Genomic DNA, 41,177 nt, shown 5'->3' with positions numbered 1-41,177 from the left:
AAGTCGACTGATCTACCGCATTCGCGAGCAAGCCCGCTCCCACAAGTGCTATGTGTCAGACCTTGAGCACCAGCTTCCCGAAATTCTCCCCGCTGAACAATTTGGTCAATGTCTCGGGAAACGTCTCCAACCCCTCGACAATGTCTTCCTTGCTCTTGAGCTGCCCCTTGGCCATCCAACCGGCCATTTCCTGCCCGGCGGCGGCGAACTGCGAGGCGTAGTCCATCACCACGAAGCCTTCCATGCGTGCCCGGTTGACCAGGAGCGACAGGTAGTTGGCCGGGCCTTTGACCGCTTCCTTGTTGTTGTACTGGCTGATGGCGCCACAAATCACCACGCGAGCCTTGAGGGCCAGGCGGCTGAGCACGGCATCCAGGATGTCGCCGCCGACGTTATCGAAATACACGTCCACGCCCTTGGGGCATTCACGCTTGAGTCCGGCCTGGACGTCTTCGTTCTTGTAGTCGATGGCGCCGTCGAAGCCCAGTTCGTCGACCAGGAACTTGCATTTGTCGGCCCCACCGGCGATGCCCACCACGCGGCAGCCTTTGAGCTTGGCGATCTGCCCGGCGATGCTGCCCACTGCACCTGCGGCGCCCGACAGCACCACGGTCTCGCCGGCCTTGGGCGCGCCGACATCCAGCAGTGCGAAATAGGCGGTCATGCCGGTCATGCCCAGCGCGGATAAGTAACGTGGCAGTGGTGCCAGTTTCGGATCGACCTTGTAGAAGCCTCTTGGCTCACCCAGGAAAAAATCCTGCACGCCCAACGCACCGTTGACGTAGTCCCCCACCGCGAATCCCGGGTTGTTCGATGCAATCACCTGGCCGACACCCAAGGCCCGCATCACCTCACCGATGCCTACCGGCGGGATATAGGACTTGCCCTCGTTCATCCAGCCGCGCATGGCCGGGTCCAGGGACAGGTACTCGTTCTTCACCAGGATCTGGCCGGTGGCCGGTTCGCCGACCGGGACCTGCTGATACGTGAAAGTCTCGCGGGTCGCGGCGCCCACCGGGCGCTTGGCGAGCAGGAACTGGCGATTGGTCTGGGCAGTCATGGCTGGCACTCAAGATGAATGAAGCTTTGTTGATAGACCTTCGACGTGCTTGCTGCAAGGTTTTGCCGTCACAGCGAATGCACGCCGATCCAACGCAGTGATAGTGCCTACCAGGCCGTTATCACCGGCGCCCATGAACCCTTAACCGGCATCTGGATAGTGCTGCCGCGCTGCCCGGGGCTGTGGCTACACTGCGCCGATCCCGCATTCTTCGAGGAACTGACAATGAGCATGACGTTTTCCGGACAGGTCGCCCTGGTGACGGGCGCCGCCGCTGGCATTGGCCGCGCCACCGCCCAGGCGTTTGCGGCAGAAGGCCTGAAAGTCGTGGTGGCCGACCTCGACGCCGCAGGCGGCGAGGGCACGGTGCAATCGATTCGCGACGCGGGCGGTGAGGCGGTGTTCGTGCGTTGCAACGTGACGCTGGAAACCGACGTGCAGAACCTGATGAACGAAGTGATCAATGCCTACGGTCGCCTGGATTACGCGTTCAACAACGCCGGGATCGAGATCGAAAAGGGCAAGCTGGCCGATGGCACCCTCGACGAGTTCGACGCGATCATGGGCGTCAATGTGAAGGGCGTCTGGCTGTGCATGAAATACCAGTTGCCATTACTGCTGGCCCAGGGCGGCGGCGCCATCGTCAATACGGCCTCGGTGGCTGGCCTGGGAGCGGCGCCGAAGATGAGTATTTATGCCGCCTCCAAACATGCGGTGATCGGCCTGACCAAGTCGGCCGCCATTGAATACGCCAAGAAGAAAATCCGCGTGAACGCGGTGTGCCCCGCGGTGATCGACACCGACATGTTCCGACGCGCTTATGAGTCGGATCCGAAGAAAGGCGAGTTCGCCAACGCCATGCATCCGGTCGGGCGGATCGGCAAGGTCGAGGAGATCGCCAGCGCGGTGTTGTACCTGTGCAGCGATGGGGCAGCATTTACCACCGGCCACTCCCTGGCGGTGGATGGTGGGGTGACAGCGTTCTGAGGAAACTCGCCCTCAAGTTGTAGGACAAGCCCGCCCTGGTTGCGTAATGCTGTTCACTTAAGGACGTCACCGCCCGTGGCGAGGGAGCTTGCTCCCGCTGGAGCGCGCAGCGGTCCCAAGCTTTTTGGGGCTGCTATGCCCGAACGCGGACCGGCCCAGCGGGAGCAAGCTCCCTCGCCACGACAAGTGATAAACCTTAAGTGAACAGCATTGCGCCCTGGTTGCGGGCTTTTTCTTGGGCGTGCGCACCTCCTCCCGATCGGCCCGCCATTGTGTTTCAAAGCTTGAAAAACGGCGGTTTTGGCGACGTTCACGTACATCGTCCCGGGACAGCCTGTGCTTAACTGTTTCCGGAAATAAAACAAATGCTTAGGAGTTTGGTTGCTCATGGAATTGAGAATCGACCGACAGGCCCTGGTGCCAGTCGTGCAGCAAATCGTCGACGCCCTGATCGGATGGATCCGACAGGGCGCAGTACAGCCAGGGACTCGTCTGCCCTCCATTCGGCAACTGGCACGAGACAACCTGCTCAGCCAGTCCAGTGTCAATGAGGCATGTGAGCGCCTGGTGGCTCAAGGACTGCTTGCGTCCCGCCACGGTTCGAGCTTTTTCGTCGCGCCACCCCCTTCGCCCGAGCTTGCGTCTACCCACGACAGTCGACGCAAGGACGCTCACCTGCACCGCAGCGACCTGGATGACAGCTCGCCATGGGAGTTGAAGCTGGGGGATGGTGGGTTGCCGGAGAGTTGGCGTGAAAGCGATGACCTGGGCTATGCGATCCGCCAGGTCACGCGCACCGATATGGCGGGGCTGTTCAACTACAGCACGCCGTTGGGCCTGCCAGTCCTGCGCGAGCAACTGTCCAGGCGCCTGAAGCAACTCAATATCGAAGTCGACAAAAACCAGATCCTGACCACCACCGGGGCTACCCAGGGCCTGGACCTGATCGTGCGGACCCTGCTGCCGCCGGGATCCTGCGTGGTGGTGGAAAGCCCCGGCTATCCGAACCTGTTCGATCTGCTCAGGCTGCACAGGATCGAAATGCTCGAATTACCCAGGACCCCGCGCGGCCCGGATGTCGAGGTGCTACAAAACCTGCTGGCGACTCGCCGACCCAGTGCCCTGTTCATCAACAGCGCCTGTCACAACCCGACCGGCAGCAGCCTCGCTCCGGCGGTGGCCCAGCGGTTGCTGGAACTGACCAGGCGACACGCCGTGCGGGTGATCGAAGATGACGTCTATGCCGATTTCCAAAGTTCAACGCGCACCCGGCTGGCGGCGCTGGACCCCGAGGTGATCTACCTGGGCAGTTTTTCGAAGACCCTGAGCAGCTCGTTGCGAGTCGGTTTCATCGCGGCGCCGCCCCCCATCGTTGCACGCTTGAGCGAGGTCAAGGGGGTTACCAGCATGGGCGGCTCGCGGTTCTGCGAGTCGGTCCTCGCCAGCCTCCTGGCCAACGGTGCCTACCGCAAGCTGGTCCAGCGCCAGCGCCAACGCCTGGGCGTCGATATGGCGTCGGTGTTGCAAGTGTTGGAAGACGCCGACTGGGAGGTTTTCGGCAAGCCCGCTGGCGGGCTCTTTATCTGGGCACGCCCGCCATTATGTGACTACGCTGGATTGCAGCGCCTGGCCAAGCGGTTCGGCGTGCTGCTGTCTTCGCGTACCGCTTTCAGCCCGTCAGGGGCCGACAGCGACTGGCTGCGGATCAACGTGGCGTATGCCCGCGATCCAAGGGCCCAGGCGTTTTTCCGGGCCGCGGCCTTGGATCGACCTCAAGCGTTCTGAAAACGACGAGGCTGTAGCTTTTTGCCATTATTCCGACGCCAGCATCTTGTGTTGCAGGGCGTCTCGTTGCGAATCTGCGAACAACACACACTGGCAGAGGACTGAGCGCAATGAATTCGGCCGTTCAAGGACGTTTTGCCAACCTGGGTATGGCAAAGAAACTGGGTATCGGGTTTGTCCTGGTGCTGCTGTTGACCGCTGTGGTCGCGGCCATCGGCGTCTGGTCCCTGCAGACCATCAGCCAACGCTTCGAGGGGTTGAAGCAGATGTCTGCGCTCAACAGCGGTCTGCTCAAGGTCCGGCTGCTGGAACAGGAATTCGCCTCGCGCTCGGACCCCAAGACCGCCGATGCCCTGCGCCAGGGTGTCGACCAACTGGTTGCCCAGGCCGGAGAACTCAAGGCTCAGTCGGCCGCCAATGTCCCGGTGATGAACGATGTGGAGCAGGCGCTGGCGGCTTATCGCAAGGCGTTCGACGAATTTGTCGGGCTGAGCCAGAGCAAGGATCTGGCCTTGGAAATGGCCAGTTGGTCGGTGTCCAGCGTGGCTAATAACCTGGATGTATTGCAGGCAGGACTGGCGGACGACGGTGCCTATACCTTGAAGGACACCGAAGGCAAGGAAGGCGCCGAGTTCATCGAGCAGGCCAATCAGGTCAGCGAGGTGTCGCGGCTGATGCTACAGGCCATGAACGAAGCCCGGGTCCGCTTGGACCAGAGCCGCAAAGGCAGCGTCGAGGGAGCGGCCGAAGGCAACATCGAACAGGCCGAACAGGCCATGAAGCAGGCCGAAGTCCTCAAGACTACCGTCAAGGACCCGGGTTACCAGACCGTGCTCAACGAAGTGGCCGGGCACATCGGCGGTTTCAACCAGCAGTTGGCTGAATACACCGGCCTGTTGGCCAAGGAAAAAACCGTCTACCAACAACTGCACGAGCGGGCTGCCCAGGTGGTGGATCGGGTTGACCAGGCCTACGCCGCCGAAGACCAGGCCATGCAGACCGAGTTGAAAAAGAACTCACTGCTGATTATCGGATCGTCGGCCCTGGCGCTGCTGGTGGGATTGATCGCCGCCTGGGTCATTACCCGGCTGATCGTGGCACCGTTGCGTAGCGTGATTCGCGTGGCCCAGCGAATTGCCGCGGGCGACTTGAGCGCCACGATCGAAGTGACGCGGCGGGACGAGATCGGTCAGTTGATGCTGGCGATGCAACAGATGGGCGCGGGCTTGAGCGGCATTGTCAGCGGCTTGCAGGCAGGTATCGAACAACTGGCCAATTCGGCCCAATCGCTGTCGGCTGTGACGGAGCAGACCAACCTGGAAGTGAGCAGCCAGAAAGAGGAAACCGAACAGGTCGCCACGGCCATGAACCAGATGACCGCCACCGTGCACGACGTGGCGCGCAATGCCGAGGAAGCGGCCCAGGCGGCCCAGACCGCCGACGATAAAGTAGAAAGTGGCCAGCAGGTGGTGCGCCAGAGCATGGCGCGCATCGAGCAATTGGCCGACTCGGCCACGTCGGCCAGTACCAGCATCGAAAGCCTCAGCGCCGAGATCCAGAACATCGGCACGGTGCTGAGCGTCATCAAGAGCGTGGCCGAGCAAACCAACCTGCTGGCACTCAATGCCGCCATCGAGGCGGCCCGGGCCGGGGAGCAGGGCAGGGGCTTTGCGGTGGTGGCCGATGAAGTGCGGGCCCTGGCCAAGCGTACGCAACAGTCCACCGAGGAGATTGAGCGGTTGGTCAGCGCCTTGCGCGCGGCGGCCCAGGCCTCCGTGCAGCAGATACAAGGCAGTGGCGAGCTGGTGAAGATGGCGGTCAGCGATGCCTTGCAGACCGAAAGTGCCTTGGGCAGCATTGCGGCGGCGGTGTCGTTGATCCAGCAGATGAACCAACAGATCGCGGCGGCGGCCGAGCAGCAGAGCTCAGTGGCCGAAGAAATCAACCGCAGCGTCACCAGCATCCGCGCCAGCGCCGATCAATCGTCCCTGGCAATGCGCGGCAACGCCGCGTCGAGCATCGAGCTGGCGCAGTTGGGAGTTGAGCTGAAGGGAATGGTGGGGCATTTCAGGTTGTGAGCCCGCGATTGCGGATTCACCACAAGGCAGCTTTGCAAGCCGGAGATATAGGAGCGTACTTCGGTGAGGCTCCTGGGGGCTACACAGAACTCGTGGCGAGGGAGCTTGCTCCCGCTGGGGCGTGTAGCGCCCCTGAAACCTGATGGCGCGGTGGGTCAGGTTGAGGAGGGGATTTTCTTGGGGCTGCTGCGCCCGAGGCGTCGGACCGGCCCAGCGGGAGCAAGCTCCCTCGCCACAGAAGCTCTACCGTCACAGGGTAGCGCCGTATCAGTCGTAAACCTTCTTCTTCTTCCACTCGTCGTTTATTTCGTCTTCCTTCAAGCCTTCGGTCAACTGGTTGACTTCGCCTTCGACCGGCTGGGTGCTGGCCAGGACCATCGCGTTGGCACGGGCCAGGAGTTTTTCCAGGTAGGCCAGTTGCTCGGCGTAGGCCTGGGGTTCCTGCTGCTTGCGCAGGTACTGAACGCCGCGTTCGAACGCCAGGCGGGCCTGACCCGGCTGTTCCTGTTGCAAGGACTGCTGGCCAAGGTTGTTGAAGAACTCGATGTGCAGCAGCACCAGGATGTGCCGCACTTCGCGGATCCAGCGCTTGGCTTCGTTGGGCGGCAGGAAACCGTCCTGGGCCGCGCGGGTGATCTGGCCGTGCAGGGCCTCGAGCAGGAACCGCACGTCCTTGGCCTTGGCTTCGGTCAGGATCGGAGCGGCTGGGTTGCCTACCGGAATCGACTCGCCCTGGGCGGCCAGCGCGCTCAACTCGTCCAGGCGTGCCTTGACCGCAGTATTGCCTTTATCCAGATTCAGCAAACGCTGGCAGGCGTTCATCTCCAGGCGCGTCATCAGCAGCTTCAGGGCAGGTGTCATCAACTGCCCGGGGAAGGTCTCGGTGAGTTCGCCACAGCGACGTATACGATCGTTGAGTTCGACCTTGGTGCGGACCTTTTCCAGCTTGTTGTTTTCCACCACATGGTTCATGTAGCCAATGGCGATCAACAGTGCGATCCCGGCTACGACGAGCAGGGTGATCATGAGTGGTGTCACCGGTAAGACCTCTTTATTGGGGTACGCATGTCATGAGTGTAGTGGCTAGGCTATTAGGAGCATAGGCCGATTAGACGGGCGTCGCGCTGTTTATGGGCTGTAGCGCCAGATGGATGCACATTGCCACTATTTCTAGGGGCGACTATAACGTCTTGGCGGGCGACAGAATATAGGCGCCAGAGACCGGGCGAGGAAAATCTGTGAATCGCCTGCAAACCGGGCGAAGTCATTGATTTAAATAAATTTATATCTGGGGGTTGACGACCCTCCAATCCATCCATAGAATGCGCGCCACTTACAGCGTAAAGCACTCAGCGAAACGCGGTAGGGAGTGAATGTTGTACGTGTGTCCCCTTCGTCTAGTGGCCTAGGACACCGCCCTTTCACGGCGGTAACAGGGGTTCGAGTCCCCTAGGGGACGCCAATGCGGGAATAGCTCAGTTGGTAGAGCACGACCTTGCCAAGGTCGGGGTCGCGAGTTCGAGTCTCGTTTCCCGCTCCAGTTTTAAACAGCGTTGCCTTCGGGCAGGGCTGAGTGAAACCAGAACCGCCATCTTCGGATACGGATCTGGGCACTGGAACACACACCATGTGTTCCGGGCAGCGTGTCCCCTTCGTCTAGTGGCCTAGGACACCGCCCTTTCACGGCGGTAACAGGGGTTCGAGTCCCCTAGGGGACGCCATTTGCGGGAATAGCTCAGTTGGTAGAGCACGACCTTGCCAAGGTCGGGGTCGCGAGTTCGAGTCTCGTTTCCCGCTCCAAATTCAAAAAAACGCCGCTCATTGAGCGGCGTTTTTTTATGCGCGTGAAAAGCCGCTTCAACCCTCAAGGCTGTGCACCAGGTTCTCAATCGCTTCCATGCTCGCCTCATCCGGTATCGCTTGCGCGGGCGTCGCCGTGCGCATCTGTTGTGCCGAACGGTGTTCGCTGGGGGTGCAGCCGGCGTACTGCTTGAAGGCGCGGGCGAAGTAGGACGGGTCCTTGAAGCCGGCCTCGTAGCCGATGCTGGTAATGGGCATCTGGCTGTTGTCGAGCAGTTCCTTGGCAAAGCTCATGCGTTTGTTCAACACGTAGTCGGTGAAGCCCAGCCCATTGGCTTCCTTGAACAGGCGGCTGAAGCGAAACGTCGTCATGCCGCAGCGCTTGGCCAGGTCCCGCTGATCGATGCTGTCGCGAAAATGCTGATCGATGTACAGCATGATGTGGTTGAGGGCCTGGTGCTTCTGGTGTCCGGAAGTGAGACGGATACTGTCCGGCAGCGTCGGGGAGTGGTCGATCTGCGAGGTCTTGCCCTGGCCCCTGGCGTTGCGGCGCAGCTCGCACAGTTGCACCACGGCCGTCAGGTAGCGCTTGCGCTCAGGGGGCGAGAGCGGGAGCACCATGTATTCCCAGACGCTGGAGCGCATGGCCCAGACCGCCAGTTCTTCGGAGTGCTGCACCGTAAACATGGTGATCGGGGTGGCCGGGACGGTGCGTTTGATTTCCAGTAGCCGGCGCAGGCCCGGGGTGTCCGGGCGATCGAAATGGATGCAGATCATGTCGACCTGCTGTCCATCGGGCAGCATGGCGTTCTTGGCCAGGGAACAGTCGCAAGTGTCCTCGAACTGGGAAGCGAGTTCCTTCGTGGACTGATCATGAGTCAGGTCGAACCACAACAGCCTTGGCTTTCCAGTCTGATTTGGTGTCATAGGACGACTACCCAGCGGTTCTTTCTGCCCTTTAGCTAGCAGTATTGCCAATGTGCTATCAGTTCGCTGAATAAATTTTTATAAGAAAAACCGCCGTTAGCGCGATGTCCCCGCAAAGGGCGTATGGGTGCGGGCAACCCATGGCTGGCAATCACGCAAAATAATCCTAGGGATGTGCAAAATCCTCCTAACGGCAATGACCGCCTCCTGACTAGGGTTGCATCAGGCAGTTCGCAATGTTCTGCCCCTTGAGAAAACAACCCCGATGAGGTGTGCGAAATGACTCTTCAAACAATCAAGGCTTCGGTACTGAAGTTCGCCAAAGATGAAGACGGTCTGACCATAGTGGAATACGCCGTGGCCGGTGGGTTGATTACGGTTGCGGTCGCCGCGATGTTCATCCTGCTGGGCAGTGCTGTGAACACCAAGATAACCGCACTGTGTGCAGCGGTGAAAGGTGCGGCTTGCTGACAGCAGTTTCGGCAGAAGTGCGGTGAAACCCATTGACGTATTGGTTCTCGTCAGTCCTTGAAAGCTCGATAACTTCTTAATGGGTTTTACGTTGTTATTTCTCACGATGTTTGCGATTGAAGTGAGGTAGCTGACATGACGCTTCAAATAATTAGAACTTCGATCAGTAAGTTCGCCAAAGAAGATGGCCTGACCATTGTGGAATATGCCGTAGCCGGTGGCCTGATCACCGTAGCGGTTGCCGCCATGTTCGTTCTGTTGGGCGGTGCTGTGAATGACCGGATCACTGCACTTTGTGCCGCCGTCAAAGGCGCTGCGTGCTGACAGTCATTGTTGCTCAGAAGTGCGTTGAAGCCTGTTGAGGCGCCGGTTTTGATAATAAAGATCCGGATAACTTCTTGATAGGTTTCGCTCGGTTGCAGTGTCGCCTGCTAACGATCATCACACTAGGGAGACGCGTCATGTCCATGGAACTGCTGTTGTCGACGTTACTACTGCTGGGACTGCTTGGCGTAGCGGTGGTGAGCGATCTGCTTCGCCACCGCATTCCCAACATACTGGTCCTGCTGGGGCTTGCCATGGGCCTGGCTAGCCAGGTTTATATCGGCGGCATCAGCGGACTGGGCGACAGCCTGTCGGGCATGCTGATCTGCTTCGCGCTGTTCCTGCCCATGTACGCGGTAGGCGGCATGGCAGCCGGTGACGTCAAGTTGATGACCATGGTCGGCAGTTTCCTCCCGTTTCACTACGCGCTGTGGGCGGCCCTGTTCAGCCTGATCGCCGGCGGCGTGTGCGGTTTCCTGATTGTCCTGGCCCGTGGACAACTGCTGCAAACCCTCGGGCGTTACTGGCTGATCGTGCGGGCCCAGGCCTATCTGGCGCCCACTTCGGATGAAGTGGCCGGTAAACCTTTTCCTTATTCGATTGCGATCCTGATCGGCACGTTGAACAGCGTCTACTGGCAGCTGGTTGCCGGCGGCTTGGGAGGCTAGTCATGCACGTCATCAACGATAGCGATGCCTATCCCAGCGAACGGGATGCCGTCCAACGCCTGGCGCCGCAGCCGTGCACCATCCGCGACACCGGCCTGACCGACAGTTTTCTCGGCGAACTGGTGTGCAAGCACCTGCACGACGCCGGTGTGCTGGACATGCCCCGGCTGGTGGATCGCCTGGCGCTGACCGGCGCGGTGCTGGAGGAAGTCCTGGCGTTCCTGCGCAAGGACGGACGCGTCGAAGTGCTCGGCCAGATCGGCCAGGCGAGTGTGCAGGCGCTGCGCTACGGCCTGACCGAACGCGGTCGCAGTTTCGCCCGTGACGCCCTGGCTCGCAGCGGCTACATCGGCGCCGCGCCGTTCCCGGTGAGCACCTATCGTTCGCTGATCAAGATCCAGACCATTCACCATGGCCGCGTCACCGCCACCGACATGAACCGTGCCCTGGCCGGCGTGGTACTGACCCAGGGCATGCTCGACCAGTTGGGCGTAGCGCTGAATTCCGGCCGGGCGATCATGATTTACGGCCCGGCGGGCACCGGCAAGACCTACGTCAGCAGCCGGCTGATCCGGCTGTTTGCCGAGGCGATCTGGGTGCCTCACGCCATTGTCATCAACGAGTCGGTGATCGAAATCTACGACCCCCAGGTGCACCAGCGCCTGGACGATAACAGCCAGACCAACAACCTGATGCTCAATGAAGGCATCGACCGCCGACTGCTGTGCTGCAAGCGTCCCATCGTCATCACCGGCGGTGAGTTGAACATGGAACAACTGGACGTGCGCTACGACCCTTTCACCCGGCAGTACCAGGCCGCGTTGCAGCTCAAGGCCAGCAACGGCCTGTTCATCATCGACGACATGGGGCGCCAGCGCATGGCACCGGCCGAGCTGCTCAACCGCTGGATCGTGCCTATGGAAGAGAAACGCGATTTCATCAACCTGGGCGGCGGCCGGCACTGCGAACTGCCGTTCGACCTGATCCTGGTGTTTTCCACCAACCTCAATCCCCTGGAACTGGCCGACGAGGCGTTCCTGCGGCGCATCGGCTACAAGGTGCAGTTCGGCTACCTCAAGCCCGAAGAGTACGAACGCATCTGGCGCCAGGAGTGCGAACGCCTGGGCATTGCGTTTGATCCGCTGCTGTTGCGCTACGTATTGCAGCGTTTGTATGCCGGCGAAGGCATGCCGCTGGTGCCTTGCCATCCCCGTGACCTGTTGAACATGGCGCTCGATCGCCAGCGTTACCTGGGCGGCTCCGGGCCGCTGTTGCCGCAAGAGCTGGAATGGGCCTGGCACAACTACTTCGTTCAGCTCGACTTTCTTTGATTCGGAGATACCGACATGAGCTCTCGTACGCTTTCGCTGATTGGCGTTTCCTTGGTAATGGGCCTTGGTGCCGCATGGATGGCTGACTCCTGGCTGAGCGCGCGACTGAACGCGACCCCCGACGATCACCTTCGAAGCGTGGTGGTGGCGACGGTGGAAATCCCCTTCGGGCAGATGGTCGAGGCCCAGCAGGTCGCGACCCTGCGCATGCCGATGGACACGATTCCGGACGACGCTTTCGACTCCACTGAACAGGCGGTGGGCAAGATCGCCACGTTCGACATCCTGCGCGGTGACATCGTGCGCAGTGCGCGATTGAGCGAGCACCTGGGGGGCAGCACCCTGGCCTCGCTGATCGCGCCCGACAAGCGTGCCATATCGGTGCGGGTGGACGACGTGGTGGGGGTCGGCGGGTTCCTGCTGCCGGGTAACCGGGTCGATGTGCTGGCGACCAAGACCACTGCCGCCGGCAGTAACAATGCCGTGTCGCGGACCATCCTCGAGAACCTGCGGGTGCTGGCCGTCGACCAGACCGCCGGCACCGACAAGACCCAGCCGGTGGTGGTGCGGGCCGTGACCCTGGAGATGTCAGCCAGCGAAGCGGAAGCGCTGGTCACCGCGCAGACCGAAGGCAAGCTGCAACTGGCGCTGCGCAATCCCTTGAATCTGGAGAAGAAAGCCGTGATAGCCACGCCGGCAGCGCCCGCACCGGTGATCACGATGGCTGCTGCTCCCGTGCCAAGACCTGTGGTGCAACGCGTCGCCAAGGCGCAGGACGGTGGTTCGGTCACGGTGATCCGCGGCATCGAACGCAGCGTGATCAACCTGCGCTAACGGGCGCAAAAAAAATCCCTCGCCTCCCAGGCGATGACGCAGTCGATCCTCAACGTCAGTCAACGAGGACGTGATGATGAATCCCAGTATTCGGCAGCCCTTCGGGGTGCCTCAGCGCCAGGGAGGGGCGGTGAGTGTGTTGATGGTCATCGCGTTGGTGGCGATTGCCATGATGGCGGCGCTGGCCCTGGACGGCGGGCACATGCTGCTGAACAAGACCCGCGTGCAGAACGCCGTGGACGCGGCGGCCCTGAGCGGTGCCAAGACCCTGAGCCAAGTCAGCGGCGGCATCAACATGGCCAGCACGACCCGCACGGCGGCCCTGGATACCCTGACCAAGAATGCTCAGGCTACGGGCAATATGGAACTGTCCACAGCAATTGCCGGCAACCCGGGCGCGTTCGCCGCGGTGGAGTTATCCAGCAGTGTCTATGGTCCGTTCTCCTACCCGGGCCCGACCGATGCCAAATACGTGCGGGTTACCGTTTCCAGTTATCAACTGAACGGTTTTTTCTGGAGCTTCGTGCAGACGGTGGGCAGCGCCGGTTTGGGGGCAAAGCAGGTTGCAGCGATGGCCACCGCCGGCCCGAGCCCCACTTCCCCCTGTGACCTGTCGCCGTTGATGGTTTGTGGTGATCCCACTCAATACAACCCAGGCGCCGGAAACTTCTGGGGCTTTCAGTTCGGTGATTTGCAGGTCCTGAAGACCGCAGCGGGTAATTCATCGCCCATCGGTCCTGGCAATTTCCAGTTGCTGGATTTCGGCTCTGGCGGCAGCGCGGTCCGTGAGGACCTGGCGGGCGGTGGTTCGGTCTGCCGCAGTGTCGGCGATAACGTCCAGACCGCGCCGGGCAACAAGGCCGGGCCGACCTCCCAGGGCTTGAATACGCGCTTTGGGGTCTACAACGGTCCGCTCAACTCCTCCGATTACCCGCCTGACCTGGTGACCTCGTCGAGCACGCCAGCGATGACCTACGACGATGCACTGGCCCAGGCAAAGTACAAAGGCAAGCCCGTCACGTCGAGTAATGGGGATCTTTCGGCCGGCGGTGAAGCGATCAAGGACTACAACGACTGGCGGACCCAGGTCGCCGCCTGCGTGGCGGGAGGCGCCAGTGGTTGCCAGAGCAACGGGGTCTTCGAACGCCGGATGCTGAAAATCGTAGTGGGCAACTGCACCGGCAAGCAGGGTGGCTCGACTTTGATTCCGGTGTTGGGGTTCGGCTGCTATTTCGTCGTGCAACCGGTAGATGGCGGGGGCTCGGATTCGCTGATCTTCGGCCAGTTCGTCAAGGAGTGCGAGGGCGACAACGTCCCCGGCCCGACGCCGTCCAGCGACTCCGGCCCGCAAATCATCCAGCTCTACAAAACCTATCTCAACGGCAGCGGCAATCCGAGTACCGACTCGTAGGAGGCCTCATGAAACCTGCCCGGTTCAATCCCCCTCAGGCCCAGCGCGGCGTCGCACTGGTGGAGTTCACCCTGGTGCTGCCGATGCTGCTGCTGTTGCTGCTGGCCTTCGGTGAGTTCGGCCGGATGCTCTACCAGTACAACGTGCTGTTGCAGGCCAGCCGTGATGCCGACCGCTATGTCGCCAGCCAGGCCTGGAACTCGACACTGGGTGGCATTTCCCTGAGCAACACGCTACAGACCCAGACGAAAAACGTCGCGGTGTACGGCGTGCCCAGCCAGGCCGGCAGCGCCGTGATCTCGGGGCTGACGACAGCGAACGTGCAGGTCGCGGCAGTCGGCACCGATCACGTACGGGTGACTATTACCTACACCTTTTGCCCGGTGATCGGCGCGGGCAACTGTGGTGGGGCGATCCCCGGATTTTTCGGCAATGCCATTCCGCTGGGTATCCAGCTAGTGGCGAGCACTGTCATGAGGGCGCTGTGATGAACAATAAACACATGCGCGGTACCTACATCGTCGAGTTTTCCTTCGTGGGGCTGCTGGTGTTCATCCTGCTGTTCGGCGTGATGGAAATGGGCCGCTTGTACTTCACTGCCAATGCCCTGGATGAAGCGGCACGGCGCGGCGCGCGCCTGGCGGCAGTGTGCAACATCAATGATCCGGTGGTGTTGCGCCGGGCCATCTTCAATGCCGCGACCGACGCCGGCACCAGCCAGTTGATCAGCAACCTGGCGACCACCAACCTGGCCCTGACCTATCTGGATGCCAATGGCGCCGTGGTGGCCAATCCTGCCGACACGGTCAGCGCCACCGGTTTCCGGGCCGTGCGCTATGTCCAGCTGAGCGTGCAGAACTACGTTTTCAATCTGTTCATCCCAGGCCTGGGCGTACCCATTACCTTGCCCGCCTTCCGGGCCACCTTGCCTCGCGAAAGCCTTGGGCGTCATTCCGATTCTGCGGAGATCACACCATGCTGAACACCAGGGAAACGCCTCTTGCGACCGTCACCGGCAAAAGCGGGTTGCGGTTGTTGATCAGCAGCCGCGACGCCAGCGCATTGCGTGACTTGCAATGCGTCTGCCAGCGCATGCCGTGCCTGGAAGTCAGCACGCGTCTGGTGAGCAACGGCCATGTCGACCCGCTCTACGGCCTGGAGCGGATGCCCGATCTGCTGTTGTTGCGGGTCAGCCATCTGTGGCGCGAGGAATTGGCGGCGCTGCTGCAACGTCCAGCCCATGAGCGTCCGCCGATGTTGGTCTGCGGACCGCTGGGCGAGCAGGAAGGCATGCGCCTGGCGATGCAGGCCGGGGCCCGGGATGTGCTGCCCGAACCCATCGCTGACACGGAACTGGTGGCGGCTCTCAATCGCCTAGTGGCGGAGGTTCGCCTGGGCAATGGCAGCGAAGGCAAACTGGTCGCGGTGGTCGGCGCCAAGGGCGGCTCCGGGGCAACCCTGGTGGCGTGCAACCTGGCCCAGCAGCTCAGCGCCCGGGCGGGCAACACGTTGCTGTTGGACATGGACCTGCAGTTTGGCAGCGTGACCCATTACCTGGACGTGGCGCAAACCCACAGCCATCTGGAAGTGCTGCAACAGGTCGAGGACATGGACAGCATGGCTCTGCGCGGATTTTGCAGCCACTTCAGCCCGACCTTGCATGTGCTGGGCGGTCGGGCCGGCGAGCTGTGCCTGCCCCAGGACGCCCAACCCGAACAGCTTGACACTCTGTTGCAACTGGCCCGCGCCAGTTACGACTGGGTGGTGGTGGACCTGCCGCGGCAGATCGACCACCTCACCGGCTCGGTGCTGGAGCAGGTGGACAGGGTCTACGTGGTGGTGCAGCAAAGCGTCAGCCACCTGCGCGATGCCAGCGCCCTGGTGCGGATCCTGCGCGAAGACCTGGGCGTGCGCGGGGACCAGCTACAGATCGTGGTCAACCGCTATGACAAAGCCGCCGCGATCAGCCTCAAGGACATCGGCGAGGCCCTGCGCTGCGCGAACCTGTCCCGCTTACCCAATGACTTCAACCTGGTCAGCCAGAGTCAGAACACTGGCGTGCCGTTGGGGCTGCATGCGCCGAAGGCGGCGATCACCGCCGCGTTGCGCGATTTGACCGAAGACCTGGTCGGTCACCGGATGGCCAAGAACAACGGCTTGTTCAAACGCACCTTCAACCGTTTCTTCGGGGGATGACCCATGATCAGCGACTTTCGCAACCGCTTGCGCAAACAGCCCGGTAAACCTTCCGCGGTCGCCCAGCATGGCGATAGCCTGGCGGACCCGACAGAAGAACTGATGGCTTGGGAACAGGCCATCCCGGATGTGCCCTACGAGACCCGGACCCAGGTCACCCCGGTGGAAGCCGAGTGGCGGGAAAAAATCTATCAGCAGTTGCTCAAGGTCATGGACCTGTCGCTGCTCGATTCCCTCGAACAAGTCGAAGCCGCACGGCAGATTCGCGACATATGCCAGCGCCTGCTCGACGAACACTCGGCGCCGGTCAGTTCCGCCAGCCGTCAGTTGATCATCAAGCAGATCACCGACGAGGTGCTCGGCCTGGGCCCATTGGAGCCGTTGCTGGCCGACCATAGCGTGTCGGACATCCTGGTCAACGGCTTTGCCTCGGTGTACGTCGAGCGCTTCGGCAAACTGCAGCGCACCGATGTGCGTTTTCGCGATGACCAGCACCTGCTGAACATCATCGATCGCATCGTCTCCAGCCTGGGGCGGCGCATCGATGAGTCTTCGCCGCTGGTGGACGCCCGGCTCAAGGACGGTTCGCGGGTCAACGCGATCATCCCGCCGCTGGCCATCGACGGCCCGAGCATGTCGATCCGCCGCTTCGCCGTGGACCTGCTCAACACCGACAGCCTGATCCAGGTCGGCACCATGACCCCGGCCATTGCCTTGTTGCTCAAGGCCATTGTCCGCGGGCGCCTGAACGTGCTGATTTCCGGCGGGACCGGCAGCGGCAAGACCACCATGCTCAATGTGTTGTCGAGCTTCATTCCCCATAACGAGCGCATCGTCACCATCGAGGACTCGGCCGAACTGCAACTGCAGCAGCCCCACGTGGTACGCCTGGAAACCCGACCTTCGAACATCGAGGGGCGCGGCGAGGTCAGCCAGCGCGAACTGGTGCGCAACAGCCTGCGGATGCGCCCGGATCGCATTGTCATCGGCGAAGTGCGCGGCGCTGAGGCGCTGGACATGCTCACGGCGATGAACACCGGTCACGACGGTTCCCTGACCACCATCCACGCCAACACTGCCCGGGATGCCCTGGGGCGAATCGAGAACATGGTGTCGATGACCGGCGCGACTTTTCCGATCAAGGCCATGCGTCAACAAATTGCCTCGGCCATCGATGTGGTGATTCAGCTGGAGCGCCAAGAAGACGGCAAGCGTCGGGTGGTGAGCATGCAGGAGATCAATGGCATGGAAGGGGAGGTCATCACCATGACTGAGATTTTCTCATTCGTGCGCCATGGCCTCGGCGAGCACGGCGAGGTGCTCGGCGACTACCGGCCCAGCGGCATGATCCCGGCGTTTCGCGATGTGCTGGCCAAGCGCGGGATCGAGTTGCCGCTGAGCCTGTTTCGTCCTGAATGGATGGAGGCCAAGCAGTCATGAATAATATCCCCGCTGAGTTCATCCTGATTTTCCTGGGCATGGTGTTCATCGCCGTCTTCCTGTTGTCCCAGGGCGTGGTGGTGCCGGTGTTCGGCGAGGCCGGCAAGATGCGCAAGCGTATCCGCGGGCGCCTGCATGTACTGGAGCGCGCCAACCATCTGCCCAACATGCAGACGGTGTTGCGCCAGAAATACCTGACACGCCTCTCGCCACTGGAAGCGCGCCTCGAGCAGTTGCCGTTCATGGCCAACCTGAACCAACTCATCGAGCAGGCCGGCCATGAATACCGGGCTTATCGGGTGATGCTGCTCGGCCTGGTCCTGAGCGTAGCGGCCGCCGCCCTGGTGCTGATGGTTTCGCCGGTCTGGTGGATGGCCCTGGCCGCGGCATTTGCGGCGTTCTGGATGCCGGTGCTGAAAATCCTGCGTGACCGCAGCAAACGCTTCGCTGCGTTCGAAGAAGGCCTGCCCGATGCGTTGGACGCCATGTGCCGGGCGTTGCGCGCCGGCCATCCGTTCAACGAAACCCTGCGCTTGGTGGCCGATGAACACAAAGGCCCGGTGGCCCACGAATTCGGCCTGACCTTCGCCGACATCAACTATGGCAATGACGTGCGGCGGGCCATGCTCGGCCTGTTGGAGCGCATGCCGAGCATGACGGTGATGATGCTGGTGACTTCGATCCTGATCCACCGCGAAACCGGCGGCAACCTGACGGAAGTGCTGGAGCGTCTCAGCCGCTTGATTCGCGGGCGCTTCCGCTTCCAGCGCAAGGTCCGCACGCTGTCGGCAGAAGGGCGGATGTCGGCCTGGGTGCTGGTGGCGATTCCCTTCGTGCTGGCGATCGCCATCGTCCTCACCAGCCCCAGCTACATGCCGGTGCTGATCAACGACCCCATCGGCCACAAGCTGATCATCGGCGCTTTCTGCGCCATGTTGATGGGGATTTTCTGGATACGCAGGATCATCCGGATCCAGGTCTGAACGCTGTCCTGCCGCGAGGTATCGATCATGGATTTTTTGCTCGGGTTGTTCAGTCGCTTTACCGGGAACGAGGAATTGGCACGCCTGCTGTTTGTCGCCTCGATCGGTTTGAGTACCGTACTGGCGGCGGCCGCCGTACTGTTGTTGATGTTGGGTTTGCAGGACCCGGTGCAGCGCCGCCTGGCGTTGATCAAACGGGGCTATTCCGGCAGCTCGGCGGGGCAGGAGGCGCCGGGTAACCTACAACTGTTGCTGGAGCGGGTCGGCCAGCGCTTTGCCTCGAGCGACCCGACCCGGGCATCGGCCACCCAGACCTTGTTGACGCATGCCGGCTACCGTTCCGCTTCGGCGGTGCAGGTCTACTGGGCCGTGCGCCTGATGCTGCCGCTGTCGCTGCTCGGCATCACGGTGCTGTTGCTGCCGATGATCAAGGTCTCCGGGATCATCGTTCTGCTGGCCGTGACCATGGTCGCCGGCATCGGCTGGCTGCTGCCGTCGCTGTACGTCGGCAAGCGCAAACAGGCGCGCCAAGGCCGGTTGCGGGCGGCATTTCCTGACGCGCTGGACCTGATGGTGGTGTGCGTCGAATCGGGCCTGGCGCTGCCGACTACCATTGAACGAGTGGCCGAAGAAATGTCGGTCAGTCACGTGGAGCTGGCCGAGGAACTGGCGCTGGTCAATGCGCAGATCCGCGCCGGCATTACCAGCACCGATGCACTTCGCCAATTGGCCGTGCGCACCGGGCTGGAGGACATCCAGGGTCTGGTGAGCCTGTTGGCCCAGAGCATCCGCTTCGGCACCAGCGTGGCCGACACCCTGCGCATCTACGCCGACGAGTTCCGTGACCGGCGTACCCAGGCGGCGGAGGAGATGGGCGCGAAAATCGGCACCAAACTGATCTTCCCGCTGATTTTCTGCCTGTGGCCGAGCTTCTTCCTGGTCGCCATCGGCCCGGCCATGATTGGTGTGTTCAGGGCGTTCGGGAATATGTAAGCAAGCGCGTTTTCAACCTGTGGCGAGGGAGCTTGCTCCCGCCTGGTAGCGTAGCGGTCCGGATTTTTGCGGCTGCTGCGCTGCCGAGCGGGAGCCAGCTCCCTCGCCACGTTGGTTGCGGTAAGTCCGCTGAAACCCTGCAACCCCCAAATCCTCTTACCGCGAAGGTCGATGCTTTGACACCGCTTTTGGGGCAGACCTCAACCCCGTGGCGAGGGAGCTTGCTCCCGCTGGGCTGCGTAGCGGCCCCGCTTTTTTTGCAGCTGCTGCGCACCCGAGCGGGAGCGAGCTCCCTCGCCACAGGAATGTGCTGGTGAGCTGGTGACAGACACAAAAAATCGTCCGAAAGCGGCTGCGCTTCCGGACGATCGTTTTTACACGGATGGCTTATTTGCTATTGGTAATTTCCCCACCGGTATCCTGATTGAAGTATTCCGGGATCGGGTAGGTGAAGCTATTGAGCCAGCGTTGCATCGCGAGTTCGCGTTCGGCGGCCGAGGCGGTTTGCAGGTTGGTGGAAGCCACTACGCCGCGAATCTGCAACTGCATCCAACTTTCGGTGCCTTGCTGCGCCGACGAGGCGGGGCCAGGTTCGATTGCCCAGGCGCTGGAGGACAGGCCGGCCAGGCACATGATCATCAGCTGTTTGGTTTTCATCTCTTGGACTCCTCTAGCTCTATTTGACCGTGCCGGAGGAGGCATCGACTACCTCGGTCAGGCGGTTCGCTTGCGACGTCATGGCGTTATCGGTCGTGCCCCGGATTTTTTCCGCACGGGCCCGGGCATCGGCAATCTGTTGGGGGTTCAGCTTGGCCATGCTGGCCAGCTCGGCGGCCTGCTTCCAGTTATCCTGGTAGAGCAGCAGCGTCACCATGTTGAGCGCGGCCAGCGCATCGGCCTGCTGCAGCTCCATGGCAGTCATGAATTCGAAACGCGCTTGCGGAATGCGTCGCTGATTGAGGTACACGACCCCCAGGTCATTGCGGATTTTCCCCTCGGTAGGGGCCATTTTTGCTGCACGCTCCAGATGGTCCGCGGCCGTGCCATAGTCATTCCGGGCTGCGGCCAACTGACCCAGGCCATGTTCTCCGTCGGCAGCCAGGCAGGTCCCCAGCAGGCTCTTGTACAACGGTTCCGCCTCGCTTCGGCCCATCAGCCGCATCACCTTGGCCTTGCGCAAGCGCACCTGGACCAGATCCTCGGGCAGGCCTTCGAGGTTCGCCAGACTGGCGTATAACCGCCCCTCGTTGGCCATGTCATCGGCCATGTTCAGGGCCAGCTCCTGATCGGCGCTGGCTTTGGCGCAACTGGCCGGGCGTGAGGCCACCCCGCCATGGCTGGCACATCCGGCGAGCATCAACGTCGCCGTTATTGCGATCACTGCTTTCATTGAAGATCCCCTGGCTGCGGATGGAACACTCGACCTCGGGCGCCGGCTCATTTGGAAAGCCCATCGCGGTTGTCGAACTCGCCATGCTCAAGGAAATACATGCGATAGAAGTTCGGGTCGTAGTTGCGCAGTTGCTCGCCCGGCAATGTCGGCAGTTGCGCGTTGGCGGCCAACGGCTGGACCAGGTGCGGCGTGACGATCATCAGCAGCTCCCGTTCTTCGCGATCGATGGAGTGGTCGCGAAAGAACGCGCCGAGAACCGGGATGTCACCCAGCCCGGGAAACTTGTTCACTTGCGAGCTGTTGCGGGTGCTGATCAGTCCGCTGATGACGAAACTCTCGCCATCGGCCAGGGCAATGCTGGTATCGGTACGGCGCACGGTGAGCGCCGGCACTAGCGTCCCGGCGATGTTCACGGCATTGGTGAAATCCAATTCGCTGACTTCCGGTGCGACCTTCAGGGCGATGCGGTTTTGCCCGATGACCGTGGGCGTCAGGGTCAGGCGGATACCGAACTCCTTGTACTCGATGGACACGTTATCGCTGCCGGCGCTGGGCACCGGGATCGGCACCTCGCCGCCGGCCAGGAAGCTCGCGCTTTGTCCGCTGAGGGCCACCAGGCTGGGGCGCGCCAGGGTGTAGGCGAAGCCGCTGCCCTCCAGTGCATTGATCATCAACAGTGTTTTGCCGGTGGCGAAGGACAGGTTGAACATGTCGTTGTTGACCGGCAACGAGGGCCGCACGATACCGCCGACGGTGGGCAAGGTCCGCGGCGCGCCGAACAGGAAGTTACCGCGGGTGCCGAAAAGCGAGGTGGAGGCTTCCTTGAGTTTGGTCCGGCTGACTTCCACGAAACGGATGTCGGTCTGCACCTGGGCGAGCAGCATCGGGTCTTCCGAGGGCACGCTGGCGACGCTGGTCAGCGCTGCGGTGGCCCTGCCTTTGACAAAGACCATGCTCTGGCGCGGCGTCTTGGAGCACTCGGTCCAGACCATCAGGCTGGTGGCGCCCGGCGTTATCCCGGTCAGGATGAACGAGTCGCTGCCACTGGGCTGCACGTCGGCGATTTTCGGATCGCCCACCGCAAGCTTCGTCACGGGGGCGAGGATACGCAGCTCATTCTGCAGGCCCTGACCGACCTCGAAGGTGGCGGGCAGGCTGTCCAGCTGGGAACAGTTGGCGGTGGCGGCTTGAGCCGCCTCCAGGCCAAGGCCCATCCAGAACAAGCCATGGATAAGGTGTTTTAACGCGGGCACGGTACGGTAGCTCATAAAGTGATCCTCCACGGAATGGTCTTGCAGAGCGCTAACCAATTGCCTCGGATCACTTGCGGAGCCCGGGCTGCCCCGTTTATCTCACCTGACTGTCAGCGGCCTGGACAATGGGCCCCGTTACTGCGTGCAGTCGGGCACATTGCGTCGGCCTGACTGAAAGGCAGGCGTCGTTCGAAAACGTCTACGAGACCCGGAAAAATCCGGGTCGTCGAGCTGGGTGCCGGGCGCAGAAACGGATGTTCATGCGCGTTTTTTCTCACCCGTTGCTCGCTTCCTTCTGACGGTAGTTCAACCATGGCGAAGCGCCACGTCCCGAGCAAAAAAAACTGTCTGAAAAGTGGCGGTGCAGGTGGGGGTTGGTTTGTGGGGCGCCAGAAAATTGGCTTTTGTGTTTGTTGGTTGAAATCCTTGGGTTGTTTTTTCTGGCCTCATCGCGAGCAGGCTCGCTCCCACATTGGGCCGGTGGTGGATTCTCATTCTCCATTCGCAGCCGTTCTTCTGTGGGAGCGAGCCTGCTCGCGATCGGATTCATGAGCGACCCCTTCGACACCTGGCAAAAAAAAGCCCGCCGGATTAACCGTGCGGGCTTTTTGAACAGCGCTTCGACAATCAGTGCTTGCTGTCCTGGTCCGACATCGCCAGCAGCTGCTTTTCCTGGTTCCAGTCGAAGGGCTCGTCGTTTTGTTCGGCTTCGAAGCGACGCTCCTCCAAGGCCTGGTACAGGGCAATTTCTTCGTCGGGCATGTAGTGCAGGCAATCGCCGCCGAAATACCAGAGCAGGTCGCGAGGCACCAGATGGGCGATCTGTGGATAACGGACGATGACCTGGCACAGCAGGTCCTGGCCCAGGTACTGGCTTTCGATAGGGTCTACCGGCAGTTGCGCACGCAACTCGTCGAAACGCTCCACGAACAGGGCATGGCTTTCTTCGGGAACCTGTTCGGCCTCACCCACGGCGACCAGGATGCTGCGCAAGTGGTCGAGCAAGACGAGGTGATCGGCAACGACATTGGACACGAGATAAGTCCTCAAGAGCAAAACGGGCGCAGGAGTATAAGGGGGCTGCGCGCGGTTTTATAGGGTTGGGCTGATTGGGCTGATGAGAGTCATGTGTGTTGGCTCCCGATAAAAGGAGAATGTGTGGCGAGGGAGCTTGCTCCCGCTCGGTCGGTCCGACGCCTCGGGCGCAGCAACCGCAAAAGCCGGGGGCCGCTACGCGCCCCAGCGGGAGCAAGCTCCCTCGCCACAGGAAGTACCCTTGCCACAGGGTGGGAAACGCCACCAATCAGCGCACTTTAGCCTCGGCGGGTGTCAGTTGCTCCTTGTCGAAGTCATCCACGTCAATGACCTTGCGTCGCGCCGCTTCGGCCGCGCGCAGGGTCTGGGCTTCGCCCGCCTGCAATACACCCGCCTCAAGGGCGCTGTCGATGAGCGGTTCGCCGGGGGCCGGGTTGAGTTGGCCGTGCTTGAACGCCTCATGCAGTTTCTTGTGCAAGGGACGGGCAGCGCCCAGCAGGTCGCAGGCGTGTTGGAGCGCACCCACCGGATCGTCCGCCGATTGCGGACGATAGCAGCCCTGCAACAGCTCCTCGAGGGTCGGGTCACCTTTGGATCGACCGATGACCGCCGCCACTTCGGCATCCAATCTGTCGCTCGGGCCCTTGTGGCGACGGCCGAAGGGGAACACCACCACGCGCAACAGGCAACCGAGTACACGGTTGGGGAAGTTCGCCAGCAGTTCGTCCAGCGCTCGCTCGGCCTGGCCCAGGCTTTCTTCCATGGCCCAGGTGAACAGCGGCGTCATGTGATCCGGTGAGTCCAGGTCGTGGTAACGCTTGAGCGCGGCGGAGGCCAGGTACAGGTTGCTCAGCACATCGCCCAGGCGCGCCGACAACCGTTCCCGGCGCTTGAGCTCACCCCCCAGCAGCATCATGCTCAGGTCCGCCAGCAGGGCGAATGCCGCCGCCTGCCGGTTGAGCGCTCGGAAATAGCCTTGGCTCAACCCGTTGCCAGGCGCCCGTTCGAAATGCCCCAGGCCCAGGTTGAGCACCAGGGTGCTGGCAGCGTTGCTGATGGCAAAGCCGATGTGCTTGAGTAGCAAACCGTCGAATTCGATCAGGGCCTGGTCCTTGTCCTCGCGGGTGGCCAGGGCCATTTCCTTGAGCACGAATGGATGGCAGCGGATGGCACCCTGGCCGAAGATCATCAGGTTGCGCGACAGGATGTTCGCGCCTTCGACGGTGATGAAGATCGGTGCACCTTGCCAACTGCGCCCCAGATAATTGTTCGGGCCCATGATGATGCCCTTGCCGCCATGCACGTCCATGGCGTGGCTGATGCACTCGCGGCCGCGTTCGGTCAGGTGATACTTGAGGATGGCCGACAGCACCGAGGGTTTTTCCCCCAGGTCCACCGCGTTGGCGGTCAACATGCGCGCGGCGTCCATCATCCACGCGTTGCCACCGATGCGCGCCATGGCCTCCTGGATGCCTTCGAAGGCGGACAACGGTACGTTGAACTGTTCGCGTACCTGGGTGTACTGGCCGGTCACCAGGCTGGTGAATTTCGCCGCCCCGGTGCCCACCGCCGGCAGGGAGATCGAACGCCCGACCGACAGGCAGTTCATCAGCATCATCCAGCCCTTGCCGAGCATGTCCTGGCCGCCAATGAGGAAATCCAGCGGAATGAACACGTCCTTGCCCCAGTTCGGGCCGTTCATGAACGCGGCGCCGAGCGGCAGGTGGCGACGGCCGATATGCACGCCGGGCGTGTCGGTGGGGATCAGGGCGAGGCTGATGCCCAGGTCTTCCTCGTCGCCCAACAGATGATCCGGGTCATACGCCTTGAAGGCCAGGCCCAGCAGGGTGGCGACCGGGCCGAGGGTGATGTAGCGCTTTTCCCAGTTCAGGCGCAGGCCCAGGGTTTCCCGGCCTTGCCATTCGCCCTTGCAGATGACGCCGGTGTCGGGCATCGCCCCGGCATCGGAGCCGGCCAGCGGCCCGGTCAGGGCGAAGCAGGGGATGTCATCGCCGCGGGCCAGTCGCGGCAGATAATGGTCGCGTTGTTCGTCGGTGCCGTAGTGCAGCAGCAGTTCCGCCGGACCGAGAGAGTTGGGGACCATCACGGTGGAGGCGAGGTCGCCGCTGCGGGTCGCCAGTTTCATCGCGACCTGGGAATGGGCATAGGCAGAGAAGCCCTTGCCGCCATACTCCTTGGGAATGATCAGTGCGAAGAAGCCATGTTGCTTTATGTGCGCCCAGGCTTCGGGCGGCAGGTCCATGGCCTGGCCAATCTGCCAGTCGCTGACCAGGGCACAGAGCTCTTCAGTCGGCCCATCGAGGAATGCCTGTTCCTCTTCGGTCAGTTGCACCTTGGGGTAAGACAGTAGCGTGTCCCAGTCCGGACGACCGCTGAACAGTTCGCCGTCCCACCACACCGTACCGGCGTCGATGGCATCGCGCTCGGTCTGGGACATGGGTGGCAGGGTTTTCTGGAACCAGTCGAACATCGGCGCACTGAAGTAGCGTCGACGCAGGTCCGGCAGCAGCAGCGGGGCCGCGACGGCGGCCAGCAGAACCCAGAGGACCAGCATCAGCGCACCGGGCGCATGGCTGAAAATGCCCATGGCCAGCAGGTAGACCGCGACGATACCCAGCGCGGGCAGCGGATCGGTGCGCCGATGCGCCAGCCAGGCGATCCCGACGACCAGGACCAGTATCCACAACAACAGCATATGTAATCCTCCGTGAACCAAGGCAAACCGACCTTCAGAGCTTAGACGGCATCTGCAAGGCCGGCGGTAGGCGCGATGGGATTGAAGTCGTGAGAAACCCTGGATGTATCGCGCCAGTCTGGTTGGCAACAGCCGTAGGAAATCGTTCGTCCGTAAGGTGAGAAAACGCCATTGTTTGGCTGAAATGTCGTTGTTGCGGGGGCAGGGCTGTGGATGGATTCAAGCTGTGTTGGCGCAGACCCGCTTTGTGGCGAGGGAGCTTGCTCCCGCTGGGCTGCGCAGCGGCCCCGGCTTTTTTGCGATTGCTGCGCAACCGAGCGGGAGCAAGCTCCCTCGCCACAAGGTTGCGCCAACTTCGCCGATGCTGATGCTGTTCACAACTATCCCAATAGCTGAATCCCCTTAGCTACCCGGCGCCACGCAGACCGATTTGAGTCGCACCCGATCCGGCGTATGCTGCTGCGGCATTTCATCCATAGAGGAAGCCGTGATGTTGAAGATCTGGGGCCGGAAGAATTCATCGAACGTGCGCAAGGCGCTGTGGTGCGCCGAGGAGCTGGGGCTGGCCTACGAGGCCGTTGATGCGGGCGGCGCCTTCGGTGTGGTGGACACGCTCGAGTACCGGGCGAAAAACCCTAACGGCCGGGTACCGATGATCGAAGATGACGGCTTCGTGCTATGGGAGTCCAATACCATCGTGCGTTACCTGGCGGCCCGCCACGCGTCGGGAACGGCCTGGTATCCCGCTGACCTGCAGGCGCGGGCCAACGCGGAGAAATGGATGGACTGGACCACCTCGACCTTCGCCGCACCGTTTCGCACGGTGTTCTGGGGTGTCTTGCGCACCCCGGCCGAGCAACAGGACTGGGCGGCGATCAACGAGGCGATCAAGGTTTGCGAAGAGTTGCTGACCATGGCGGACCAGGCGTTGAGCCGGCAGCCTTATCTCTCGGGTAATGAAATCGGCATGGGCGATATCCCCCTGGGTTGTTTCATTTATGCCTGGTTGGAGATGCCTATCCAACGCGCCCCATTGCCTCATGTAGAGGCCTGGTACGCCCGGTTGCAACAACGTCCGGCCTACCGCAAGGCAGTCATGACCGCGTTGACTTAATACTTACTATCGACACGCTTGACTGTACTTGTGCGGCGACGCCACGCACCATGCCTTTCGTGCGCCATGGTTGTATTGCTCGCCGCGCGCCCTTATCTCTCTTTTTCTTCCCTTCTTGGTGCGTAATCCGATATGAGTTCCGCTCTGTCCATCCGGCAGCTAACCAAAACCTACGGCAACGGTTTCCAGGCCTTGAGTGGTATCGATCTGGACGTTGCCGAAGGTGACTTTTTCGCCTTGCTCGGCCCCAACGGTGCCGGCAAATCCACCACCATCGGCATCCTTTCCACCCTGGTGAATAAAACCAGCGGCACGGTGAATGTCTTCGGCCACGACCTGGACCGCCAGCCCGCCGCCCTCAAGCGTTGCATCGGCGTGGTGCCCCAGGAATTCAACTTCAACCAGTTCGAAAAGACCTTCGACATTGTGGTCACCCAGGCGGGTTACTACGGCATCCCGCCGAAGGTCGCCAACGAGCGTGCCGAGCAGTACCTGACGCAGTTGGGGCTGTGGGACAAGCGCGACGTGCCGTCCCGTTCGCTGTCCGGCGGCATGAAGCGGCGACTGATGATTGCCCGTGCGCTGGTGCATGAACCGCGGCTGCTGATCCTCGACGAGCCGACGGCGGGCGTGGACATCGAGTTGCGTCGTTCGATGTGGACCTTCCTGACCGAGCTGAACCAGAAGGGCATCACCATCATCCTCACCACGCATTACCTGGAAGAGGCTGAACAGTTGTGTCGCAACATCGGCATCATCGACCACGGCACCATCGTCGAGAACACCAGCATGCGCCAGTTGCTCAGCCAACTGCATGTGGAGACCTTCCTGCTGGACCTCAAGCACGACCTGAAAGCGGCGCCGCAGATCATCGGCTATCCGGCCCGCCTGGTGGACAGCCATACCCTGGAAGTCCAGGTGGATAAATCCGTCGGTATCACCGGGCTGTTCACCCAGCTGGCATTGCAGAACATCGAAGTGCAGAGCCTGCGCAATAAAACCAATCGCCTCGAGGAGTTGTTTGTGTCCCTGGTGGAGAAAAACCTGGCGAAGGTGGCGGTATGAGTTCCGAACTGCGCCCCAACCTGATTGCCCTCAATACCATCGTCTACCGTGAAGTGCGGCGCTTCATGCGCATCTGGCCGCAGACCCTGCTGCCGCCGGCCATCACCATGGTTCTGTACTTCGTGATCTTCGGCAACCTGATCGGCCGGCAGATCGGCGACATGGGCGGCTTCACGTACATGGACTACATCGTGCCGGGGCTGATCATGATGTCGGTGATCACCAACTCCTACGGCAACGTGGTCTCGAGCTTCTTCGGCAGTAAGTTCCAGCGTTCGATCGAAGAGCTGATGGTCTCACCGGTATCGCCCCACACGATCCTGATCGGCTACACCCTGGGGGGTGTGTTGCGCGGCCTCGCGGTGGGCTTGATCGTGACCCTGCTGTCGCTGTTCTTCACCCATCTGCAGGTGCATCACCTGGGCGTCACCGTGTTGGTGGTAGTGCTGACGGCCACGATCTTTTCGTTGCTGGGGTTCATCAATGCCGTGTTTGCTCGTAACTTCGATGACATCTCCATCATCCCGACCTTCGTGCTCACGCCGTTGACCTACCTGGGCGGGGTGTTCTATTCGATCTCCCTGCTGCCGCCGTTCTGGCAGACCGTGTCCCTGGCCAACCCGGTGCTGCACATGGTCAACGCCTTCCGCTACGGCATCCTCGGGGTCTCGGACATCAAGATCAGCATTGCGATTACCTTCATGCTGGTGGCGACCGTGGTGCTTTATATCGGCTGTGCGCGGTTGTTGGTCAGTGGGCGGGGGATGCGTACCTGAACCCTGTGGCCTGAATCAATGTGGCGAGGGAGCTTGCTCCCGCTGGGTGGCGCAGCCGCCCCAATCTGAACAGCACAACTGTCCAGGCCGACCGCGTCAGCGGGCTTTACGACTGCTTCGCAGCCGAGCGGGAGCAAGCTCCCTCGCCACAACAGCCTGATGCTGCCCTCTGTGGGAGCGAGCCTGCTCGCGATGGCGTCAGCAATAGCACGAAAAGGCCTCCATTCACTGGAGGCCTTTTTGCATCTCACATCCGGCTTTTCTTGCGCCGTTTCCATTGCCGGGTCACCCACCAGCGCCAGTAACTCATGGTGATGAAGTAGGCCAGGGCGCCAAGCACCAGGCCGGTTACCACCGAACCCAGCAGGAACGGCTGCCACAGCGTGGACAACTGGCCGCTGATCCATTCCCAGGTCAGCTCGTCCGGAAGCGTGCGGGCTGGCACGTCCATCAGCCAGGCGCCGGTCTGGTAGGTGCAGAAGAACACCGCCGGCATGGTGATCGGATTGGTCAGCCACACCAGGCTCACGGCAATCGGCATGTTGCCGCGCACCGCGACGGCCAGCGCGGCGGCCAGCAACATCTGTAGGGGGATGGGCAGGAAGGCGGCAAACAGGCCTACGGCCATCGCCCGGGCGACCGAATGCCGATTGAGGTGCCACAGGTTGGGATCGTGCAACAAGGTGCCGAGAAAGCGTAAGGATTTATGTTCCCGAATGCTCTCTGGGTCTGGCATGTAACGTTTGAATAAGCGCCGGGGCATAAGGCTTCTCGGTCGGTTCAAAGCAATAGGCGGCAAGTATGTCCGGATTCTACGGTCGGCAGATTCAGACTTTGTGACAATTGATAACGTCCACGGTGCCCCAGATCGGCTAAGCCTGTAGAGGGGACTTTCAAGGACGGGTTATGCGCACAGGGTTGGTCGCGCTTGCACTGGGGCTTCTGGCCCCGGTTTTTCTACCGGCGTTGCCGCCGCTGTGGCTGATGGCTGCCATGCCGGTGTTGGCGCTGATGGTGTTGCCCTTTCGAACCTACCCGCTGGGTTTTTTCCTGCTGGGGTTGGCCTGGGCCTGCCTGTCGGCGCAACTGGCCCTGAACGGCCGGTTGCCTGCCGCGTTGGATGGACAGACCCGCTGGGTCGAAGGGCGCGTCGTCGGTTTGCCGCAATACAGTGACGATGGGGTGCGCTTCGAACTGGCCGATGGACAATCGCGGCGCACCCGCCTGCCGAAGTTGATACGCCTTGCCTGGTTCGGTGGCCCGCCGGTCAGCAGCGGTGAGCGCTGGCGACTGGCGGTCAAGCTCAAGCGGCCGGCCGGACTGCTGAACCCGCACGGTTTCGACTATCAGGCCTGGCTGCTGAGCCGTGGCATCGGCGCGACCGGTACGGTCAAGGACGGACGTCGCCTGCAACCGGCCCAAGGCGCTTGGCGCGATGGCGTGCGTCGGGCGCTGGCGCAGGTCGATGCCCAGGGCCGCTCCGGTGCGTTGGCGGCCTTGGTGCTGGGCGACGGCGCCGGCTTGAGCCGGGACGACTGGCAGTTGCTGCAAGACACTGGCACCGTGCATTTGCTGGTGATTTCCGGGCAACACATCGGCCTGCTCGCGGGCCTGGTGTACCTGTTGGTGGTGGGAGCGGCGCGTTATGGCCTGTGGCCGGCGAGGCTGCCCTGGCTGCCCTGGGCCTGCGCCCTGGCGTTCGGCGCCGCCCTGGGCTACGGCTTGCTCGCCGGGTTCGAGGTGCCGGTACGGCGAGCCTGCGCGATGATCGGCCTGGTGTTGCTCTGGCGCTGGCGCTTCAAACATCCTGACCCCTGGTGGGCGTGGCTGCTGGCATTCAACGGGGTGCTGGTTTTCGATCCGCTCGCCAGCCTGCGACCGGGGTTCTGGCTGTCGTTTGCCGCTGTCGCGGTGCTGATGTTCACCTTTGGCGGGCGCCTGGGCCCCTGGCGTTGGTGGCAAACCTGGACCCGTGCCCAATGGCTGGTGGCGATCGGCCTGTGTCCGTTGCTGCTGATCCTGGGCTTGCCGGTCAGCCTCAGCGGGCCGCTGGTGAACCTGCTGGCGGTGCCCTGGATCAGCCTGTTGGTGTTGCCACCGGCACTGCTCGGCACGGTATTGCTGCCAATACCCTGGATAGGCGAAGGATTGTTGTGGGTCGCCGGTGGCTTGCTCGATCTGCTGTTCAAGGGGCTGGCGCTGATTGCCGGGCGCATGCCCGCCTGGATCCCGGCTTCGGTGCCGTTGTGGGCCTGGTGCATTGCAACGCTCGGTGCTTGCTTGTTGCTCTTGCCCAAGGGCGTGCCATTGCGCGTACTTGGATGGCCGATGCTGTTGATGATGGTGTTCCCACCCCGCGAATCCGTACCGCACGGGCAAGCCCGGGTCTGGCAACTGGACGTGGGTCAAGGCCTGGCGGTGCTGGTGCGTACCCACCGACACACGTTGTTGTACGACGCAGGGCCGCGGTTTGGCGAGGCCGATGTCGGTGAGCGGGTGGTACTGCCAACCTTGCGCAAGCTTGGGGTGCGCGGGCTGGACCTGATGCTGCTCAGCCACGCCGACGCCGATCACGCCGGCGGTGCCCAGGCCGTGCGCAACGGGCTGCCGACGCTGCGGGTGATCAGCGGAGATCCGGCCGCATTACCTGACGAGTTACAGGCCGCGTCATGCGACAGCGGCACTACCTGGGAATGGGATGGCGTCAGGTTCGAACTGTGGCGCTGGTCAGCGGCCCTGGAAAGCAATCAGAAGTCCTGCGTGCTGCTGGTGGAGGCGGGCGGCGAGCGATTGCTGCTGACTGGCGACATTGATGCCCGTGCCGAACGCGCCTTGCTCGACGGGCCCCTGGCCGTGCCCATCCACTGGCTGGCTGCGCCACATCACGGCAGCCGCAGCTCTTCGTCAATGCTCCTGCTGTCACGCCTCAAGCCGCACTCGGTGCTGATCTCTCGAGGGCATGGCAACTCGTTCGGCCATCCTCATCCGCAGGTCATGGCGCGCTATCGCCGCTCGGGCATGGCGATCTATGACAGTGCCGAGCAGGGCGCCATTCGTCTGCAACTGGGCGCTTTCGAGCCGCCGCACACCCAGGCCGGGCAACGGCGGTACTGGCGCGACCCGCCGCACACCGGGCCACCGAGCGTGCGGTGATCCACCTCAACGGGCAAGGACCTTATCGGCGTCCCGGGTCTCCAAGGCGAGTCGGTGTGCTAAAGTGGCGCACTTTTTCGAGGGGGCAGTCACTGTGTGGGAATTGGTCAAATCCGGCGGCTGGATGATGTTGCCGATCATTCTGAGTTCCATCGCGGCACTGGGTATCGTTGCCGAACGCCTGTGGACACTTCGGGCCAGCCGAGTGGCCCCGGACCATCTGGTCGGGCAGGTCTGGGTCTGGATCAAGGACAAGCAACTGAACAAGGACAAGCTCAAGGAACTGCGCGCCAGTTCGCCCCTTGGGGAAATCCTCGCCGCCGGCCTGGCGAACTCCAAGCATGGCCGCGAGATCATGAAGGAATGCATTGAGGAAGCCGCCGCCCGGGTCATCCACGAGCTGGAGCGCTACATCAATGCCCTGGGAACCATCGCCGCGATGTCGCCGCTGCTGGGCCTGTTGGGTACGGTATTGGGCATGATCGACATTTTCAGTGCATTCACCAGTTCCGGCATGACCACCAACGCCGCGGTGCTGGCGGGTGGTATCTCCAAGGCGCTGATCACCACCGCCTCCGGCTTGATGGTGGGCATCCCGGCGGTATTCTTCCACCGGTTCCTGCAACGCCGTGTCGATGAGCTGGTGGTGGGCATGGAGCAGGAAGCCATCAAGCTGGTCGAGGTGGTGCAGGGCGATCGCGACGTGGACCTGGCCGGGGGCAAGAAGTGAAATTCCGCCGCAAGCCACGGGAAACCATCGATATCAACCTCGCGTCGCTGATCGACGTGGTGTTCATCCTGCTGTTGTTTTTCGTCGTGACCACCACGTTCACCCGGGAAACCCAGCTCAAGGTCGAGTTGCCGCAGGCGGTCAGTGGTTCGCCGGCCGAAGACCAGCAACTCAAGAGCCTGGAGATCACCATCAGCGCCGAAGGGGCGTTCTCGGTGAACAACCAGTTGCTGCCCAAAAGTGACCTGGCGAGCCTGATCGAGGCCCTGCAGAAGGAGTCCGGTGGCGACACCAACCTGCCGTTGTCCATCAGCGCCGACGGCAAGACCCCCCATCAATCGGTGATCACCGCCATGGACGCGGCCGGCAAGCTCGGTTTCAGCCACCTGCGCATGACCACGGTCGAGGCGGCGCCTGCATCCTGATGGCCATGTCCGATCGATTGCTCGCCGCGTGGTACCAGGGGCACCCGGCCCTGGCCCTGCTGCGGCCGCTGGAGTGGTTGTACCGGCGCGTGGTGGTGGGCAAGCGCGAACGGTTCCTGGCCGGTGACGGTCAGATCTACCAGCCCCCAGTGCCGCTGGTGGTGGTTGGCAATATCACGGTCGGCGGCACCGGCAAGACCCCGTTGATCCTGTGGATGATCGAGCACTGCCAGCGCAGTGGCCTGCGGGTCGGCGTGGTCAGCCGGGGTTACGGCGCCAAGCCGCCACAACGGCCATGGCGCGTCGAAGCCGGGCAGGGCGCCGACGTGGCGGGCGACGAGCCGCTGCTGATCGTCCAGCGCACCGGCGTGCCGCTGATGATCGACCCCGACCGTAGTCGCGCGATCCAGGCCCTGGTGGGCGCCGGACCGCTGGACCTGATTCTCTCTGACGACGGCATGCAGCATTACCGCATGGCCCGCGACCTTGAACTGGTGCTGATCGACAACGCCCGCGGCCTGGGTAACCGACGTTGCCTGCCCGCCGGGCCGCTGCGCGAGCCCATCGAGCGCCTGGAATCGGTGGACGCCGTGCTGTTCAATGGCGCCAGCACTGATCGCGAGGACGGTTTCGCCTTCGAGCTACGACCGACTGCGCTGGTGAACCTGCTCAGCGGCGAACGGCGTCCCCTCGACCACTTTCCAGCCGGCCAGGCCCTGCACGCCGTGGCCGGTATCGGTAATCCCCAGCGTTTCTTCAAGACCCTCGAAACGCTACACTGGCGACCCATACCACACGGGTTCGCCGACCACGCCGAATACACTGCGCAGGCCTTGAGCTTCACGCCGCCGTTGCCCGTGGTCATGACGGAGAAAGACGCGGTCAAATGCCGTGCCTTCGCCGCGCCGGACTGGTGGTACCTGGCAGTGGACGCTGCACCTTCGCCGGCCTTCGCGGCCTGGTTCGATACGCAGCTGGTGCGCCTGTTGCCGGATCGACTTCTGCCTTAAACCTTTATTCAAGGGAATCTCATGGACACTAAATTGCTCGACATTCTGGCCTGCCCGGTCTGCAAAGGCCCGCTCAAGCTCAGCGCCGACAAGACCGAGCTGATCAGCAAGGGCGCCGGCCTGGCCTATCCGATTCGCGACGGCATCCCGGTGATGCTCGAAAGCGAAGCCCGTACCCTGACCACCGACGAGCGCTTGGATAAATGAGCACAGCCTTCACCGTGGTGATTCCGTCGCGTTTCGCCTCGACGCGCCTGCCGGGTAAACCGCTGTTGTCGATCGCCGGCAAGCCGATGATCCAGCACGTATGGGAACAGGCCTGCAAAAGCAGCGCCCAGCGCGTGGTGGTGGCGACCGACGATGCGCGCATCGTCGAGGCCTGCAAAGGGTTTGGCGCCGAGGTGGTCATGACTCGTGAGGACCATAACTCCGGCACCGACCGCCTGGCGGAAGTCGCGGCGAAGCTGGGCCTGGCGCCCGACGCCATCGTGGTGAATGTGCAAGGCGATGAACCGTTGATCCCGCCGAGCGTGATCGACCAGGTCGCGGCGAACCTCGCCGCCCACACCGAGGCGCGCATGGCCACCCTGGCCGAGCCGATCGAAGACGTGCAAACCCTGTTCAACCCCAACGTGGTCAAGGTAGTCAGTGACCTCAACGGCCTGGCGTTGACCTTCAGCCGCGCCACGTTGCCCTGGGCCCGGGATGCATTTGCCCAAGGCCGTGACGTGATGCCCGACGGCGTGCCATATCGCCGCCACATTGGCATCTATGCCTACCGCGCCGGTTTCCTTCAGGACTTCGTCGCCTGGGGCCCGTGCTGGCTGGAAAACACCGAATGCCTGGAGCAACTGCGTGCCCTATGGCACGGCGTGCGGATTCATGTCGCCGACGCCCTGATCGCCCCGCCGGCCGGTGTTGACACAGCCGAAGACCTCGAGCGCGTTCGTCGCCTGCTGGAGGCCTGATGCGGGTTCTGTTCGTCTGCCTCGGCAACATCTGCCGCTCGCCCACCGCCGAAGGTGTGCTGCGGCACAAGCTGCGCGAGGCCGGGTTGGCGGGGCAGGTCGAGGTTGCCTCCGCCGGCACCGGCGACTGGCACGTGGGCAAAGCCCCGGACAAGCGCAGCATGGCGGCGGCCTTGAAGCGTGGCTACGACTTGTCGGCCCAGCGGGCCCGGCAGGTAAGCCGCGCCGATTTCGCCGCCTACGATCTGATCCTGGCGATGGATAGCAGCAACCTGCGCAACCTCAAGGCGCTGCAACCGGCCAACGGTAGGGCCGAGCTGGATCTGTTCCTGCGGCGCTACGAAGCTGAACTCGATGAGGTGCCGGACCCTTATTACGATGGCGAACACGGTTTCGAGCAGGTGCTGGATCTGATCGAGCACGCCACGGATCGCCTGGTGATTGAATTGAAGGGACGGTTATGACCTTGCAGGTACAGGCGGGCGTGAGCCTCAAGCCTTTCAACAGTTTCGGCGTGGATGTCAGCGCCCGGTTGTTCGCCCAAGCCCAAAGCGATGACGATGTTCGCCAGGCGTTGGCCTATGCCAGCAGCCACAACGTGCCGTTGTTGGTGATTGGCGGCGGCAGCAACCTGCTGCTGACCGGCGACATCGATGCCTTGGTGTTGCGCATGGCCAGCCAAGGGATTCGCCTGCTCAGCGATGACGGCGAGCGGGTGGTGGTCGAAGCCGAAGCCGGGGAACCGTGGCATCCGTTTGTCCAGTACACACTGGCCCAAGGCTGGTCGGGCCTGGAAAACCTCAGCCTGATCCCCGGTACCGTAGGCGCAGCACCGATGCAAAACATCGGCGCCTATGGCGTGGAGATCAAGGACGTCTTCGCCGGCCTCACGGCCTTGGACCGCCAGACCGGCGAGCTGCGTCAGTTCAGCCTTGAGGAGTGCCGGTTTGCCTATCGCGACAGCCTGTTCAAACAGCAGGCTGGTCGCTGGTTGATCCTGCGGGTGCGCTTTGCCCTCAGTCGCGCCGCGCACCTGCATCTGGAATACGGCCCGGTGCGCCAACGCTTGACCGAGCAAGGTGTCGATCAGGCGACACCCAGCGATGTCAGCCGGGCCATTTGCAGCATCCGCAGCGAAAAACTCCCCGATCCGGCCGTGCTGGGCAATGCCGGCAGCTTCTTCAAGAATCCGCTGGTACCGGCCGCCCACGTAGCCCGGCTCAAGGAGCAGTACCCGGACCTGGTGGCTTATCCACAGCCCGGGGGCGAGATGAAAATCGCCGCCGGTTGGCTGATCGAGCGGGCCGGTTGGAAGGGGTTTCGCGAAGGCGATGCCGGTGTGCATAAGTTGCAGGCGCTGGTACTGGTCAACTATGGCAGCGCCACGGGCCCGCAACTGCTGGACCTGGCCCTGCGCATCCAGAAAGACATTGCCGAGCGTTTCCAGGTGGAACTGGAAATGGAGCCCAACCGGTACTGAGCGAGGTGGGCGCAAAGCGTGCTCGCGATCAACTGAAAAACGCCCTGTCACAATCACGCACACGATCATTTGTGCAGGATTGTGCAGGGCGTTTTGCGCCATCCTGGGTTAATTTAACCAGCTGAAGATGCCACCATCGCATCATAGAAGGTCCGGTGCAGACGCCCTGCGTGTCTGCACAAGAGAGCCCGATCAGCCTGAGCCAGTCTGCGACGACCGAACCGTTACCCACGCGGCAGATTGCTCGACCCCATAACTCAAATACTATGCGGGCGTGCCCATGATTACCCTGAAACTCAATGGAAAAGACCATCAACTGGATGTGACCGAGGACATGCCGCTTTTATGGGCGATCCGTGACGTCGCCGGGTACAACGGTACCAAATTCGGCTGCGGCATGGGCCTGTGCGGCGCGTGCACCATCCACATCGACGGCGCGCCTGCGCGTAGTTGCATCACGCCGATCGGCTCGGTGAAGGGACAGGACATCAGCACCATCGACGCGCTTCATGCCGACCCGGTCGGGCAGATCGTCCAGAAGGCCTGGCTCGACACTGCGGTGGCCCAGTGCGGTTACTGCCAGGGCGGGCAGATCATGTCCGCGACCGCCTTGCTCAAGACCAACCCCAACCCGAGCGATGAACAGATCGAAGAAGCCATGGTCGGCAACCTCTGCCGCTGCGGCACCTACAACCGGATCAAGACCGCCATCCGCCAGGCCTCCACGCATCTGAAGGAGGCCAAGGCATGAGCCGTTTGCCCAATGATTTTGTGCTGAGCAACCTCAGTCGCCGCGGCTTTCTCAAGGGCGCCAGCGCCACCGGCGTACTGGTGCTGGCCGCCAGCTGGGGCCTGCCGGACGCCTTCGCCGAAGAGAAAAAATACGGTGCCGAGGGCATGCCCCATGGTGCGGTCGACGACCCGAAAGTCTACGTAAGCATCGCCGCCGATGGCAGCGTGACGGTCATTTGCAACCGCTCGGAAATGGGCCAGGGCGTCCGCACCAGCCTGAGCATGGTGGTGGCCGATGAGCTGGACGCCGACTGGGCGCAGGTCAAGGTGCAGCAGGCGCCGGCGGATGAAGCGCGCTTCGGCAACCAGGACACTGACGGCTCGCGCAGCATGCGTCATTGGTACGAGCCGATGCGCCGCTGCGGCGCCGCAGCCCGGACCATGCTGGAACAGGCCGCCGCGGCGCAGTGGAACGTCCCGGCGACTGAATGCCGGGCCCAATTGCACAAGGTGCTGCACCAGCCTTCCGGTCGTGAGCTGGGTTATGGCGCCCTGGCTGCCGCAGCCAGTGCCTTGCCGGTGCCGGCCGGTGACAGCCTACGCCTCAAGCAGCCGTCGGAGTTCCGTTACATCGGCAAGGAAGCGACCCGGGCCATCGACGGCGCGGATATCGTCAACGGTCGTGCGGTGTTCGGCGCTGACGTGCATCTGGACGGCATGCTCTATGCCGTCGTGGCCCGTCCGCCGGTCTATGGCGGCAAGCTCAAGACCGTGGACAGCAGCGCCGCGCTGAAAGTACCGGGCGTGCTCAAGGTAGTGCAGATCGAGGGGCGGCCGTTGCCCTCGGAGTTCCAGCCCCTGGGCGGCGTGGCGGTGGTGGCGAAAAACACCTGGGCGGCAATCAAGGGCCGCGAAGCGCTGAAGATCGAGTGGGACGACGGGCCGAATGCCGGCTATGACTCCGTTGCCTACCGCAAGGAGCTGGAAGCGGCAGCCCTCAAGCCCGGGAAAGTCGTGCGCAGCACCGGCAACCTGGACGACGCGCTGAGCAAGGCCGATTCGACCCTGGAAGCGACCTATTACCTGCCGCACCTGTCCCAATCGCCGATGGAGCCCATGGTCGCCGTCGCCCGGTTCAAGGATGGCCAGCTCGAAGCCTGGGCGCCGAGCCAGGCCCCGCAGGTCACCCGCGAACGTCTTGCTGAACGGCTGGGCATTCCCTTCGAGAAAGTCACGGTGAACATCACGCTGTTGGGCGGTGGTTTCGGACGCAAATCCAAGCCGGATTTCGTCGTCGAGGCGGCGGTGCTGGCCAAGGAGTTTCCAGGCCAGCCGATACGGGTACAGTGGACCCGCGAAGACGACATCCATCACTCGTACTTCCACACCGTCTCAGCCGAATACCTGAAAGCCGGGTTGAACCAGGACGGCATGCCGTCCGGCTGGTTGCACCGCACCGTGGCGCCGAGTATCACTGCGCTGTTTGCACCGGGCATGACCCACGAAGCTCCGTTCGAAGTGGGGATGGGCCTGACCAACCTGGCCTACGCCATTCCCAACCTGCGCCTGGAAAACCCCGAGGCGGTAGCCCACACCCGGGTGGGTTGGTACCGCTCGGTGTCAAACATTCCCCATGGTTTCGCGATCCAGAGCTTCATCGACGAATTGGCCCACAAGGCCGGTCAGGATCCGCTGAAGTACCAGATCAAATTGCTCGGCCCGGACCGCAGGATCGATCCTCGTACGTTGAGCGAAGAGTGGAACTACGGCGAATCCCCCGAGCGTTATCCCATCGATACGGCGCGGATCCGCACGGTGCTGGAAATCGCTGCGAAAGCCGCCGGTTGGGGGCGTCAACTGCCCAAGGGCCGGGGCCTGGGGCTGGCGGTGCACTACAGTTTCGTCACCTACGTCGCGGCAGTGATCGAGGTGGAGGTCAAGGACGATGGCACGGTGATCGTGCACAAGGCCGATATCGCCGTGGATTGCGGCCCGCAGATCAACCCGGAGCGGATCCGTTCGCAGTTCGAGGGCGCCTGCGTCATGGGCCTGGGCAATGCGATGGTCGGTGAGATCAGCTTCAAGGACGGCAAGGTCCAGCAGGACAATTTCCACATGTACGAAGTGGCGCGCATGTCGCTGGCACCGAAGGAGGTGGCGGTGCACCTGGTCACGCCGCCAGGCGAGGTGCCGTTGGGTGGGGTTGGTGAGCCGGGCGTGCCGCCGATTGCGCCCGCGCTGTGCAACGCAATTTTCGCCGCCACCGGCAAACGCATCCGCAATCTTCCCGTACGTTACCAGTTGCAAGGCTGGCAACAGGCCCAAGCCTGATGGACAGCGTTGATCTGAACGTCCTGCGCAGCGTGCTCGAATGGCGCCGCGCCGGACAGCGGGTGGTGTTGTTCACGGTGGTCCAGACCTGGGGCACCGCGCCTAGGCCTCCGGGGGCGATGCTGGCCTTGCGTGAAGACGGCGTGGTGATTGGCTCGGTGTCGGGCGGCTGCGTCGAGGATGACTTGATTGCCCGGCTGCACGACGGTCGTATTCCGGCCGAAGGGCCACCGGTGCAGATGGTCACCTATGGGGTTACCCGCGAGGAAGCGGCGCGTTTTGGCCTGCCTTGCGGCGGTACTTTGCGCCTGACCGAGGAGCGGGTCGGCGATCCGCAATGGGTGGCTGAACTGCTGGAGCGCTGTGAAGCCCATGAGATCGTGGCCCGCGAGCTGACAGTCGCCAGTGGTGATGTAGTGCTGACCGCTGCCAGCAAGACTGACGCCCTGGCGTTCGACGGACACGTCTTGCGGGCGATCTACGGCCCGCGGTGGCGGCTGTTGCTGATCGGCGCCGGGCAGCTGTCGCGTTATGTGGCAGAGATGGCGAGGTTGCTGGACTTCGAAGTATTGATCTGCGATCCGCGCAAAGAGTTTGTCTACGGTTGGGAAGAGCAGCATGGCCGTTTCGTGCCGGGCATGCCCGATGAAGCAGTGCTGAATATCCAGACTGACGAGCGCACAGCCATCGTCGCCTTGACCCACGATCCACGCTTGGACGATATGGCGCTGCTCACCGCGCTGGACTCCAAGGCTTTTTATGTCGGGGCATTGGGATCGCGGGTCAACAGCCAGAAGCGCCGGGACAACCTGGCTCAGCTAGGCTTGTCGGCAGAGGCCATCGAACGCTTGCACGGACCGATTGGCCTGCACATCGGCAGCCACACCCCGGCGGAAATCGCCTTGTCGCTGCTGGCGGAAATCGTGGCCATCAAGAATGGGGTGGAGCTGCGCCAGAAAAAACCACTGTAATTCACGGGCAAGGAGGGCGCATGGACGGATCGATTGGCGTGATCATTCTCGCGGCCGGGTCAGGTAGCCGTTTCCGACAGGTTGCAGGTCCCGACAAGGATAAGCTGCTGGCCGATTGTACGGGACGCGACGGCGCCGTCCGTTCGGTCATCGAACAGGTGCTGGTGAATTTGCCGGCAGCGCTTGGAAAACGCGTACTGGTGACGAGTAGCGAACGGCCACAGGTCATACGCATGGCCCAGGCCTATGGCTGCGATGTCGTGGAGTTGGACTCGCCTGGCCTGGGTGACAGCATCGCGGCGGGTGTCCAGGCCTGTGCGGATCTTGATGGATGGTTGATTGCCTTGGGCGACATGCCGTTCATCCTGCCATCGAGCTATGGGCGGGTAGCCGCCGGGGTTCAAGAGGACGGTATCTGTGTGCCGGTCCTGGCTGGTGAGTACGGGCACCCCGTGGGGTTTGGCCGAGCCTTTGGTCCAGAATTGATGGCCCTGACCGGCGACCGCGGCGCCAAGGTATTGTTTGCCGGGGCGCTAGTGGTTGAGGTTGTTGTGGACGATCCCGGCGTAACCTGGGACGTCGACGTGCCCGAGGCGTTGGTCTTCAACTGACAACCACCACAAGTCCCCCTGTTGAAGACAGTGATCTTGTGACCATCGCAACCCCTGTGGGAGCGGGCTTGCTCGCGATAGCGGTCTGATATTCACCATTGATACAGTCTGACCCACCGCTTTCGC

Annotated in this window: 39 protein-coding genes and 4 tRNA genes; 34 read left to right on the top strand and 9 right to left on the bottom strand. The window is 62.4% G+C overall.

Going from position 1 to position 41,177, the window contains the following annotated elements; genetic code table 11:
* Positions 1-55: 55 nt before the first annotated feature.
* On the bottom strand, positions 56-1,060 hold the full coding sequence (locus tag RGM2987_RS09910; protein ID WP_245140281.1) for an NADP-dependent oxidoreductase: 1,005 nt from the start codon (positions 1,058-1,060) through the stop codon (positions 56-58).
* A 225-nt stretch (positions 1,061-1,285) separates the two neighbouring features.
* Between RGM2987_RS09910 and RGM2987_RS09905 the strand changes: the two genes are divergently transcribed.
* The 3 genes from RGM2987_RS09905 to RGM2987_RS09895 all read left to right on the top strand — a co-directional run bounded on the left by RGM2987_RS09905 (position 1,286) and on the right by RGM2987_RS09895 (position 5,910).
* On the top strand, positions 1,286-2,047 hold the full coding sequence (locus RGM2987_RS09905; RefSeq protein WP_245140279.1) for an SDR family oxidoreductase: 762 nt from the start codon (positions 1,286-1,288) through the stop codon (positions 2,045-2,047).
* A 387-nt stretch (positions 2,048-2,434) separates the two neighbouring features.
* Positions 2,435-3,832 carry a PLP-dependent aminotransferase family protein gene (locus tag RGM2987_RS09900; RefSeq protein ID WP_245140276.1) on the top strand — a complete coding sequence of 466 codons (1,398 nt, stop codon included), beginning with the start codon at positions 2,435-2,437 and terminating at the stop codon, positions 3,830-3,832.
* A gap of 110 nt (positions 3,833-3,942) precedes the next feature.
* Positions 3,943-5,910 (top strand): methyl-accepting chemotaxis protein, encoded by a 1,968-nt coding sequence (locus tag RGM2987_RS09895; RefSeq protein WP_245140272.1) that lies wholly within the window; start codon positions 3,943-3,945, stop codon positions 5,908-5,910.
* A 267-nt stretch (positions 5,911-6,177) separates the two neighbouring features.
* On the opposite strand, the gene RGM2987_RS09890 is transcribed toward RGM2987_RS09895, so the two are convergent.
* Positions 6,178-6,936 carry a hypothetical protein gene (locus RGM2987_RS09890; protein ID WP_245140270.1) on the bottom strand — a complete coding sequence of 253 codons (759 nt, stop codon included), beginning with the start codon at positions 6,934-6,936 and terminating at the stop codon, positions 6,178-6,180.
* Positions 6,937-7,296: 360 nt separating this feature from the next.
* Here RGM2987_RS09890 and RGM2987_RS09885 point away from each other — a divergent pair.
* From RGM2987_RS09885 to RGM2987_RS09870, 4 genes are all read left to right on the top strand, one after another.
* Positions 7,297-7,372, top strand: a tRNA-Glu gene (locus tag RGM2987_RS09885).
* Positions 7,373-7,374: 2 nt separating this feature from the next.
* A tRNA-Gly gene (locus RGM2987_RS09880) sits at positions 7,375-7,450 on the top strand.
* 105 nt (positions 7,451-7,555) lie between these two features.
* Positions 7,556-7,631: transfer RNA gene (locus RGM2987_RS09875), tRNA-Glu, on the top strand.
* Positions 7,632-7,634: 3 nt separating this feature from the next.
* A tRNA-Gly gene (locus RGM2987_RS09870) sits at positions 7,635-7,710 on the top strand.
* A gap of 57 nt (positions 7,711-7,767) precedes the next feature.
* On the opposite strand, the gene RGM2987_RS09865 is transcribed toward RGM2987_RS09870, so the two are convergent.
* On the bottom strand, positions 7,768-8,637 hold the full coding sequence (locus RGM2987_RS09865; protein ID WP_245140268.1) for a DNA-binding response regulator: 870 nt from the start codon (positions 8,635-8,637) through the stop codon (positions 7,768-7,770).
* A gap of 279 nt (positions 8,638-8,916) precedes the next feature.
* On the opposite strand from RGM2987_RS09865, the gene RGM2987_RS09860 reads away from it, so the two are divergent.
* From RGM2987_RS09860 to RGM2987_RS09805, 12 genes are all read left to right on the top strand, one after another.
* Positions 8,917-9,108 carry a pilus assembly protein PilA gene (locus tag RGM2987_RS09860; RefSeq protein WP_042729935.1) on the top strand — a complete coding sequence of 64 codons (192 nt, stop codon included), beginning with the start codon at positions 8,917-8,919 and terminating at the stop codon, positions 9,106-9,108.
* 135 nt (positions 9,109-9,243) lie between these two features.
* Positions 9,244-9,432 (top strand): Flp family type IVb pilin, encoded by a 189-nt coding sequence (locus RGM2987_RS09855; protein ID WP_245140266.1) that lies wholly within the window; start codon positions 9,244-9,246, stop codon positions 9,430-9,432.
* Positions 9,433-9,569: 137 nt separating this feature from the next.
* A complete protein-coding gene (locus RGM2987_RS09850; protein WP_245140263.1) occupies positions 9,570-10,100 on the top strand; it encodes a prepilin peptidase in 531 nt (176 codons plus the stop codon).
* A gap of 2 nt (positions 10,101-10,102) precedes the next feature.
* The gene (locus tag RGM2987_RS09845) at positions 10,103-11,431 is read left to right on the top strand and encodes an AAA family ATPase (protein WP_245140261.1); all 1,329 of its coding nucleotides are present in this window, start codon (positions 10,103-10,105) and stop codon (positions 11,429-11,431) included.
* A gap of 15 nt (positions 11,432-11,446) precedes the next feature.
* Positions 11,447-12,265, top strand: coding sequence for a Flp pilus assembly protein CpaB (cpaB, locus tag RGM2987_RS09840; protein WP_245140259.1), 819 nt, complete (start codon positions 11,447-11,449; stop codon positions 12,263-12,265).
* A gap of 73 nt (positions 12,266-12,338) precedes the next feature.
* On the top strand, positions 12,339-13,676 hold the full coding sequence (locus RGM2987_RS09835) for a pilus assembly protein TadG-related protein (RefSeq protein ID WP_245140257.1): 1,338 nt from the start codon (positions 12,339-12,341) through the stop codon (positions 13,674-13,676).
* A gap of 8 nt (positions 13,677-13,684) precedes the next feature.
* Positions 13,685-14,164, top strand: a complete 480-nt coding sequence (locus RGM2987_RS09830) for a TadE/TadG family type IV pilus assembly protein (protein ID WP_245140255.1) — start codon at positions 13,685-13,687, stop codon at positions 14,162-14,164.
* Positions 14,164-14,658, top strand: a complete 495-nt coding sequence (locus RGM2987_RS09825) for a TadE/TadG family type IV pilus assembly protein (protein WP_245140252.1) — start codon at positions 14,164-14,166, stop codon at positions 14,656-14,658. The genes RGM2987_RS09830 and RGM2987_RS09825 overlap by 1 nt, the downstream gene beginning before the upstream one ends.
* The gene (locus RGM2987_RS09820) at positions 14,652-15,872 is read left to right on the top strand and encodes an AAA family ATPase (protein ID WP_245140250.1); all 1,221 of its coding nucleotides are present in this window, start codon (positions 14,652-14,654) and stop codon (positions 15,870-15,872) included. Before RGM2987_RS09825 ends, RGM2987_RS09820 begins: the two co-directional genes overlap by 7 nt.
* A 3-nt stretch (positions 15,873-15,875) precedes the next feature.
* Positions 15,876-17,312: a CpaF family protein gene (locus RGM2987_RS09815; RefSeq protein ID WP_245140248.1), complete on the top strand. Its 1,437-nt coding sequence runs from the start codon at positions 15,876-15,878 to the stop codon at positions 17,310-17,312.
* The gene (locus tag RGM2987_RS09810; RefSeq protein WP_245140245.1) at positions 17,309-18,295 is read left to right on the top strand and encodes a type II secretion system F family protein; all 987 of its coding nucleotides are present in this window, start codon (positions 17,309-17,311) and stop codon (positions 18,293-18,295) included. Before RGM2987_RS09815 ends, RGM2987_RS09810 begins: the two co-directional genes overlap by 4 nt.
* 27 nt (positions 18,296-18,322) lie before the next feature.
* A complete protein-coding gene (locus RGM2987_RS09805; RefSeq protein ID WP_245140243.1) occupies positions 18,323-19,288 on the top strand; it encodes a type II secretion system F family protein in 966 nt (321 codons plus the stop codon).
* Between the two features lie 387 nt (positions 19,289-19,675).
* Here RGM2987_RS09805 and RGM2987_RS09800 read toward each other — a convergent pair whose 3' ends face one another.
* From RGM2987_RS09800 to RGM2987_RS09780, 5 genes are all read right to left on the bottom strand, one after another.
* On the bottom strand, positions 19,676-19,945 hold the full coding sequence (locus tag RGM2987_RS09800; protein WP_245140241.1) for a DUF3613 domain-containing protein: 270 nt from the start codon (positions 19,943-19,945) through the stop codon (positions 19,676-19,678).
* Positions 19,946-19,964: 19 nt separating this feature from the next.
* Positions 19,965-20,678: a tetratricopeptide repeat protein gene (locus RGM2987_RS09795; RefSeq protein WP_245140239.1), complete on the bottom strand. Its 714-nt coding sequence runs from the start codon at positions 20,676-20,678 to the stop codon at positions 19,965-19,967.
* A gap of 47 nt (positions 20,679-20,725) precedes the next feature.
* Positions 20,726-21,949, bottom strand: coding sequence for a type II and III secretion system protein family protein (locus RGM2987_RS09790; RefSeq protein ID WP_245140237.1), 1,224 nt, complete (start codon positions 21,947-21,949; stop codon positions 20,726-20,728).
* Positions 21,950-22,561: 612 nt separating this feature from the next.
* Positions 22,562-22,969 carry a PA2817 family protein gene (locus RGM2987_RS09785; RefSeq protein WP_245140235.1) on the bottom strand — a complete coding sequence of 136 codons (408 nt, stop codon included), beginning with the start codon at positions 22,967-22,969 and terminating at the stop codon, positions 22,562-22,564.
* 268 nt (positions 22,970-23,237) lie between these two features.
* A complete protein-coding gene (locus RGM2987_RS09780) occupies positions 23,238-25,685 on the bottom strand; it encodes an acyl-CoA dehydrogenase (protein ID WP_245140233.1) in 2,448 nt (815 codons plus the stop codon).
* A gap of 490 nt (positions 25,686-26,175) precedes the next feature.
* On the opposite strand from RGM2987_RS09780, the gene RGM2987_RS09775 reads away from it, so the two are divergent.
* The 3 genes from RGM2987_RS09775 (at position 26,176) to RGM2987_RS09765 (ending at position 28,640) form a co-directional block, all read left to right on the top strand.
* Complete coding sequence (locus RGM2987_RS09775) at positions 26,176-26,799, top strand: glutathione S-transferase (RefSeq protein WP_245140231.1); 624 nt, start codon at positions 26,176-26,178, stop codon at positions 26,797-26,799.
* Positions 26,800-26,931: 132 nt separating this feature from the next.
* Positions 26,932-27,864: an ABC transporter ATP-binding protein gene (locus RGM2987_RS09770; protein ID WP_245140229.1), complete on the top strand. Its 933-nt coding sequence runs from the start codon at positions 26,932-26,934 to the stop codon at positions 27,862-27,864.
* Entirely contained in the window at positions 27,861-28,640 is a 780-nt protein-coding gene (locus tag RGM2987_RS09765; protein WP_072347169.1) for an ABC transporter permease, read from the top strand. The genes RGM2987_RS09770 and RGM2987_RS09765 overlap by 4 nt, the downstream gene beginning before the upstream one ends.
* Before the next feature lie 247 nt (positions 28,641-28,887).
* Here RGM2987_RS09765 and RGM2987_RS09760 read toward each other — a convergent pair whose 3' ends face one another.
* Positions 28,888-29,403: a DUF2062 domain-containing protein gene (locus tag RGM2987_RS09760; RefSeq protein ID WP_245140226.1), complete on the bottom strand. Its 516-nt coding sequence runs from the start codon at positions 29,401-29,403 to the stop codon at positions 28,888-28,890.
* A 143-nt stretch (positions 29,404-29,546) separates the two neighbouring features.
* Here RGM2987_RS09760 and RGM2987_RS09755 point away from each other — a divergent pair, with 143 nt between their 5' ends.
* The 12 genes from RGM2987_RS09755 to RGM2987_RS09700 all read left to right on the top strand — a co-directional run bounded on the left by RGM2987_RS09755 (position 29,547) and on the right by RGM2987_RS09700 (position 41,051).
* On the top strand, positions 29,547-31,793 hold the full coding sequence (locus RGM2987_RS09755) for a DNA internalization-related competence protein ComEC/Rec2 (protein WP_245140223.1): 2,247 nt from the start codon (positions 29,547-29,549) through the stop codon (positions 31,791-31,793).
* Positions 31,794-31,887: 94 nt separating this feature from the next.
* Positions 31,888-32,523, top strand: coding sequence for a MotA/TolQ/ExbB proton channel family protein (locus tag RGM2987_RS09750; protein ID WP_245140220.1), 636 nt, complete (start codon positions 31,888-31,890; stop codon positions 32,521-32,523).
* Complete coding sequence (locus RGM2987_RS09745; protein WP_245140218.1) at positions 32,520-32,948, top strand: biopolymer transporter ExbD; 429 nt, start codon at positions 32,520-32,522, stop codon at positions 32,946-32,948. Before RGM2987_RS09750 ends, RGM2987_RS09745 begins: the two co-directional genes overlap by 4 nt.
* The gene (lpxK, locus tag RGM2987_RS09740) at positions 32,948-33,958 is read left to right on the top strand and encodes a tetraacyldisaccharide 4'-kinase (protein WP_245140216.1); all 1,011 of its coding nucleotides are present in this window, start codon (positions 32,948-32,950) and stop codon (positions 33,956-33,958) included. The genes RGM2987_RS09745 and lpxK overlap by 1 nt, the downstream gene beginning before the upstream one ends.
* 21 nt (positions 33,959-33,979) lie before the next feature.
* The gene (locus tag RGM2987_RS09735; RefSeq protein WP_003179363.1) at positions 33,980-34,165 is read left to right on the top strand and encodes a Trm112 family protein; all 186 of its coding nucleotides are present in this window, start codon (positions 33,980-33,982) and stop codon (positions 34,163-34,165) included.
* The gene (gene kdsB / locus RGM2987_RS09730) at positions 34,162-34,926 is read left to right on the top strand and encodes a 3-deoxy-manno-octulosonate cytidylyltransferase (protein WP_245140213.1); all 765 of its coding nucleotides are present in this window, start codon (positions 34,162-34,164) and stop codon (positions 34,924-34,926) included. Before RGM2987_RS09735 ends, kdsB begins: the two co-directional genes overlap by 4 nt.
* A complete protein-coding gene (locus RGM2987_RS09725) occupies positions 34,926-35,390 on the top strand; it encodes a low molecular weight protein-tyrosine-phosphatase (protein WP_245140210.1) in 465 nt (154 codons plus the stop codon). The genes kdsB and RGM2987_RS09725 overlap by 1 nt, the downstream gene beginning before the upstream one ends.
* The gene (murB, locus tag RGM2987_RS09720) at positions 35,387-36,406 is read left to right on the top strand and encodes a UDP-N-acetylmuramate dehydrogenase (protein ID WP_245140207.1); all 1,020 of its coding nucleotides are present in this window, start codon (positions 35,387-35,389) and stop codon (positions 36,404-36,406) included. Before RGM2987_RS09725 ends, murB begins: the two co-directional genes overlap by 4 nt.
* Positions 36,407-36,686: 280 nt before the next feature.
* On the top strand, positions 36,687-37,157 hold the full coding sequence (locus RGM2987_RS09715; RefSeq protein WP_245140206.1) for a (2Fe-2S)-binding protein: 471 nt from the start codon (positions 36,687-36,689) through the stop codon (positions 37,155-37,157).
* On the top strand, positions 37,154-39,469 hold the full coding sequence (locus tag RGM2987_RS09710; RefSeq protein ID WP_245140205.1) for a xanthine dehydrogenase family protein molybdopterin-binding subunit: 2,316 nt from the start codon (positions 37,154-37,156) through the stop codon (positions 39,467-39,469). The genes RGM2987_RS09715 and RGM2987_RS09710 overlap by 4 nt, the downstream gene beginning before the upstream one ends.
* Positions 39,469-40,440 carry an XdhC family protein gene (locus RGM2987_RS09705; RefSeq protein ID WP_245140204.1) on the top strand — a complete coding sequence of 324 codons (972 nt, stop codon included), beginning with the start codon at positions 39,469-39,471 and terminating at the stop codon, positions 40,438-40,440. The genes RGM2987_RS09710 and RGM2987_RS09705 overlap by 1 nt, the downstream gene beginning before the upstream one ends.
* A 20-nt stretch (positions 40,441-40,460) precedes the next feature.
* The gene (locus tag RGM2987_RS09700) at positions 40,461-41,051 is read left to right on the top strand and encodes a nucleotidyltransferase family protein (RefSeq protein ID WP_245140203.1); all 591 of its coding nucleotides are present in this window, start codon (positions 40,461-40,463) and stop codon (positions 41,049-41,051) included.
* The last annotated feature ends 126 nt before the right edge of the window (positions 41,052-41,177 follow it).

The organism is Pseudomonas sp. RGM2987 (genome assembly GCF_022952855.1).
In the GTDB taxonomy this organism is placed as follows: domain Bacteria; phylum Pseudomonadota; class Gammaproteobacteria; order Pseudomonadales; family Pseudomonadaceae; genus Aquipseudomonas.
Note: the sequence above shows the minus strand (reverse complement) of the source record. Positions and strands in the feature narration are given on the sequence as shown.

What these genes read in the sequence shown, in the direction of transcription:
- RGM2987_RS09910 (WP_245140281.1), bottom strand. Translation starts at nt 1,060, where the DNA reads ATGACTGCCCAGACCAATCGCCAGTTCCTGCTCGCCAAGCGCCCGGTG.
- RGM2987_RS09905 (WP_245140279.1), top strand. Translation starts at nt 1,286, where the DNA reads ATGAGCATGACGTTTTCCGGACAGGTCGCCCTGGTGACGGGCGCCGCC.
- RGM2987_RS09900 (WP_245140276.1), top strand. Translation starts at nt 2,435, where the DNA reads ATGGAATTGAGAATCGACCGACAGGCCCTGGTGCCAGTCGTGCAGCAA.
- RGM2987_RS09895 (WP_245140272.1), top strand. Translation starts at nt 3,943, where the DNA reads ATGAATTCGGCCGTTCAAGGACGTTTTGCCAACCTGGGTATGGCAAAG.
- RGM2987_RS09890 (WP_245140270.1), bottom strand. Translation starts at nt 6,936, where the DNA reads ATGATCACCCTGCTCGTCGTAGCCGGGATCGCACTGTTGATCGCCATT.
- RGM2987_RS09865 (WP_245140268.1), bottom strand. Translation starts at nt 8,637, where the DNA reads ATGACACCAAATCAGACTGGAAAGCCAAGGCTGTTGTGGTTCGACCTG.
- RGM2987_RS09860 (WP_042729935.1), top strand. Translation starts at nt 8,917, where the DNA reads ATGACTCTTCAAACAATCAAGGCTTCGGTACTGAAGTTCGCCAAAGAT.
- RGM2987_RS09855 (WP_245140266.1), top strand. Translation starts at nt 9,244, where the DNA reads ATGACGCTTCAAATAATTAGAACTTCGATCAGTAAGTTCGCCAAAGAA.
- RGM2987_RS09850 (WP_245140263.1), top strand. Translation starts at nt 9,570, where the DNA reads ATGTCCATGGAACTGCTGTTGTCGACGTTACTACTGCTGGGACTGCTT.
- RGM2987_RS09845 (WP_245140261.1), top strand. Translation starts at nt 10,103, where the DNA reads ATGCACGTCATCAACGATAGCGATGCCTATCCCAGCGAACGGGATGCC.
- cpaB (WP_245140259.1), top strand. Translation starts at nt 11,447, where the DNA reads ATGAGCTCTCGTACGCTTTCGCTGATTGGCGTTTCCTTGGTAATGGGC.
- RGM2987_RS09835 (WP_245140257.1), top strand. Translation starts at nt 12,339, where the DNA reads ATGATGAATCCCAGTATTCGGCAGCCCTTCGGGGTGCCTCAGCGCCAG.
- RGM2987_RS09830 (WP_245140255.1), top strand. Translation starts at nt 13,685, where the DNA reads ATGAAACCTGCCCGGTTCAATCCCCCTCAGGCCCAGCGCGGCGTCGCA.
- RGM2987_RS09825 (WP_245140252.1), top strand. Translation starts at nt 14,164, where the DNA reads ATGAACAATAAACACATGCGCGGTACCTACATCGTCGAGTTTTCCTTC.
- RGM2987_RS09820 (WP_245140250.1), top strand. Translation starts at nt 14,652, where the DNA reads ATGCTGAACACCAGGGAAACGCCTCTTGCGACCGTCACCGGCAAAAGC.
- RGM2987_RS09815 (WP_245140248.1), top strand. Translation starts at nt 15,876, where the DNA reads ATGATCAGCGACTTTCGCAACCGCTTGCGCAAACAGCCCGGTAAACCT.
- RGM2987_RS09810 (WP_245140245.1), top strand. Translation starts at nt 17,309, where the DNA reads ATGAATAATATCCCCGCTGAGTTCATCCTGATTTTCCTGGGCATGGTG.
- RGM2987_RS09805 (WP_245140243.1), top strand. Translation starts at nt 18,323, where the DNA reads ATGGATTTTTTGCTCGGGTTGTTCAGTCGCTTTACCGGGAACGAGGAA.
- RGM2987_RS09800 (WP_245140241.1), bottom strand. Translation starts at nt 19,945, where the DNA reads ATGAAAACCAAACAGCTGATGATCATGTGCCTGGCCGGCCTGTCCTCC.
- RGM2987_RS09795 (WP_245140239.1), bottom strand. Translation starts at nt 20,678, where the DNA reads ATGAAAGCAGTGATCGCAATAACGGCGACGTTGATGCTCGCCGGATGT.
- RGM2987_RS09790 (WP_245140237.1), bottom strand. Translation starts at nt 21,949, where the DNA reads ATGAGCTACCGTACCGTGCCCGCGTTAAAACACCTTATCCATGGCTTG.
- RGM2987_RS09780 (WP_245140233.1), bottom strand. Translation starts at nt 25,685, where the DNA reads ATGCTGTTGTTGTGGATACTGGTCCTGGTCGTCGGGATCGCCTGGCTG.
- RGM2987_RS09775 (WP_245140231.1), top strand. Translation starts at nt 26,176, where the DNA reads ATGTTGAAGATCTGGGGCCGGAAGAATTCATCGAACGTGCGCAAGGCG.
- RGM2987_RS09770 (WP_245140229.1), top strand. Translation starts at nt 26,932, where the DNA reads ATGAGTTCCGCTCTGTCCATCCGGCAGCTAACCAAAACCTACGGCAAC.
- RGM2987_RS09765 (WP_072347169.1), top strand. Translation starts at nt 27,861, where the DNA reads ATGAGTTCCGAACTGCGCCCCAACCTGATTGCCCTCAATACCATCGTC.
- RGM2987_RS09760 (WP_245140226.1), bottom strand. Translation starts at nt 29,403, where the DNA reads ATGCCCCGGCGCTTATTCAAACGTTACATGCCAGACCCAGAGAGCATT.
- RGM2987_RS09755 (WP_245140223.1), top strand. Translation starts at nt 29,547, where the DNA reads ATGCGCACAGGGTTGGTCGCGCTTGCACTGGGGCTTCTGGCCCCGGTT.
- lpxK (WP_245140216.1), top strand. Translation starts at nt 32,948, where the DNA reads ATGGCCATGTCCGATCGATTGCTCGCCGCGTGGTACCAGGGGCACCCG.
- RGM2987_RS09735 (WP_003179363.1), top strand. Translation starts at nt 33,980, where the DNA reads ATGGACACTAAATTGCTCGACATTCTGGCCTGCCCGGTCTGCAAAGGC.
- kdsB (WP_245140213.1), top strand. Translation starts at nt 34,162, where the DNA reads ATGAGCACAGCCTTCACCGTGGTGATTCCGTCGCGTTTCGCCTCGACG.
- RGM2987_RS09725 (WP_245140210.1), top strand. Translation starts at nt 34,926, where the DNA reads ATGCGGGTTCTGTTCGTCTGCCTCGGCAACATCTGCCGCTCGCCCACC.
- murB (WP_245140207.1), top strand. Translation starts at nt 35,387, where the DNA reads ATGACCTTGCAGGTACAGGCGGGCGTGAGCCTCAAGCCTTTCAACAGT.
- RGM2987_RS09715 (WP_245140206.1), top strand. Translation starts at nt 36,687, where the DNA reads ATGATTACCCTGAAACTCAATGGAAAAGACCATCAACTGGATGTGACC.
- RGM2987_RS09710 (WP_245140205.1), top strand. Translation starts at nt 37,154, where the DNA reads ATGAGCCGTTTGCCCAATGATTTTGTGCTGAGCAACCTCAGTCGCCGC.
- RGM2987_RS09705 (WP_245140204.1), top strand. Translation starts at nt 39,469, where the DNA reads ATGGACAGCGTTGATCTGAACGTCCTGCGCAGCGTGCTCGAATGGCGC.
- RGM2987_RS09700 (WP_245140203.1), top strand. Translation starts at nt 40,461, where the DNA reads ATGGACGGATCGATTGGCGTGATCATTCTCGCGGCCGGGTCAGGTAGC.